The organism is Streptomyces sp. NPDC093111, assembly GCF_040683955.1.
GTDB lineage: Bacteria > Actinomycetota > Actinomycetes > Streptomycetales > Streptomycetaceae > Streptomyces.
The window spans coordinates 56,804-112,698 of the sequence record NZ_JBFBNW010000021.1; the positions used below are offsets into that span (position 1 = coordinate 56,804).

Genomic DNA, 55,895 nt, shown 5'->3' on the forward strand with positions numbered 1-55,895 from the left:
CTCGGGTACTTCCCCAACCTGACGCACGCCACCGCGCTGGTCGGCGACCAGGAGGGCATCTTCCAGAAGGAGCTGGGCGGCACCCAGCTGAAGGTGTCGACCTTCAACGCCGGTCCCTCCGAGATCGAGGCGCTCAACGCCGACTCGATCGACATCGGCTTCATCGGCCCCTCGCCGTCCATCAACGGCTTCACCAAGTCCAAGGGCACCAACCTGCGCATCGTCGGCGGCTCGGCCTCCGGCGGCGTGAAGCTGGTGGTGAACCCGGCGAAGATCAAGTCCCTGGACGAGCTCAAGGGCAAGAAGATCGCCACCCCGCAGCTGGGCAACACGCAGGACGTGGCCTTCCTCAACTGGATCTCCGAGAAGGGCTGGAGCGTCGACGCCCAGAGCGGCAAGGGCGACGTCTCCGTGGTCCGCACGGACAACAAGATCACCCCGGACGCCTACAAGTCGGGCTCCATCGACGGCGCCTGGGTGCCGGAGCCGACCGCGTCGAAGCTGGTCAGCGAGGGCGCGAAGGTGCTGCTCGACGAGTCCGACCTGTGGCCGGACAAGAAGTTCGTCATCACCAACATCATCGTGTCGCAGAAGTTCCTGAAGGCGCACCCCGACGTGGTGGAGGCGGTGCTGCGCGGTTCGGTGAAGACCAACGAGTGGATCAACGCCAACCAGGACAAGGCGAAGGCCTCGGCCAACGCCAGGCTGAAGGAGCTGTCGGGCAAGCCGCTCGGCGCCAAGGTGATCGACAGCGCCTGGCCGTCGATCCAGTTCATCGACGACCCGCTGGCGGCCACCCTGCAGGCGCAGGCCGATCACGCGGTGAAGGCCGGTCTCCTCAAGCAGCCCGACCTGAACGGCATCTACGACCTGAAGCCGCTCAACAAGGTCCTGAAGGCCGCGGGCAAGCCCGAGGTCTCCGACGCCGGTCTCGGCGCGAAGTAACCCAGCCGCAGCTCAACCCAGGAGGTGACGACCATGGCCACGACCACGACGCTCGCCAAGGCCGAGGACCGCGTCGGCGCGGTGGGTCACGCCGCGCGCATCGAGCACGTCTCGAAGTCCTTCGGCGGTCCGGCCGGCGGACAGCTCGTCCTCGACGACATCTCGCTCGATGTCGCCCCGGGTGAGTTCGTCACCCTCCTGGGCGCCTCGGGCTGCGGCAAGTCCACCCTGCTCAACCTGGTCGCCGGGCTCGACCGGCCGTCCGCGGGGTCCATCGAGACCCCCGGCGGCCGGCCGGCCCTGATGTTCCAGGAGCACGCCCTGTTCCCGTGGCTGACCGCGGGCAAGAACATCGAGCTCGCGCTGAAGCTGCGCGGGCTGCCGAAGGCCGAGCGGCGGCCGGAAGCCGAGCGGCTGCTCGAACTGGTGCGGCTCGGCGGCTCGTTCGACAAGCGCGTCCACGAGCTGTCCGGCGGCATGCGGCAGCGGGTGGCGCTGGCCCGGGCGCTCGCCCAGGACAGCGACCTGCTGCTGATGGACGAGCCGTTCGCGGCGCTCGACGCGATCACCCGGGACGTCCTGCACGACGAGCTCACCCGGATCTGGCGGGAGACCCGGCTCTCGGTCCTCTTCGTCACGCACAACGTGCGCGAGGCCGTGCGGCTGGCCGAGCGGGTCGTCCTGCTGTCCTCCCGGCCGGGCCGGATCGCCCGCGAGTGGACCATCGGCATTCCGCAGCCGCGCCGCATCGAGGACGCCGCCGTGGCGGAGCTGTCCGTCGAGATCACCGAAGAACTGCGTGGGGAGATCCGCCGCCATGGCCAGCACTGAGACGACGCCGCCCGCCGAGCGGGTGAAGACCGACGACCTGGCCGGTCTGGAGGCCGGACTCGACGCGCTCGACAGCGTCCAGGTCCGGCGGGCCCCGGTGCGCGAGGTCCTCCTGAAGAAGGTCCTGCCGCCGGTCCTCGCCATCGTGCTGGTGCTGGTGGTGTGGCAGCTCCTGGTCACCTTCGAGGTCGCCGACGAGGGCAAGCTGCCCTCGCCCGGCGCCGTGTGGGACAGCCTGTCCACGATGTGGCTGGAGGGCACCCTCCTCCAGGTCCTGTGGACCAGCGTCTCCCGGGCCCTGCTGGGCTTCCTGCTCGCCCTGGCGATCGGTACGCCGCTGGGCCTGCTGGTCGCCCGGGTGGGGGTGGTGCGGACGGCGATCGGCCCGATCCTGTCCGGACTCCAGTCGCTGCCCTCGGTCGCCTGGGTGGCGCCCGCGGTCCTGTGGCTCGGCCTCAACGACAGCATGATGTTCGCGGTGATCCTGCTGGGCGCCGTGCCGTCCATCGCCAACGGCCTGGTGGCCGGCGTGGACCAGGTGCCGCCGCTGTTCCTGCGGGCCGGGCGGACGCTCGGCGCGACCGGGCTGAAGGGCGCCTGGCACATCGTGATGCCGGCCGCGCTGCCCGGCTACCTCGCGGGCCTGAAGCAGGGCTGGGCGTTCTCGTGGCGCTCGCTGATGGCGGCGGAGATCATCGCCTCCTCCCCCGACCTGGGCCTCGGCCTCGGCCAGCTCCTGGAGAACGGACGCAACAACTTCGACATGCCGGGGATCTTCCTGGCGATCTTCCTGATCCTGCTCGTCGGTGTCGCCATCGACCTGCTGGTGTTCAGCCCGGTGGAGCGCGCCGTGCTGCGCCGCCGCGGCCTGCTGGTGAAGGCCTGATCCCCATGAGCGTCCCGACTCTGCTCGTCATCGCCCACGGCAGCCGCGACCCGCGGCACGCGGCGACCGTCCAGGCGCTGGTGCGCCGGGCCGGCGCGCTGCGGCCGGGGCTGCGGGTGGAGACGGCGTTCCTGGACTTCAACCTGCCCTCGGTGCCGGGGGTGCTGGACCGGCTCGCCGCCGACGGGGTGCGGGAGGTGGTGGCGCTGCCGCTGCTGCTGACCCGCGCCTTCCACGCGAAGGCCGACATCCCCGCCGTCCTGCGGCAGGCCCCGGCCGGGCTACGGGTGCGGCAGGCGGAGGTCCTCGGCCCCTCGCCGCTGCTGCTCGCGGCGGTGGAACGGCGGTTGTACGAGGCCGGGCTCACGCCCGGCGACATGAGCTCGACCGGGGTCGTCCTGGCCTCGGCGGGCTCCACGGACCCGGAGGCGATCGCAGTGATCGCAGAAACGGCGCGGGAGCTGCGGCGCACCGGTTGGTGCTCCGTGCGGCCTGCGTTCGCCTCCGCTGTGCAAGCCGGGGGCTTCCCGGGTACGGACGAGGCGGTACGGGCGCTCCGCGCCGAGCCCGGCGTGCGCCGGGTGGCCGTGGCCCCGTACGTGATCGCGCCGGGCCGCCTCCCGGACCGCATCGCGGCGGGCGCGGCCGGCGCCGACGTCCTCGCCGACGTCCTGGGCCCCGCCCCGGAACTGGCCCGGCTGCTCCTGGAGCGGTACGGCTCCGCGGCGGGCGCCGTGGCCGACGCCCGGCTGGCGGGCGTCGCGGGCTAGGCGCCGCGCGCCAGGCGGGACTTTCCGGACACGACCTAGCCCTTCGGGGTGCGTCCGCTGAGGGCGAGGGCCCGGGTGAAGGGGTCGGCGGTGCCGGGGACGGTGACCGGCTCGGCGAAGCCTTCGTACTGGCGGAAGACCTCCGCGTACCGCTCGACGACGTCGAGCACGAAGACGGCGGTGTCCTCGGGGATCTCGAAGGTCCGGCCGGTGGACGTGGCCAGGTCCCAGCCGTGCAGGGCGAGTTCCTTGACCAGCATCGAGGCGATCTCGGGCGCGGCGACGGAGCTGCCGCCGAGGTCGACCTCGCCTTCCCACGCCTCGGGCTTCTCCCAGGCGGCGAGGGCCCGGTCGAGCTGGGCGGCGTACCGCTCGGACCAGTCGGCGTCGGCGGTGAAGTCGCGCTGGACGGTCTCCTCGGGCAGCTGGGTGCGCAGGGCGCGGTGTTCGAGGCCGTGCGCGCTGTAGAGGACGAGGTGGTTGGCGAGCTCGCGGACCGTCCAGTCGGTGCAGGCGGACGGTTCGTCGAGCTGCCGGGGGGTGATGCCGCGGGTGACACGGGCGGCTTCCGCGGCGCAGACGGTGAGGTGTGCGTGGATCTCGTTCATGGCGTCGACGCTAGTGAGGGCCGCCCGGCCCGGTCTTGAACTTTCGCGACAGGGCGGGCGGGGGCGGAGTCACGCGAAGTCGAGGCCGCCGGTCCGGGTGCGCTTGATCTCGAAGAGGTCGGGGTGGCCGGTGAGCACCCGGTAGCTGTCGAAGAGCTCGGCGGCCGGCTCGCCGCGCGGGATGGCCCGCAGCACCGGGCCGAACCAGGCGGTGCCGTCGACGTGCAGGGTCGGGGTGCCGACGTAGGCCTCGGCCTCGGGGTCCTTGCCGGCGTCGTGGCTGCGCCGGACGGCCTCGTCGTAGGCGGGGTCGTGGGCGGCCTCGGCGAGGGTGGCGGGCAGGCCGAGTTCGGCGAGGGACTCGGCGATCACGGCGTCGAAGTCCTTGTTCTTCTGCTCGTGGATGCGGGTGCCGTACGCGGTGTAGAGCGGGCGGAGGATCTCCTCGCCGTGCTGTCCGGCCGCGGCGGCGGCGACCCGGACGGGGCCGATGGAGGCGTCGACGAGGGTGCGGTACCAGTCGGGCAGGTCGTTGCCCTCGTTGTGGAAATAGAGGCTCATCACGCGGAAGCGGAGGTCGATGTCGCGGTGCCGCTCGACTTCGAGGATCCAGCGGGAGGTGATCCAGGCGAAGGGGCAGGCGGGGTCGAAGTAGAAGTCCACGGTGGTCGTCATGAGGGAAACCCTAGCCAGCCGATGGCCCGGAACACCGGGCCAATCGCAGCTCGCCGGACTGGGCCACTCATGCGTCGGCCGCGGTCATCTCCACCAGTTTGGCGACGGTGTTCCAGTTGCGGGCGGTGACGGTGACGTCCTTGCGGAGCGAGGGCCGGGAGACGGCGTCGGCCAGCTTGGAGGTGCCGAGGCCGCGGGGGACGTAGAGGTAGAGGACCCGGTCGCCGAGGGCGAACGCCTCGGGCAGGAAGGCCTCCTGGTCGATGCCGGCGAAGCGGTCCGCCGTGACGGGTCCGGAGTAGTAGAGGGCGTGGAGCTCCTTGCCCTCCAGTTCGGCGGCGGGGAACGGGCAGGCCGCGGCGACGGCCGCGAGGTAGGCGTGGTCGCGCACGAGACAGGGGACGTGGAAGCCGAAGTGCGTCTCGATCGCGGCTTCGAGGGCGGCGGCGAGCTCGTCCTCGGAGTCCTCGCGATCGGTGGCGAAGACGGCGTTCCCGCTCTGCAGATAGGTGCGGACCTCGCGGTGGCCGAGCCCTTCGAGGACGGAACGGAGTTCTGCCATGGGGACCTTGTTGCGTCCGCTCACGTTGATCCCGCGGAGCAGGGCCGCGTACGTCTTCGTCATGTCCACACCCTAAAGCGGCCGCCGTGCCCCGTGGGGGAGGGCGCGACGGCCGCCGGCCCGCGGGGCTCCCGGAACGAAGCTCTCCGCCGGCTGGCCGAACCCTGTCCGATGGGAGGGGGACGAATCAAGGGCTCCACGCACCTGTGACTTATTCAACAAGGTTTCGTAATGAGGAATCGGGACGAGCCGTCCGATTGCGGCGGAGCGCGCCGGTCAGGGCCCGGACGGTCCGGGCGACCGGGACGGTCAGGCGGCCTGCGTCCACTCCACCCGTGTTCGGTTAGGGTTACCTTGCCTGGCGCACGTGCGGGCAAGGCAACCCGGAGAACGGAACGTCGTGGATAAGATCGCGCTCACGGCCGGCGCCCTGTACCTCATCATCCTGCTCCGTGCCGGAGGGACCTTCGCCATCGGCTGGCTCGCCGGCGCCGGCGCCCGGCGCAGCAGATTCGCCGGGCGGATCTCCTCGGAGCGGTTCCAGCGCGCCGAGCGGGCGATCCAGCGCTGGGGCGCACCGGTGGTGGCCGTCTCCTTCCTGACCGTCGGCTTCCAGACCGCCGCCAACTTCCTCGCGGGCAGCATGCGCATGCCCCTGCCCCGCTACCTCCCCGCCCTGTTCGTCGGCGGAGCCGCCTGGGCGCTGATCTACGCGACCGCGGGTCTCGGCGTCCTCCATGTGCTGGGGCGCCTCTTCGCCGAGCGGACGGCCCTCGGGGTGTCCGCCGTCGCCGCCCTGCTGCTCGCGGTGTGCGCGGTGGTGGTGTACCGCAGGAGGAGGGCGGCCCCGCCCACGGGCGACCCGGCGGCCGAGGAGTCCTGAGCCCCCGGGCGCGGGCCTACGGGAGTTCCGCCTCGATCAGGTCGGCCGCGCGGCGCGTCCCGCCCTCGCGGGTCATGGCCTCCTGGATCAGCCGGGCGCGGCGGGCGACCTCGGGGTCGGCGACGAGGCCGAGCACGGCCTCGCGCAGCCGCTCGGGCGTGACCTCGTCCATGGGCAGGTGGCGGGCCACGCCGAGCGACCGGAGCATGTCGGCGTTGCCGAACTGGTCGACCGCCTGCGGGACGGCGACCATCGGGGTCGCCGTGGCCAGGCCCTCCTGACTGCCGCCCGCGCCCGCGTGGGTGACGAAGGCGTCGGCCTCCGCCAGGATCGCGGGCTGCGGGACCCAGCTGCGCACCTCGATGTTGTCCGGGACCTCGCCGAGCTCGGCCGGGTCGACGAACGCGCCGATCTGGAGCACGACATGCCAGTCGTCGAGCCCGCCGAAGGCCTCGACGCAGTCCCGGTAGAAGGCGGGCTGCTTGGTGTAGGTGGAGCCGAGCGAGATCAGGAGCAGCTTTCCGGCGCCCTGCGGGCGCTGCCACCGGGCCGGCTCGGCGCGCTCGGCCCGGCAGGCGCCGACGAAGGTGAAGACGGACTCGTCGACCCGGTCGGCGTGCGGCTGGAGCGCCCGGGGGATGAGGACGAGCCCGCGGCGCGGGCGGCCCACGAAGGCGTCGGGGTGGGTGGGGACGCCGTGCGCGGTGAGCCATTCGGTGAAGCGGGTGTAGTACGCCCTGCCGCGCGGTGTGGCCTTGAGCTCCGCGTACATCGGCTCGGCGACCTCCTCCTCGTACCCCTCCCAGGGGACGAGGTTCGGCCACAGCGAGACGGCGGGGACGCCCCAGGTGTGGGCGAGGACGCGGGCGGGGTACGAGGTGATGTCGTGCAGCACCAGGTCGGGCCGGTCGCCGTCGAAGGCCGCGTCGAGCTGCGGGAGCGCCTGGACGGCGTCGGCGAGGAAGGGCTCGATGTTGTCGATGAGTTCGGTGCCCCACGCGTCGGGGTCGTCGTCGACGGGGAGGGTCGAGCCGTAGACGACGGGGGTGGCGCCGGTCGCGGCGACCTTCTCGGCGAAGGCGGCGGGGATCGCGTAGCTCACCCGGTGGCCCCGGTCGACGAGTTCGCGGATCACGTCGAGGCTGGGGTTCACGTGCCCGTGGGCGGCGATGGAGAACATGGCGATGTGGGAGCGGGGGGTCGCGGTCATGCCCCCACCCTAGGTGAGACGATACGTCTCGTCTAATGCTTTGTTCGGAGGCGGGGCGGGGCCCTTGCCGAGCGAGCCCTCCCCCTCCCCCTCCCCCTCCTTCTCCCCCTGTCCGCTCATCCGCGTCGGCGTTGGTAGCGGGCCAGGACCCTGTTCCCGTCCTCCACCAGGCGGGCGCGCAGCTCGTCGGTGTCGATGGCGCCGCTGTAGTACTCCTGGAACGCGGGGGTGGCGACCTTGTCCTTCCACTCCGGGTAGCCGCGCACCGACTGGGCGGGCGCCGGGCTGAGGTACCGGGCGACGGCCGCGCCGGTGGCCCAGCCGTACGCGGGGGTGTGCAGGGCCGGGTCGGCGAGGGCGGTGGCCGAGGTGGGCAGCATCCAGTCGCCGCGGGCCAGCCGGACGGTGTTGCGGGGCTGGAGGAAGAAGTCGAGGAACCGCGCCGCCTCCTTCTTGTGGGGGCTGTCCTCGGCGATGGACAGGGTCTGCGGGCTGACGCCCTGGGTGAGCCCGCCCGCCCCGGCGGGGGCCGGCAGCACCGTCCAGTCGAAGCCCTTCGGCGCCTGCCGGACGATCTGCTGCCGGTACGAGAAGCCGAGCGGGACCATGGCGTACTTCCCGCCGAAGAAGCCGGGCAGGGTGTCCGAGCCGCCGCTGCCGAGGGTGGCGCGGGAGGCGGTGCGGTCGGTGTCCACCATGGCCCGGATGGTGCCGGGCACGACCGCGTCGCCCTCCTCGAACCGCACCACGGCCCTGCCGTCGGCGTCACGGTGGAACAGCCGGCCGCCGGCGGAGAGACCGAGGTTGAGGGAGACGGACACCGGTTCCCTCAACGGCCAGGCGACCGCGTACCGGCCCTCCCCCATGGTCGCCGTCAGATCCTTGGCGACCTGCCGGAACTCCGCCCAGCTCCAGGGGTGTCCGGCGGTCGGGACGCGCACCCCGGCCTCCCTCAGGAGGGTCCGGTTGGCCATGATCATGCGGGGTTCCTGGAGGAACGGCACCCCGTAGACGCCTTTCCCGAAGGTGGTGGACCGCCAGCTGCGCTCGGGGATGTCGGCGCGCAGCCGGGCGGGCAGCAGCCCGCGCAGATCCGCGAGGTAGCCGCCGTACGCGAAGTCGGCGAGGTCGTCCGAGGCGTCGTGGATGAGGTCGGGTGCCTCGCCGCCCTCGAAGGAGGTCAGCAGCTGGTCGTGGACCGAGTCCCAGCTGCCCTGGACGTAGTCGACCTGGACGCGCGGGTGGGCCGCGTTCCACTCCCGCACCAGTTCCCGGTTGGCGTCGACGGACTCCGGCTGCCAGGCGAGCGACTGGAAGCGGAGCCGGACCACGCCGTCGGCACCGTCGGCGCCGTTCGCGCCGCGGCCGTCCGTGGCCGAGCAGCCGCCGAGGAGCAGGGCGAGCGCGGCCACGGCGCCGGTCACCAGGCGGGCGCACCTCATGCCTTCACCGCCCCGGCCATCATGCCGCCGGTGATGCGCCGCTGGATGACGGCGAAGACGACGAGGGACGGGAGGGTCGCCAGGAAGGCCGCGGCGGCCAGCGGGCCGAGGTCGGCGACGCCCTCGGCGCCGAGGAAGTGGGTGAGGACCACGGGCAGGGTCTGTTTCTCCGGGGTCTTGAGCAGGACGAGCGCGAAGAAGAACTCGTTCCACGCGGTGACGAAGGCGAACAGCGCGGTGGCGACGATGCCGGGGCCGAGCAGCGGCGCGGTGACGGAGACGAGGACGCGCAGGCGGCCCGCGCCGTCGACGGCCGCCGCCTCCTCCAGTTCGACGGGGACGGCGCGGACGTACCCGGTGAGCATCCACAGCGCGAAGGGCAGCGACCACACCACGTACACCGCCGTCAGGCCGGCCAGGCTGTTCACCAGGTGCAGGTTCTTCAGGACCAGGAACAGCGGGATGATCAGCAGCACGAACGGGAAGGCCTGGCTCACCACGACCCAGCCGGTGGCGGCCGCCGTGAGCCGGGAGCGGTGCCGGGCCAGCACGTAGGCCATGGGCGTGGCGACCAGGACCGCGACGAGGGCGGCGGCGAGCGCCGCGAGCAGGCTGTTCCCGGCCGCCCGGAGCAGCGGCTGCTCGTCGAAGGCCTGCCGGAAGTTGTCGAGCGTGGGGTCGCGCGGGATCCAGGTGGGGTGCGGGGAACCCAGCTCGGTGGCGGGCTTGAACGCGGTGGAGACCAGCCACAGGAAGGGGAAGGCGAGGAAGGCCAGGTACGCGAGGAGCGCGAGGTACTGGCCGAACCGCGCGGGCCCGCTGGTACGGAAGGCGCTCACCGGTCCTCGTCCCCCTTCAGACGTCCGACGAGATACAGGGCGAGGAGGACGGAGATCACGGCGACCATCACGCAGCCCATGGCGGCGGCGTAGCCGAACTGGCCGTAGCGGAACGCCTCCTCGTAGGCGAAGAGCATGGGCAGCCGGGTCCGGCCGCCCGGTCCGCCGCCGGTCAGCACGTAGACCAGGGCGAAGGAGTTGAAGTTCCAGATCAGGTTGAGGGCGCTGATCGTGAGGGCGACCGGGCGCAGCGCGGGCCAGGTGACGGTGCGGAAACGCCGCCAGGCCCCGGCGCCGTCGATCGCGGCCGCCTCGTGGAGTTCGCGCGGGGTGTTCTGGAGGCCGGCGAGCAGGGCGACGGTGGTCTGTGGCATGCCGGCCCAGACGCCGACCACCAGGACGGCGGGCAGGGCGGTGGCGAGGCCGCCGAGCCAGACCCGGTCCTCGCCGAGACCGAGGCCGCGCAGCGTCTCGTTGAGGATGCCCGCGTCCGGGTTGTAGACCAGCCGCCACATGATGCCGACGACGACCTCGGGCATCGCCCACGGGACGATCGCGAGCGCCCGGGCCAGCCAGCGCAGCCGCAGCTTCTGGTCGAGCAGCAGGGCGAGGCCGAGGGCGAGCAGGAACTGCGGGACCGTGACGCCGACCGCCCAGACCAGGCCGATGCGGAAGGAGTCCCAGAACAGGGTGTCGTGCAGCAGGTCCCGGAAGTTGAGGGCGCCGATCCAGCCGGTGGCCTGGGTGCGCCCGGACTGGGCGTCGGTGAAGGCCAGCGCGATGCCGTAGAGGATCGGGCCGACGCTGAGCAGCAGGATGGGCAGGAGGGCCGGCAGCACCAGGAACCAGGGGCTGTGCAGGATCCCGGGGCTCGGGCGGGGGCGGCCGGCGCCGGGCTTCCCGGCGGGCGTCCGGCGCCCCGCTGACCGCCTGTCCGCGGTCGTCGCACTCACAGACCTGCCCCCTTCGCGCGGTCGACCCGGGGGGGCCGGGCGAGCCGGTCCGTCCGGTGTGCCGCCTCGCACCGGTCACGCTGTCCAGGGCGGTCATCGTCCTGAGGGGCCGTCGGTTCGTCAAGGCGACCTGCGCGGATGCGAGACTTTGGCGGAAACGCGACGGCTGTGGGGAGAGAACGATGGACGAGGCGCGGGCACGGGAGATCCTGGCCGCCGCCGGACTGCGGGCGGCCGACGCGGCGCTGCTCGCGCTGGGCGAGAACGCGGTGTTCGCCCTCGGCGAGCTGGTGGTCAAGGTCGGCCGGGACGCCGAGCTGCTGCCGCGCGCCGAGCGGGAGCTGGCGCTGGCGGGCTGGCTGGCGGAGGCCGGGGTGCCGGCGGTGCGGGCGGCGGAGCCGAAGCCGCGGGTCGCCGAGGGGCTTCCGGTCACCCTGTGGCACCGGCTGCCCGAGGCGGTCCGGCCCACCGAGCCCCGGGATCTGGCGCCGCTGCTCCGGCGGGTGCACGCGCTGCCCGAGCCGGCCGGGTTCGCGCTGCCGCCCCGGGAGCTGCTCGGCGGGGTGGAGCGCTGGCTGCGGCTGGCGGGCGACGCGATCGACCCGGCCGACGCGGCGTTCCTGCGCGAGCGCCGCGACGCCTTCGCCCCGGCCGCCGCCGCCCTGACCCCGGAGCTGCCGCCCGGTCCGATCCACGGCGACGCGCTCCCCCGCAACGTGCACGTCGGGCCCGAGGGGCCGGTCCTGGTGGACCTGGAGACCTTCTCCTCCGATCTGCGCGAGCACGACCTGGTGGTGCTGGCCCTCTCCCGCGACCGCTACGGCCTCGACCCGGCCGCGTACGACGCCTTCACCGAGGCGTACGGCTGGGACGTGCGCGACTGGGAGGGCTGCGCGGTGCTGCGGGGGGCGCGGGAGACCGCGAGCTGCGCGTGGGTCGCGCAGCACGCGCCGTCCCGGCCGACGGCGCTCGCCGAGTTCGAGCGGCGGGTCGCCTCGCTCCGGGACGGCGACCCGGAGGTGCGCTGGTACCCCTTCTGACGGCCGGCCGGCGGCCCACCTGGCATCATGACTCCTTGTCGAACCGGCTTCCGTGAACGGGGTGTTGTGATGCGGGTGGAGCTTTCGGACGTCACGCTGGACGTCGAGGTGAGCGGCGAGGGGCCGGCCGTGCTGCTGGTTCACGGCTTCCCGGACTCGCACGACCTGTGGCGGCACCAGGTGCCCGTGCTGAACGCCGCCGGGTACCGGACGATCGCGCCGACCCTGCGGGGCTTCGGCGCCTCGGACCGGCCGGAGGGCGGCCCGGAGGCATACTCCCCGGCGGCCTCGGCGGCGAACCTGGTGGAGCTGCTCGGGCGCCTGGAGATCGACCGGGCCCATGTGGTCGGCCACGACTGGGGCTCGGGCATCGCCCAGGGCCTCGCCCAGGTCCGGCCGGAGCTGGTGCGGAGCCTGACCCTGCTGTCCGTCGGGCACTTCGGGGCCATCCGGGGCGCGGGCTGGGAGCAGCGGCAGCGCTCCTGGTACATGCTGCTGTTCCAGCTGCCGGAGCTCGCCGAGAACTGGCTGTCCCACGACGACTTCGCCCACCTGCGCGACATGCTCGGCGAGCACCCCGACGCGGAGGCCGTGCTGGAGCCGCTGCGGGCGCCGGGCGCGCTGACGGCGGCGCTGAACATCTACCGCTCGGGCGTGCCGGCCGAGGTCCAGTTCGCCCCGGCGCTGCCGCTGCCGCCGCTGCCGGAGCGGATCCCGGTGATGGGCGTCTGGTCCACCGGCGACCGCTTCCTCACCGAGGCGCAGATGACGGGCACGGCCGCGTACGTCGCCGGGTCCTGGCGGTACGAGCGGGTGGAGGAGGCGGGGCACTGGCTCCAGCTGGACCAGCCCGAGCGGGTCGGCGAGCTGCTGCTCTCCTTCCTCAAGGAGAACGGCTAGGGGCCCGCCCCGACGCCCTGCCGATCCCCGCGTACGAACGGATGAACCGACCGGTGTCCCCGCACGTCCAGGCCATGCGCCGCCATTTCCACGAGGCGGCGGCCCGCCGCGGCTTCTCGATAGCCCCCGCGCAGGAGGCCGCCGTCGAACGGCTGGCCCACCTGGCGGGCGAACTCGCCCGGCCGGCCTGGACCTTCCCCAGGCCACCGCGCGACCTGTACGTCTGGGGCCCGGTGGGCCGGGGGAAGTCCTGGCTGGTGGACACCTTCTACGAGGGGCTGCCCGGCGGGCGCAAGCGCCGCCTGCACTTCCACGACTTCTTCCGCCGGCTGCACGACGGGGTGGCCGGGCCGGGCGCCCGGCACGACGGGCAGAGCGCCGTGGACAGCGCCCTCGACGAGCTGATCGGCGACAGCAAGGTGCTGGTGTTCGACGAGTTCCACGCCCATGACGCGGGCGACGCGATGCTGATCGCGCGGCTCTTCCGTACGCTCCTCGACCGCCGGATCACCCTGGTCACCACCTCGAACTACCCGCCGGCGGGGCTGATGCCGGACCCGCTGTACCACCACCTGTTCGAGCCGACCATCCGGCTCATCGAGGAGCGGATGGACGTCCTGGACGTCACGGGCCCGGTGGACTTCCGTCGCGTCGCCGCACCGGCGGCGGCGGACGGTGGCCGCCGGTTCGCGACGGGCCTGTGCCTGCCCCCGGGCGCCACCGGCCTGGCGGCCTTCGGTCTCACCGTCCCGGAGCCCGCGGAGGCCACCGCCGTCCCGGCCCATCTGCGGGAGCTGCCGGCCCGTGCGGTCCGCGACGGCCTGGTCTGGTTCGCCTTCGACGCCCTGTGCGAGGCCCCGACGGGGGTGCCCGACTACCTGGCCCTCGCCGAACGCTTCCCCACCCTGGTCCTGGACGGGGTGCCGCCGCTGGCGGAGGCGTCGGCGGACGGACGGCAGCGGTTCGCGAACCTCGTCGACGTGGCCTGCGACCGTGACGTCCGGCTGGTCCTGGTCGGCGCCGACCCGCTGGCCGCGCTCCCCGCCGGCCAGGCCCTCACCCGCGACCTGGACCGCACGGCCAGCCGCCTCGCGATGCTGCGGCGGACGGACCCGGTCCGTCCCGTCTGACCGCCCGGCTAGCCCGAGACCGGCGCCGGGGTGCGCAGCGGCCAGACCGGGTCGACGACCGCGTCGGCGCTGCCCTTGCGGCGCAGGAAGGACTGGAAGTCCTCGGCCCACTCCCGGTACCAGCCGATCTGGCGTTCGTGCAGCTCGGCCGGGGCGAGCGCGGCGACGGAGGAGTGCCGTTCGGCTATCGCGACGGCCACCTCCACCGCGGCCAGCGCGTCGGCGGCGGCCTGGTGGGCGCTGGTGAGCACCACCCCGTACTCGGCGCAGACCGCTTCGAGGGTGCGCTTGCCGCGCCGGTAGCGGTCGACGGCCCGGTCGATGGTGTACGGGTCGATGACGGGGCCTATGGAGGGGGCGGGGGTGCCCAGGCGCTCGCTGAGCGAGGGCAGTCCGTGCCGGCGCAGCTCGGCGGAGAGCAGGGTCAGGTCGAACGAGGCGTTGTAGGCGACGACCGGGAAGCCGCCTTGCCAGTACCCCGTCAGCGTGTCGGCGATCTCGTCGGCGACCTCGCGCACCGGCCGGCCCTCGGCCGCGGCGCGCTCGCTGCTGATGCCGTGGATCGCGGATGCCTGCTCCGGGATGCGGATGCCGGGGTCGGCGAGCCAGTCGTGCCGGCGGACCACCCGGCCGCCGTGGACACCGACGACGGAGGCCGTGACGATCCGGGCCTCCAGCGGTTCGGTGCCGGTGGTCTCCAGGTCGAAGCCGACCAGCATTCCCGCGTGCCAAGCCATCGGGTCCTCCTTACGTGATCTCCCCCGTGGTGCTGAACACCCTCGCACGCGCCACTGACAATCCGGCCGGGGGGCGGCCGGAAAGCGGCCGGAGGGGTCAGGAGACGGGTCGGGAATCGAGCCACACGGACTCGAATTCCTCCCGGTATGTGGCGAAAAGTCCGTGTTCTGCGTCACGGTCGGGGCCGTGTCCCGCGCGCACCACGTTCCGCCCGCCGCCGCGCAGCACCAGCACGGGCGCCTCCATGCCGCGCGCCTTGCGCAGGTACGACTGGATGACGGCGAGCCCGTCCGGCCCGTCCCCGTCGACCAGGTAGGCGGTGAACCGCGGGGTCTCGTCGAAGACGTGGATCTGGAAGGCGCCCGGATCGCGCAGCTTGGAGCGGACCCGGCGCATGTGCAGGATGTTCATCTCCACCGCGCGGCTCAGCTCGCCCTTCTTGAGGCCGAGTTCCCGCTCGCGCCGTTTGACCGCGCTGCTGGCCGGGTTGAGGAAGAGCAGCCGGATCCGGCAGCCGGACTCGGCGAGCCGGATCATCCGGCGCCCGGAGAAGTTCTGCACGAGCAGGTTCAGGCCTATGCCGGTGGCGTCGAGCCGCCGGGCCCCGCCGAACAGGTCCTCGGCGGGCAGCTGCCGCTGGAGCCTGACCCGGTCCGGGTGGACGGAGACGACGTCGGCGTAGCGGTCGCCGACCAGGTCCTCGACGGCGTCGACCGGCAGCCGGTCGGCGGAGGGCACCCCGGCGCCGCTCCCGAGGATCTCCAGGAGCCGGGCGGAGGCCCGCTCGGACTGGGCGAGCACGGTCAGCGAGAGGGCCCGGTTGCGGGAGACGACGTTGCGGGTCACCTCCAGCTCGTCCAGGGCCAGTTCGACCTCGCGCCGGTCGTCGAAGTAGGGCTCGAAGCACGGCCAGTGCTGCACCATCAGTTCCCGCAGCTGCGGGAGGGTGAGGAAGCTGAGCACGTTGTCGTCGGCCGGGTCGAGGAGATAGCCCTTGCGGCGGGACACCTCGCGGACGGCCACCGCCCGCTGGACCCACTCCTGACCGGCCGGCCCGGCCGCGGCCACCACCCACTCCTCGCCGTGCACCGGCTCGTAGACCGGCCGCAGCACCGCCGCGACGACGGCCCGCAGCCGCTGCTCGACGAGGTTGAGCCAGATGTAGGCGCGGCCGGCCCGCTGGGCCCGGGTGCGCACCTCGCTCCACGCCTCCGCGCCCCAGTCGAGCTCGGCACCGATCTCCACCGGGCGGGCGACGGAGACCGCGCCGGGCGGCGCGTCCGCGGGGCCCGCGGGATCCGCCTCGTGACCCGCGTCCCCTGGGGGCAGCTCCAGACCTCCCGAGCTCACCCGCGCACCGCCTTCTGCTCCCGGACACCCGCACTGACAACGATCAAGGAAGGGTACTCCGGGAGCGGGAGGCGATGCAGCAGGATCGGCCGGGTCGTTGCTCAACTGCGCGGAGCGGGGGCCCCGTTCTGGCCGGCGAGATCAGCCGGAGTGAGCGGATTCATAGCGGTTACGTCCCGGGGTGCGAGCTGGAATCCCTGCCAGTGGACCGGCATCGGCTGCTGGTCCTCGTCCCGGGCGATGTGGTGGAACCCGATGTTGACCCACACCGACGGGTTGGTCAGGGTCTCCCCGTTGACCCACTTGTCCACGCTGGTGGGGGCGTTCGGGCCGCAGTCGAGGATGTTGTTGCTGGCGAACTGCTCACAGGCCCGCGCCTGGGTGAAGTAGACGTCGTGCTTGGTGAACGGGCGGCCGGCGTAGCTGTTGGTGTGGCCGGGCACGATCTCGTACGAGCGGGCGTGACCGTCCTTGTTCTTGCCGGTCGCGCTCACCACCCGCCACCAGCGCATGTTCTTCGCGTCGCCGGCGAGCTCCTTGGTGACCGGGGTGCGGGTGGTCTTCACGGTCGGGCTGCCGTCCCGGACGGGCGGGGTGACCTTGGAGTCGTACTGCTCGATCCGGCCCTTGGAGCTGCCGTCGAGGCCGAAGTCCAGCTTCCAGAAGACGTTGTGGGCGTGGCTGGTGGCGTAGTCGCGGGCACCCTTGCCGATGGGCCAGCCGCGTCCGTCGGTGGCGTTGTAGTCGACCGGCGAGAGGCTGCCGGTGGCACCGACGTTGGCGCCTATCATGCCGTCCGAGGAGAACCGCCACTCGGTGATGTACTCGTACCAGCCGACCTTGTTGACGGTGTAGACGAGCAGGTCCTTGCCCTGTGCCTGCCAGACCTTGCCGCCCTCGTCGGCGGCCATCCGGTAGGCGTGGCCGCGGGCCCGGGTGGTGGTGCACAGGCCGTTGACCTTGCCGACCTCGGGGACCTTCACGGAGGTGATGGTGCCGCCAGGACACTCGCCGGGCTTCAGGTTCTGCAGGCCCCAGCCGAAGCCGGCGCCGGTGAGGTCGTCGTACTCGGCGTTGCCGTCGTCGTACGGGACGTGGATCTGGGCCAGCTTGGCGCTGTTGAGCACCCGGATCGGCGCGGGCTCGCCGGGCGGCTGGTAGGTGACCTTGTCCAGGATCAGCCCGGAGTCGGTCGAGTAGCGCCAGCACATGCGCCAGACGGTGCCGCCGTCCAGCTTCTGTTCGATGCGGTAGGCGGCGGAGCAGTCGGCGGGCGGGGGCGCGGGCGCGGCGCTCACCGGGGTGGCCGCGGTGGTGGTGGCGACGGTGGTGCCGAGCAGGGCGCCGGCGGCGAGGACGGCGCCCCGCCTGCGGGCACGCCGAAGTCGCGGTGCGGACATGGGTGCGTACTCCCTCGGTACGGAGGTGCGGGTGGTCTCCCGGGCCGGTGGTCGGCCGGCGCGGGGGTGGTGCGGGCCGGTGGTCAGCCGACGCGGGTGACGGTCCTGGCGCTCAGGTCGACGATCAGGTTGCGGGTGTCGATCCAGGCGCCGTTGAGGACCTTGGTGACGAGCCGGACGCACCGGTGCTCGCCGCACTTGGCGAGCGGGGCGGGGACCTTCGCCTCGCGGTAGGTGCGGTAGAGGTCGCCGTTGAACCAGAGCTGGTCGGCGGAGGTGAGCTCCTTGCCCGTGGCGTCCTTGTAGTCCTCCTTGACGCCCTTGCCCAGCGGGCTCGCCAGGATCAGGCCGAGGGCCGCGCGCAGTTCCTCGGGGTGGGCGGAGGGCTGGACCCCGCGCTGGGCGCCGGAGCGCTCGACCTTGCCGGTGTCGAGGTTGACGGTGCGGGTGACGAGCTCGTCGCGGCCGTAGTCGTAGAAGCGGACCTCGGCGCGGCGCGGGCCGCCGGACTGCTCGCCGGGCTGGGGGTCCCCCCGGTCGGAGACTGGGGGAGGGTCGGCCAGCTCGGTGGCGAGGTGCTGGGGGCCCCGGCCGCCCTCGACGTTCCGCTGCGCGGCGGCTCCCGGCGGGGTCAGCGCCAGGGCCTCGGCCCGCTTCAGCTCGTCGTCGGTGAGCGGGTCGGTGCCGATCCCCTTCGCCCCTTCGGGCGGCGCCGAGGCGAGCGTCGCCGGGCCGGGCGCGGACCCCGGGTCCCCCGCTCCGCCGCCCTGCGGTCCGCTCCCGTCGGCCGCCCGGGAACCCTGGGCCGCGGTGCGGCCCGGCGGAGCGTCGTCGGCGCCGGCGCTGCCGGGCAGCGCGACGGCGACGGCTATGGCGGTCCCCGTCACCGCCATCGCCGTACCGGCCACCACCTTCCCCAGGTGACGGCGCACAATTTCGTACACACTTCCCCCCTTGAAGCAGGATTTCCCCTATTTCTCTGTGGTCACCCGGTAGGACGGGCCGAAGTCCTAGGAGGTTGCGCCTCTTTCGGGCAGGATCTGGCCGAAGTACACCCCTTGCACCCGGATCAGAAGTGGAAGAGTTCGCCTATGCAGGTCTGGCCGGGTCAGGCGTATCCCTTGGGCGCCACCTACGACGGCGCTGGAACCAATTTCGCGGTGTTCTCCGAGGCCGCGCACCGCATCGAGCTGTGTCTGCTCCACGACGACGGCTCGGAGACGGCGGTGGAGCTGCGGGAGACCGACGCGTTCGTGCGGCACGCCTATCTGCCGGGCGTGATGCCCGGCCAGCGGTACGGATTCCGGGTCCACGGCCCGTACGCGCCGGAGCGCGGACTGCGCTGCAACGCGGCGAAGCTGCTGCTGGACCCGTACGCCCGTGCGGTCTCGGGCGCGGTGCGGTGGGGCGAGTCGGTGTACGGCTACCCCTTCGGGCGGCCGGACGCGCGCAACGACCTGGACTCGGCGCCGGACACGATGACCTCGGTCGTGGTCAACCCGTACTTCGACTGGGGCGACGACCGGCGCCCGCGCACCGAGTACCACCACACGGTGATCTACGAGGCCCATGTGAAGGGCCTGACGATGCTCCACCCGGACCTGCCGGAGGAGCTGCGCGGCACCTACGCGGGACTCGGGCACCCGGCGGTCATCGGGCACCTGAAGGAACTGGGCGTCACGGCCCTGGAGTTGATGCCGGTCCATCAGTTCGTCAACGACCACCGGCTGGTGGACGCGGGTCTGTCGAACTACTGGGGCTACAACACGATCGGCTTCTTCGCCCCGCACAACGCCTACGCCTCCTGGGGCGACCGGGGCCAGCAGGTCCTGGAGTTCAAGTCGGCGGTGCGGGCGCTGCACCAGGCGGGCATCGAGGTGATCCTCGACGTGGTCTACAACCACACCGCCGAGGGCAACCACCTGGGCCCGACGCTCTCGTTCCGGGGGCTGGACAACCCCTCGTACTACCGGCTGGGCGACGACCCGCGCACGTACACGGACACCACCGGCACCGGGAACTCGCTGCTGATGCGGTCCCCGCACGTCCTCCAGATGATCATGGACAGTCTGCGGTACTGGGTGACGGACATGCACGTGGACGGCTTCCGCTTCGACCTGGCGGCCACCCTGGCCCGCCAGTTCCACGAGGTGGACCGGCTCTCTTCCTTCTTCGACCTGGTCCAGCAGGACCCGGTGGTCAGCCAGGTGAAGCTGATCGCCGAGCCGTGGGACCTGGGCGAGGGCGGCTACCAGGTGGGCAACTTCCCACCGCAGTGGGCCGAGTGGAACGGCAAGTACCGGGACTGCGTACGGGACCTGTGGCGCGGCGAGCCGCGCACGCTGGCCGAGTTCGCCTCCCGGCTGACCGGCTCCTCCGACCTCTACCAGGACGACGGGCGGCGCCCGCTCGCCTCGGTGAACTTCGTGACCTGCCACGACGGCTTCACCCTGCGCGACCTGGTGTCGTACAACGACAAGCGCAACGAGGCGAACGGCGAGGGCAACCGGGACGGCGAGAGCCACAACCGCTCCTGGAACTGCGGCGCCGAGGGCGACAGCGACGACATCGGCATCGGCGAGCTGCGGGCCCGTCAGACCCGCAACTTCCTGGCCACGCTGATGCTGTCGCAGGGCGTCCCGATGCTCAGCCACGGCGACGAGTTCGGGCGCACCCAGGGCGGCAACAACAACGCCTACTGCCAGGACAACGAGGTCTCCTGGGTGCGCTGGCCGAAGCCGGGCGGCGAACCGGAGGCCACGCTCCTGGAGTTCACCCGGGCGATGGTGCGGCTGCGCCGGGACCATCCGGTGTTCCGGCGCCGCCGCTTCTTCCACGGGCGCCCGGTGGAGGGCACCCACGACGAGCTCACCGACATCGCCTGGTTCACGCCGGAGGGCGAGGAGATGACCTCCCGGGACTGGCAGGCGGCGCACGCCCAGGCGCTGACCGTCTTCCTGAACGGCAACGCGATCTCGGAGCCGGGCCCGCAGGGCGAGCGGATCTCGGACGACTCCTTCCTCCTGATGTTCAACGCCTCCGCGCAGGAACTGGAGTTCGCCGTGCCGGACCGGCACGGCGAGTCATGGAAGGTCGTGGTGGACACCTCCCACCCGGAGGGCATGCCGCCCGAGGTGGGCCCGACGGTCGCGGCGGGCGAGCGGGTGACGCTCGCCCCGCTCACGCTGACGGTGCTGCGACGGCCCGCCTGACCTGCCCGCCGCGGGTGCGGACGGTCCAGGAGAGGACCGCGCAGGCCACGGCCGCCCCGGCCGCCACCCCGAAGGCGGCCGGGGCGCCGTGCGTGTCGGCGAGCCGGGCGGAGACGGCCAGCGCGAGGGCCTGGCCGCCGACGATCCCGCTGGTGAGGAAGGCCATCGACTCGGCGAGCCGGGCCGGCGGCACGATCCGCTCGGTGAGGCCGAAGACGGTGATGAGGTGCGGGGCGTAGGCCACGCCGAGGACGACGACGCCCGCGTAGAGCCCGCCGAGCGTGTCGACGAGGACCAGGGGCGCGGCGAGCACGACGAGGGCGGCGGTGGCGGCGCGCCAGCGGGTGCCCAGGCCGATCCGGGCGGGCACGGCGGCCATCGCGAACCCGGCGGCGGCGCTCATCACCCCCATCGCGGCGTAGACCAGCCCGGCCTGGTCGGGTACGCCGAGCCCTTCGGTGAGGGCGGTGATGCCGGCCTGCGAGGCGCCGAACATGGCGCCCTGGAGGACCATCGTGATCCGCAGGGCGTACGTGGCGGCCGGCAGCCGCGTCCGTTCGGCGGCACTCGTACGGGTGGCCCGGCGGACGGCCGCCGAGCGGGCGGTGGGGTGCAGGGCGAAGGCGGTGCCGCAGCCGGCGAGGAGCGCTGCGGCGGTGAGCAGGGCGGCGGCCGGGTGGGCGACGGCGGCGGCCAGGCCCACCAGGGCGGGGCCGAGGACGAAGGAGACCTCGTCGAGGGTGCCCTCGAAGGAGAGGACGGTGCCCACCGCCCGGTCGTCGGCGCCGGCGGCGCGGGCCAGGTTCACCGAGCGGGTCCGGGCGAGCGGGCCGATCTGCGGGACGGTCGCGCCGGCGAGGGCGCCGAGCACCATGAGGAGGCCGGTGCCGGCCCGGTCGAGGGCGGCGAGCACGAGGGCGGTGACGGCGACCGCGTTGGCGAGGGCGGCGGCGAGGACCACGGGCCGCTGGCCGTGCCGGTCGGCGAGCCGTCCGATCAGCGGGCCGGCGAGGGTCTGCCCGGCGGCGAGCGCGCCGCCCGCGAGACCGGCGGTGGTCAGGGAGCCGCTGGTCTCGGCGACCAGGAGGAGGCTGCCGAGCTGGCACATGGCGGTGGGCAGCCGTCCGAGGAACGAGACGACCGGCAGGACCGGTCCGAGCAGGGACAGCGTGTCGCGATACATCCGGAGCATCACGCGAACGTAACGCGATGCACCCGAACGGGCGCATGCGTCGATGACACAGAAGCCTCCGTGCCGGGTACGTACGTTCGCATGACGTCCTCTTCGCCGGCCCGGCCCGGACTCCCCCCGTCCGAGCGGACGCTGCCCAGCGCCACCTACCGGCTCCAGCTCCAGCCGGAGTTCCCGTTCGCCGCCGCCGAGCGCGCCGTGCCGTACCTCGCGGATCTGGGGGTCTCGCACCTGCATCTCTCGCCGGTCCTGGAGGCCGTGCCCGGCTCGACGCACGGCTACGACGTGACCGACCACCGGGCCGTACGGGCCGAACTGGGCGGCGAGGCCGGGCTGCGGGCGCTCGCCGCGACGGCCCGCGCGCACGGCCTGGGCCTCGTGCTCGACCTGGTGCCCAACCACATGGCCGCCGCGCCCCGGCACAACCACGCGCTGCGGGCGGTGCTCAGGGACGGCCCCGACTCGCCGTACGCCCGCTGGTTCGACATCGACTGGGCGGCGGGCGGCGGGCGGATGCTACTGCCGGTGCTGCCCGCCCGGCTCCCGGAGGTACGGGACCGGATGCGGGTCGCGGACGGCGTACTGACCCTGGACGGGCAGGAGTTCCCGCTGCGCCCGGGCACGGAGGGGCTGCCGCTGGACGCGCTGCTCGACGCCCAGTGGTACCGCCTCGCCTGGTGGCGGCTGGCCCGCACCGATCTCAACTACCGCCGCTTCTTCACCATCTCCGATCTGATCGGGCTCCGCGTCGAGGACCCGGAGGTCTTCGAGGCCACCCACGCGAAGGTCCTGGAGCTCGTCGCGGACGGCGTGGTGGACGGTCTGCGCATCGACCACCCGGACGGGCTCGCCGACCCGGAGGGCTACCTGGAACGGCTGGAGGCGGCGACCGGCGGGCGGTGCTGGACGGTCGTCGAGAAGATCCTCACCGGCCCCGAACCGCTGCCCGCGTCCTGGCCGGTGGCGGGCACCACCGGCTACGACGCGCTGCGGCATGTGGACGGGCTGTTCACCGACCCGCTGGGCACCGAGGAACTGGGCGACGTCTACCGGGAGTTCGTCGGCAGGTCCGGGGACCGGGGCGGCTACTGGGAGGCGACCGCGCGGCGCGCCGCGTACAAGGTGGTGACCCATGAACTGGCCGCGGAGACCGCCACGCTGGCCCGGCTCGCCGGCCGGATCTGCGCCGCCGACCCGGAGCTGCGCGACCACGCGCCGTGGGCGCTGCACACGGCGGTGCGCGAACTCCTCGTACGGGTGCCGGTGTACCGGACCTACCGCACCGGCGGCGAGCAGGTCCTCACCCCGGAGGCGGCGCGCGGCGCGAAGGCGGCGTTCGCGGTGCCGGAGGAGGCGACGGCGGTGGACACCGTGCGGGAGCTGGCGCTGGGGGCCCGCGGCGACGGGCCCGACCAGCGGGCGTTCCGGGCCCGGTTCGCGCAGACCTCCTCGGCGCTGCGGGCCAAGTCCGTGGAGGACACCGCCTTCTACCGCTACACGCCGCTGCTCTCGGCCAACGAGGTCGGCGGCGACCCGGGGCGCCCCGCGGTGCCCCCGGACGAGTTCCACGCGTACTGCGCCCGCATCGCGCGCGACTGGCCGGGCACGGGCACGGTCCTGACCACGCACGACACCAAGCGCAGCGCGGACGTGCGGGCCGGGATCGCGGTGCTGGCCCAGTGCCCGGAGCGGTGGGCCGAGTTCCTGGCGGAGACCTCCGGCGTGCCCGCGCCCGACCCCCATCTGGCGTGGACGGCCTGGCAGACCGCGTTCGGCCTCGGCGCCCCGGACGGGGCGCGGCTGGGCCCGGCGGTCCTGAAGTCGGTGCGCGAGGCCGGGCTGCACACCAGCTGGACCGAGCCGGACGAGGCGTACGAGCGGGCCGTCACCGACTTCGTGGCGGCGGGGCCCGGCCGCATCCCGCTGCGCACGGCCGCGCCCGAGGCGCTCGCCCTCGAACCCCACATCCGGGCGCAGATCCTCGGGTCGACCCTGGTCCACCTCACGATGCCGGGGGTGCCGGAGCTGTACCAGGGCACGGAGCGGGTGTACCGGGCCCTGGTCGACCCGGACAACCGGGCGCCGTTCGTGCCGGGCCCGGACGACGACAAGACGGCGGTGGTCCGTGCCGCGCTCCGCCTGCGGCGCACCCGCCCCGCCCTGTTCGGCCCGCTCTCCACGTACCGCCCGCTGTCCGCCACGGGCCCGGCCGCCCCGCACTGCGTGGCCTTCTCCCGCTCGGACCACGTCCTGACCGCCGTCACCCGGCTCTCCCTCCGCCTCGCCGAGACGGGCGGCTGGCAGGACTCCTCCCTCGCCCTCCCCGAGGGCCGCTGGCTCGACCTCCTGGACGGGGCGCGGGAGTTCACGGGCGGGGCGGAGCGGCCGGTGCGGCTGGCCGAGCTGTTCGAGGGGAGGCCGGTGGGGCTGCTCGTGCGCGCGGAGTAGTGGCGGGGCCCGCGCCCGGGACGGGTCCGGCCCCCGGAGCGGGGACGGTGGGCTCAGCCTCCCGGCCGGACCACCAGGCTCCGCGGGGAGCGGGTGATCACGCCGGTCCACTCCGGCCGGAAACCGTCCGCGAGGCGGAGGCGGGGCATGGCCCGGAAGAGGGCCCTCAGGGCGTATTCGGCCTCCAGGGCGGCCAGGTCGACGGCCGGGCACAGGCCGGTGCCGTAGGTGAGTTGGCCCGGGTCGTCGCGGAGCGGGTCGAAGCGGTCCGGGTCGCGGAAGCGCTCCGGGTCGCGGCCGGCGGCGCCGATCAGGAGGGCCACCTGGGCGCCCGCGGGCAGGACGCCCGAGCCGACGCGGACCTCGCCGCGGGTGCGCCGCATGACGATCTGGACCGGGGGGTCGCGGCGCAGCGACTCCGTCCAGGCCCGGGCGACCAGGCCCGACGGGGCGTCCCGGAGCGCGGCGACCTGGTCGGGGTCGCTCAGGACGGCGGCGAGGAAGGCGGCCAGCGCCTTCTCCCGTACCGCGATCTGGCCCGTGCACTGCCCGACGAGCGCGGACGCGGCCCGGCCGCGGACCAGCCGCATCATGTCCCGGTACGGTACGCCGACGGCTGCGGCCACGGTGCCGGCCGGCAGCCAGTGGCAGAAGTCGGCGACCAGGTCGGCCTGCGGGCGGGCGGAGATCCGGTGGGCGAGGACGAACGCGGTGCGTTCGGCGACGGCCCGCAGCTCGCCCTCGTCGACGTCCGTGTGGGTCTCCGCGCACGGCGGGTCGCCGGGCCGGTGCCCGTGGGTGAAGCGGGCGTCGGTGAGGGCGCTCGCCACGTCCGCGTACCGGCTGAGCACCCAGGCCCGCAGCAGCGGGTCGTGGGTGAGCGGGAACTCCTCCCGCAGCACCCGGTAGACGCGGTACGGGTCGCGGCCGGCGCCCGGCTCCAGCGGGCTGGGCGCGATGCGGCGGACCACGCGGTCCCTCGCCGTCGCGGCGGGCCCGCGCGTGGCGGGTGTCATCGTCGGCAGAGCGGCCCAGTGGTCCCGCCACGGGGTGTGCGGGTGGTTCGGCTCGTCGCTCATCTCGCCCCCTCGTCGGTCAGCGGCGCGCGTCTCCCCAGCCCATCACCGGGCAGACCCGGACGCAGCAGGTATACCGCCGTTCGAGTGATAGGTGGAGGCGTCGGCGCGTCAGTTCCGCGCCGGTTCCGCGTCGGTTCCGCCTCAGTTCGGCGAGAGCCTGAAGACCATCTGACCGAAGCCGACCATGTCCCCGGCGCGCACCACGACCGCGCCCGTCACCCGGCGCCCGTTGACCGTGGTGCCGTTGGTGGAGCCGAGGTCGCGCAGCACCCACAGGCCGCCCTGCTGGGACAGCTCCGCGTGCAGGCGGGAGACCGTCTCGTGGCTCAGCCGCAGCCCGTTCACCGGATCGCGTCCGATCCGCAGCGGGTGCGGGCCCGGCAGCGGCATGAGCAGCTTCGGGAGCCGCTCGGCCCGCCAGGCGCGGCGGATGCTGACGGTGAACGCGGACACCTTCTCCACGGCGCCCACCACCCGCCGCGTCCACGGCGACGGGGCCGTCAGGTCCGCGGTGAGCAGGGCGAGTTCGTCGGAGCGGCGGGCGGCGAGCGCCCGCTCCATGCGGAACAGGAACGTGTCGTGCGACAGACGCCCCTGGGCGGCGCCCTCCCGGAGCACCGCGAGCGCGCGCTCCCGCTCGGCGTCGGTGAGCCGAGGGGCGTCCGGCGGGTTGGCCGGGAGCTCGAAGGGTGTCGTCACACCGTGATTGTCGGACGGACGGGCCCGGGGTGTCCAGAAGGGCCCCGATATCTCGGAGGCGCCCCGCCCACCTGCGCTGATACGGTCTGCCGACTCGCACTTCCAGGGGGACTCCCGTACATGACCGTTGTTGTTCGACCGCTCGCCGGACCTGACGAGCTGGATCTCTTCCAGGGCCTCGACTACGTGCTCGACCACGAGCTCGCCGACGACCTGGCCACCGGCCGCCGCCGCCCCGACTGGATGTGGGTGGCGCTGCGCGGCGACCGCCTGCTCGGGCGGATCTCCTGGTGGACCGGGAGGGAGGGCGCCGACCCGCAGGCGCTCGACTTCTTCGACCTCGACCCAGCGCTGCCGGCGCGGGAGGCGGCCGAGATCGGTCTGCGCCTCCTGGAGACGGCGACCGCCGCCGTCGTCCCGGCGGGCGCGGCCCGCCCCGAGTTCGGCCGGTTCATGCCGGCGGACTGGCGCGAGGTCCCGGAGACCCGCGCCGCCCTGGAGACCCTGTTCGGCGTGCTGACCGCCTCGGGCGCCCGCCCGCTGGTGGAGCGGCTGCGCCTGGAGTGGCGGGCGGGCACCCCGGTGCCGGAACCGAGCGGACGCCTGGTGTTCCGTCCGGTGCGGGACCGCGAGGACCTGCTCGGCCTGATGACCCCGGTCATGGAGGGCACCCTCGACGCGCACGGCCAGGCCGACCTGGCCTCCGGCCTCTCGCTGCGCGAGGCGGCCGAGCTGCACTACGACGAGGAGCTCGCGCACTACACGACGCCCCGGGAGTGGTGGCGGATCGCGGAGCTGCCGGAGACCGGGGAGCCGGTCGGCTTCGTCGTCCCCGCGCGCAACAACTACCACCCGATCATCGCGTACATCGGTGTCCTGCCCGCCCACCGGGGCCGGGGCCACATCGACGACCTCCTCGCCGAGGGCACCCGGATCCTGGCCGCCGAGGGCGTCCCCAACGTCCGGGCCGCCACCGACCTGGGCAACGTCCCCATGGCGAAGTCCTTCGCCCGGGCGGGGTACGTGACCTTCGAGCGGGCCGTCAACTACGTGTGGGACGCCCCGCCGCGGCCCTGACGTCAAGATCGCCGATGCACCGGGCGGGGCGTGCCTCCGACTGCCAGGATGGTCCCGTAGCCGTTGATCAGTCGACGAGGGGACCGTCCCGTGCTGTTCGAGGTGTGGGCGCCGCACGCCCGTGACCGGGTGACGCTGGAGCTGAACGGCAGCGGTCACCCGCTGGAGCGGGACGCCGAGCGCCCGGGCTGGTGGAGCGGCGTCGCCCCGGCCGCCGACGGCGACCGCTACGGCTTCTCCCTCGACGGCGGCCACCTGCTGCCCGACCCCCGGGCCCGCCGGCTGCCCGACGGCCCGGACGGCCTCGCCGCCGTCGTCGACCACGACGCGTACACCTGGCGGAACGCGGCCCCGCGGCTGCGGATGCGCAGCGGCGTCCTGTACGAGCTGCACGTGGGCACGTTCACCCCGGAGGGCACCCTCGACGCGGCGGCGGCGCGGCTCGGGGAGCTCGCGGGGCTCGGCATCACCCATGTGGAGCTGATGCCGCTGTGCCCGTTCCCCGGAGTGCGCGGCTGGGGGTACGACGGGGTGGCGCCGTGGGCGGTCCACGAGCCGTACGGGGGCCCCGAGGCGCTCAAGCGCTTCGTGGACACGGCCCACGGCCTCGGCCTGGGCGTCGTCCTGGACGTGGTGCACAACCACCTGGGCCCGTCCGGCAACCACCTGCCGTCCTTCGGCCCGTACTTCACCGACACCCACCACACCCCGTGGGGCGCCGCGGTGAACCTGGACGCGCCCGGCTCGGACGAGGTCCGGGCGTACTTCCTGGGCAGCGCGCTCGCCTGGCTGCGGGACTACCGGATCGACGGGCTGCGGCTCGACGCGGTGCACGCGCTGGTCGACACCCGGGCGCTGCACTTCCTGGAGGAGCTGTCGGCGGCCGTCGACGAGCTCGCCGGGGAGCAGGGCCGGCAGCACTTCCTGATCGCCGAGTCCGACCCGGGCGACCCGCGCACCACCACCCCGCGCCAAGCCGGCGGCCTGGGCGTCCACGCCCAGTGGAACGACGACTTCCACCACGCCCTGCACACCGCCCTCACCGGCGAGTCGCAGGGCTACTACGCGGACTTCGCGCGCGCCCCGATGAGCGCGCTCGCCAAGACCCTCACCCGGGTCTTCTTCCACGACGGCACCTACTCGGGTTTCCGGGGCCGCCACCACGGGCGCCCGGTGGACCGCGAGCGGACCCCCGCGCACCGCTTCCTCGGCTACTCCCAGACCCACGACCAGGTCGGCAACCGGGCGACCGGCGACCGCCTCTCGGCCACCCTCTCCCCCGGCCTGCTCGCCTGCGCGGCGACGCTCGTCCTGACCGGCCCCTCGGTCCCGATGCTGTTCATGGGCGAGGAGTGGGGCGCCCGGACGCCGTGGATGTACTTCACCGACCACACCGACCCCGAGCTCGCGGAGGCGGTCCGGCGCGGCCGGCGCCGGGAGTTCGCGGCGCACGGCTGGGCCGAGGAGGACGTCCCCGACCCCCAGGAGCCCGCCACCCGCGACCGCTCCGTCCTGGACCGCGCCGAACGCGAACGCGCCCCGCACAAGCGCCTGCTCGCCTGGTACCGGGAGCTGATCGCCCTGCGCCGCACCCTGCCGGACCTCACCGATCCCGACCTGGCCGGGGTGAAGGTGGCCTTCGACGAGGAGGCCCGCTGGCTCGTCTTCCGGCGCGGCGACCTCCGCGTGGCGGTCAACCTCGGCGAGCGGCCGGTGGACATCCCGCTCGGCTCCAACGGCCGCGACCGGGTCCTCGCCGCCTGGGAACGGACGGAGGCACCCGGCCGGGACGGCCTGCTCCGACTGCCGGCGGAGTCGGCGGTGGTGCTGACGGACGGGTAGGCCGGCGAGGGGCCTACTCGACGATCGCCATCTCCCGCGGCGTGTTGTTGAAGCGGTGGCCGGTGCCGTCCTCCGTCAGGGTCACGATGTCCTCGATGCGGACGCCGAAGCGGCCCGGCAGGTAGACGCCCGGTTCGATGGAGAAGCACATGCCGGGGACGACCGGCCGTCGCTCGCCCTCGATCATGTACGGCGGTTCGTGGGTGGTGACGCCGATGCCGTGGCCGGTGCGGTGGATGAAGTACTCGCCGTATCCGGCGTCCGCGATCACCTTGCGGGCGGCCCGGTCCACGTCCTGGCAGGCGATCCCGGAGCGGACCGCCTCGAATCCGGCCTGCTGCGCCTCCCGTACGAGGTCGTGGACGCGCCGTTCCTCGTCGGTGGGTTCGCCGACGTGCACGGTACGGGTGGTGTCGGAGCCGTAGCCGTGCTTGAGGCCGCCGAAGTCGAGGACGACCATGTCGCCGCGCGCGATGGTCCGGTCGCCGGCCTCGTGGTGCGGGTTGGCACCGTTGGGGCCGGAGCCGACGACGGTGAAGTCGACCTGGGAGTGCCCGAACTCCATGAGCAGCCGGGCCAGGTCGGCGGCCACCTCGGTCTCCTTGCGGCCGGCGAAGCGGACCTTCAGGATCTCGCCGTACGCCTGGTCGGCGGCGGCCCCGGCGGCGGCGATCCGGGCCAGCTCGTGCGCGTCCTTGACGGCCCGCAGCATCGGCAGGGCCTCGGTGAGGGAGACGTACGAGGTGGTGGGCAGGGCCTGCTGGAGGCCGAGCAGGTGCATGGCCCAGGCGTTGTCGCTGACGCCGAAGCGCCCCTCGGCGTCGAGCAGCGGGGCGGTGACCGCGTACGGGTCCTTGCCGTCGGTCCAGTCGCGCAGGGTGAGGGCCGGGGCGCCGACGGCCTTCTCCGCGTCCGGGGCCTCCAGGGTGGGGACGACGAGCACGGGGTCCCGGCCGGGGGCGATGACGAGGACGGTGAGGCGTTCGGTGATCGCGGTCGGCTGGTAGCCGGTCAGGTAGACCAGGTCGGGGCCGGGGGCGACGAGCACGCCGGCGAGTCCCGCCTCGGCTGCGGAGTCGGCGGCGCGGGCCATCCTGGCCCGGTAGTCGTCGGCGGTGAAGGGGGTGGGTGCGGTGCTCTCGGGCATGGGTGATCTCCTCCTCGACGTACGCCATCCTGCCCGGCGGCCCCGGTGGGCGCGACCCCGGACGCGGCCTACGCCGTGCCCTCGGGCGTACGGGCCCACGCGCCGCGGCGCCGGGTCTCGTCCTCCTGGGCCAGGCGGCGCAGGACGGCCAGGACCGGCTCCAGCAGGAGGACGACGATGGCGGCGTGCTCGGCCAGCTTGAAGCGGTCCCCGGCGTCGTCGAGCTCCTTGATCCGGTCCAGGTCCAGCTTCGCGGCGGACGCGGCCAGTTCGGCGTAGGGCAGCAGGTCCTCGGTGCGGTAGTCGGCGCCGATGCGGGCGAGGTCCATGAGGCTGGCGGCGAGGGCGCGGCGGTGCGGCGAGTCCTCGGAGACCTCCCAGCCCATGGCCCGCACCAGGGCGTCGACCCGGGGCGCCTGCTCGTCCACGGCGTCCGTCTCGGCGGCGTCCACCGGCGTGGGGAGGGCGTAGTGCACGACGCCGAGCGTGGCGAGCGGGTCGAGGGGCTCGTCCATGGCCGTGAGGACGTCGCGAGTGGCGGCGATCGACAGGCCGCCGCGGGCGGTCAGGGCACGGATCAGGCGCAGGCGCTGGAGGTGTTCGTCCCCGTACAGGCTCAGCGTGGCCCCGAGCTGCCGGCCGGGCGGCAGCAGGCCCTCCCGCAGGTAGTACTTGATCGTCCCGACCGGCGTTCCGGACAGACGGCTCAGGTCAGAGATTCTCATGCGCACTCTCGCTCGGTCTGCTCTGTGTGCGACCAGTCTCCCAGGCACTCCCGTGGGCAGCCGGGGGCGCCATCACTGGATAGCGTCACTCCCCACTTAGAAAGTGGTACTTCCTAGTGTGCCGCTCATCTGCGGAGACGGCACGCCCTCTCCTTCCTCCACCGAAACCGGAGCCCCCTCATGTCCGAACCGACCCCCCTGCTCCGGGTGAGCGCCCGCGGACTGCTGCGCCGTCGCGGGCTGTGGCTGCCGTCGGCGGTGATCCTCGGACTGCTGTCGCTCGTCCTGTCGACGCTCTACCTGGGGGCCAACAACGACCCGGCCGGTGAGACGAAGGACCTGCCGATCGCCCTGGTCGTCGCCGACCGGGGGACGGAGACGGCCGGGCAGCGGATCGACCTCGGCGCGCGGATCGCCACGCAGATCACCGGCTCGGCCGAGCTGCGGGAGAAGGTGTCCTGGAAGCAGGTCGACCGTCGCACCGCCGACGACCTGCTCGCCCGGGGCAAGGTGTTCGGCGCGCTCGTCATCCCGGAGGACTTCTCCGCCTCCGTGGCCGCGCTCGCCGGGCCGCCCCGGCAGGAACCGCACCCGCCGACCATGACGGTGCTGACCAACCCGGCGGCCGGCAGCTTCGGCTCCGCCATGGCCACCGAGATCAACCGGGGGGTCGTCGCCCACACCTCCGCGCAGGTGGGCCACGAGCTCGCCCAGCAGCTCCAGCGGCAGGCCGCCCAGCACGCCGCGTCCGCCCCGGCCGGGCGCTCCTCCGCCGCGCCCGCCGCTCCCGGCGCGGCCGCCGCCCAGCTGATGATCGCCGACCCCGTGAAGGCGACCGTCGAGGAGGGACACCCCCTCGGCGCCCACAGCGGCCTCGGACTGAGCGCCTTCTTCTACGCCCTCGTCCTGGTCCTCGGCGGCATGCTGGGCGCCAACGTGATCCACACCCAGGTGGACACGGCGCTCGGCTACACGGCCAACGACAAGGGGCCGTTCCGCTTCCTCAACCCCGCCCAGCACCTCACGCGCCTGCAGCACTTCACGGTCTGCTCGGTGCTCATGGTCGTGCTGTCGATGCTGACCTCCGCCCTCGCGATGGCCGGCGCCGCCGGTGTCGTCGGCATCGACGCCGCCCACCTGGGCCTGCTGTGGATCTTCGGAACGTGCGCCACGGCCGCCATGGGCATCACCGCCCTGGCCCTGCTCGCCGCCTTCGGCACCCCGGGCCCCATCATCTCCATGCTGGTCCTGATCGGCCTGGCCATCCCGTCCGCCGGCGCCACCATCCCGCTCCAGGCACTCCCGGACTTCTACCGCTTCCTGGCGGAGTTCGAACCGTTCCGCCAGGTGGTCGACGGCGTCAGGTCCATCCTCTACTTCGGGGCGCGAACCGACGCGGGACTCGGCCGCGCCTGGACGATGACCGCCGTCGGCTTCGCCGGGTCGCTGCTCCTCGGCGTCGCCGTCACCCGCTTCTACGACCGCCGGGGCCTGCACCGCACGGCCCTCCACCCGGCCCCGCCTCGGCAGGACGGGCGACCGGACACCCGGCCGGTTCCGGCCGGCTGACCCGGCCGCGGACCGTTCCGGCCCGCGTGCGGCACCCCGACGTCCTCACAGGCCGTCGGGGTGCCGCACGATGAGCCGTTCCAGGAGGGCCTGGAAGTCGTCGCCGACGACGATCCGCAGCTGCCCGTCCTCCTCGGCGTGCTCGCTGAGCTGGGTGAGCGTGCCGCCCCGCCACCAGAAGACGTACGGGCTGATGGCGCCCGGTGTGTCCTCGTAGCCGGAGGCGGCGAAGGAGGCCATCGCGCCGAGCGCGGGCACGATGCTGGTGTCGCGGATGGGGTGGAAGGCGAGCTGGTGCCGGAAGGGCAGCGCGACGAGCGCGCCGTCCGCGCCGAGCGGCCGGCCGGTGACCCGGCGGACGACGGCGTCGAGGTCGAGGACGCGGCTCGCGGTGTAGAAGGAGTCGCCGAGGACGACCTCGAAGCGCATGCCGTCCGCGTCCTTGACGGTCTCGTGGCCCTCGACGGGCAGGTCGCGCAGGTTGTGCAGGGCCCGTTCGCGCAGTCGCACGGGGTCGCCGAGGCGTTCGAGGGCGTCGTCGGTGAGCGTCATCACGCTCTCCGGCAGGTCGAGGGCGAGCACCTCGTACAGGCCGGGGGCGATCGTGCGGGCGTAGCCGAAGGTGCCGGGGTCGATGCCCTCGCCGCTGACCACCCGGGGGTAGAGCTGGGCGCGGATCTGTTCCGGCGGCAGGGTGTCGAGGGCGGAGGGGCCGTCGAGGGCGCGCACCCAGAGGCGCACGTGGCGGCGGACCAGCGCGGGCCAGACGGGGGTGCCCCGGGGGTCCTGGTGGCAGACGGCGGCGAGGGTGCCGAGGCCGAAGCGGCGCCCGGAGTCGTCGGTGACGGCGTCGGCGTACACGGTCACTTCGAGCCCGAGTTCGGCGAACGCCTCGCGGACCCGGCCGCGGAACAGGGCGGCCTCGCGCTCGGAGAAGTACGAGAACTGCGGGTCCCTGGGGGCGTCCTCGTCGTCCCTCCTGGGTCCTCGCCGGAACCACCCCACGTCCGCCCGCCTCTCGTCGTCGTTCGTTCCGTCCGTTCCGTTCGGGTCAGACTAGCGACCGGTCGCGGGCGGGGCGTCGAGTCGGGCGATCAACTCGGCGGCGAGGCCGGTCGGTTCACCGTTCGGGCGCAGCAGTTCGGTGCGGTGGACCAGGCGTGGCGCGGTGAGCGGGACGGCGGCGGCGCCCGGGACCCCGGCGGCGGCCGAGGCGGGCAGCAGGACCAGTCCGTGGCCGGCGGCGGCCAGGGCGGCGACGGTCCGGGCGTCGGTGCCCTCGTAGCGCAGGGCCGGGCGGAAGCCGTGGCCCGCGGGCCCGGCGTGCGCGGCGCGCAGCCGGTCGAGCGGGAAGGCCGCCCCGGGAGCGTCGAGCCAGCGGGCGTCGGCCAGATCGGCGAGCCGCAGCCCCGGGCGCCCCGCGAGCGGGTGCCCGGCGGGCAGCACCACGGCGAGCGGCTCCTCGGCGACCCGCCGGGCGGTGAACGGGGCGACGTCGGGGAGCCGCAGCGGATCGCTGGGGGCGGCGATCCCGTCGACGAGCCCGAGGTCGGCGGCCCCGGTGGCGACGGCGGCCGGCACCTCGTCGCGGGGCAGCGTCCGCAGGGTGACCCCGGCGGCGGGCAGCGCGGCGAGGGTGCGCGGCCCGAGCGCCAGCGGGGCGGCGACGAGGGTCAGCGTCTCGCGGGGCGCGGCGGCGAACCGCGCGAGGTCGGCCCGCGCCGCGTCGAGCCGCAGCAGCAGCGAGCCCGCGTGCTCCAGGAGCCGTTCACCGGCCGGGGTCGGCCCGACGGGCCGGCGGGTGAGCAGCGGGAGTCCGAGGTCCGCTTCGAGTGCGGCGATGTGCTGCGAGACGGCGGACTGGGTGTAGCCGAGCGTCCGCGCGGCCTCCGAGAAGGAGGCGAGCCGGGCGACGGTGAGGTAGGTGCGGAGGAGGTGCGGGTCCATGGGGGTGGGGCCTCAGGTCTCGGGGCCCGGGTCGCGCGGGCTCGGCCCGGTCAGGACGCGTCCGGGTCGGTGCTCAGCAGCGCCCGGGCGTAGTGCGCGAGGGAGCGGTTGTAGCGGGGCAGCAGTGGGGCGAGGGCGCCGAGGGCGAGGGAGGCGGCCTCGCGGTCGCGGCCGGTGTCGGCGAGGGCGAGGGCGAGGAAGGCGTCGACGGCACCGGCCAGGGCGGTCTCGTCGGCGTCGAGCCGCTCGGCGGGGATCGCCCGCTCCTCGGTGAGGAGTTGGACGCTCCGGTCGGGGCGTCCGAGGTTGCGCAGGCTGCTGGCGAGTTGGATGACGGCACGGCGCCGCCGCAGTCCGGTGAGGCCGGCGTCGAGGGCCCGGCGGTAGAGGGTCACGGCCTCCTCGGGAAGGCCGGTGGAGTCGTGGGCGGCGCCACGCTCGAAGAGGGCGGCGGGGTCCTCCGCGGGCCGCTCGTCGGCGAGTTCGGCGATCCGGGCCCGGAACGCGGCGGGGTCCTCGTAGGTGTCGAGGGCGGCCCAGAGGGCGTCGACGCGGCGCTCCCAGTCCCTGGTGTCGCTGCTGGTGGTCATGGCCTCAGCCTACCGACCGCGAGATAAGCGATCGTGATGGACGGTCCAGGAATCATCGTTGGACGTGAACGGGAACGGCCGCCGAGCATGGTCCCCATGGACACCGCAGACAGCACCTACGACAGCACGCGGCCCCCGCACACCGCCGGCACCTCTGGCACCTCCCGTACCTCCCACTCCTCTCCCGCCTCCCGCACCCCCCGTATCGCCCTCGTCGGCGACCGCTCCCCCCACGTGAAGTCCCACGTCCGCGTCCCGCTGCTCCTCGACGCGCTGGCCGAGCGGGACGGGCTCGTGCTCGACGCGTACTGGATCCCGACGGAGGACGCCGAGGAGCCGGGCGCGGTGAGCGGCTTCGACGCGGTGTGGCTGCTGCCGGGCAGCCCGTACGCGAGCGAGGCCGGGGCGCTGGCGGCGATCCGTACCGCGCGCGAGGAGGGGATCCCGTTCCTGGGGACCTGCGCCGGATTCCAGCACGCGCTGGTCGAGTTCGCGCGCGACGTGTGCGGGCTCGCCCGGGCGGCGCACGCCGAGAACGACCCGGCGGCGGACCCGGAGGACCTGCTGCTCGCCCCGCTCGCCTGCTCCCTCGTCGGACACGAGGGCGCGGTACGGGTGACCCCCGGCTCCCTCGCGGAGGCGGTGTTCGGCGCGGAGCGGACGACCGAGCGCTACCACTGCGCGTACGGGCCCGACGGGCGCCACCTGGACACCCTGGAGCGGTACGGGATGCGGTTCACCGGCACGGACGACGAGGGCCAGGTCCGGATCGCCGAGCTGCCCGGGCACCCGTTCTTCCTGGCGACGCTGTTCCAGCCCGAGCTGGCGGGCGACGGCAGCCGGCCGCACCCGGTGGTACGGGCGCTCGCACGGGCGGCCGTGGCGCGCGCGGCGCGCTAGACGCTCCACTCCGTCTTGTGGCCGAAACCCCGGCTGTTGTCGACGAGACGCAGCCAGGTCGGGTGGATCTCCCAGTGGTCGGCGCGGGACAGGGCCTGTGCGAGGCGCCCGGCCGTGGCGACGAAGGGGAAGCGGCGCGCGTACGCGGCGCGCGCCGCCGCCAGGGCCGGGCCGGTCGCCCGCTCGCACAGGCCGCGGCCCTGCAGGCCGGTGAGCGAGCTCCACTTCTGCGCGTCCCGGTGCGCGGTGAAGGCGACCCGCGCCCCTGGCGCCTGGCGCGCGAGGGCGGCGCCGTGGCGGGTGGAGCGGGCGGTGAGGAAGACGAGGCTGCCCGTGTCGGTGACGGCGTGGAAGACGGCGCAGGCCTGCGGCCCGTCGTCGTCGGTGTAGGCGAGCGCAAGGGTGGTGTGGGCGGCCAGTGCCGCGCGCAGCCGGTCCGGCGGCCCGTCCGTGTTCACGCGGTGTCCGGGGCGCCGACGACTCGGCGCGGAGGGTGACGCACAGGAAGGCTCCCGGTTTCGCGGGCGGACGGTTCGCGCCCCCACGGTACGACGCTCGCGACGTCGCCGGGCCACGGCACACGTCCCGTGGACAAACGTCCCCGATGTCCGGGACTTTCGTCTTTCGACTTCCCTCCCGGCCCGTCGGAGAGTGGATGCAGGACATGTGACTGGTCAAGCAGGCAGGATCCGAGCTCTTTACGCGAAGGCATTTCGCGTGAAGAGCTCGGGTCCTTTTTTTATTGCCCGAAACGGAGGTACGACGTGGATGCGAACAAGAGCGCGGAAGCGATCCTCGAAGCGGTCGGTGGGGCCGAGAACGTCGCCGCGCTGCAGCATTGTTCGACCCGGTTGCGTTTCGCCCTTGTCGACGACAGGGCCGCCGACAAGGAGAAGCTGAAGGCCGCGCCGGGCGTGCTGGAGGCCGTCATGGGCCCGCCGCAGACCCAGGCGATCATCGGCAACCAGGTCATCGAGGTCTACAACGCGCTGAACGCGCTGCTCGGCGGCGCCCCGGCCGACGAGGCGGCAGCCGCGCAGGTCAAGCAGCCGTGGACGTGGAAGCGGGCCGGGAACACGATCATGGGCTTCGTCGTCAGCGTCTTCACCCCGGTGGTGCCCGCCATCGCCGGCGCCGGCGTGCTGAAGTCGCTGCTGATCCTGGTGTCGACGCTCGGCTGGGTCTCGGAGACCAGCCCGAGCTACCTGGTGCTTCTGGCGATCCCGAACGCCGTCTTCGCCTTCCTCCCCCTCTTCGTCGCCTACACCACGGCGAAGAAGCTGAACGTGAACATCCCGCTGGCCATCGGAATCGTCGGAGTCCTCCTCTATCCGGGATTCACGGCACTCCTCCAGCAGGAGGGCGGGATTTCCCTCTTCGGAATGTCCGTCAAGAGCATCAGCTATGACTCGCAGGTGTTCTCGGCGATTCTCTCGGTCCTCTTCCTGGCGGTCGTCGAGCGCTTCTTCAACAAGATCACCCCGGGACCGATCCGGGTGTTCTTCGTCCCGATGATGTGCTTCTTCATCGTCGTCCCGGCGACCGTCCTCCTCCTCGGCCCGCTCGGCTACAACATGGGCACGGTGCTGACGTCCGGGATGCTGTGGCTGCACTCCACGCTCGGCTGGGTCGCGGTCGCGCTGCTGGCCGCCGCGCTGCCCTTCGTCATCGCGGTGGGGATGCACAAGGCGTTCATTCCGCCGACGCTCAACACGATGAGCGCCACCGGCGCCGAACTGCTCTACCTGCCCGCCTCGCTCGCCCACAACATGGCCGAGGCCGGCGCCACCCTCGCCGTCGCCCTGCGGACGAAGCGGACGGACCTGCGCGCCACGTCGTTCTCCTCCGGGGTCTCGGCCCTGTTCGGCATCACCGAGCCGGCGCTCTACGGCGTGACGCTGCAGACCCGGCGGGTGCTCCTCTCGGTCATCGCCGGCGCCTTCGCCGGAGGCTCGTACGTCGGCATCACCCACGTGTCCGCGCACGCCGTCGTCGGTCCGGGCCTCGCCTCGATGTCGATGTTCGTGAACAGCGCGACCCCGCACAACATCCTGCACGCGGTCATCGGCCTGCTCGTCGCCTTCGCCGCCGCGTTCCTCGTCTCCGCCCTGACCTGGAAGGACGCGGGCGGCACGGACACCGCCGAGGAGAAGGCACGGGAGGAGCAGGGCCCCGCGGCCGACGAGGCCCGCGGCGGCCTGCTCATCGCCCCCGTCACCGGCACCGCGATCGCGCTGAGCGAGGTCCCGGACCCCGTGTTCAGCGGCGGCGTCCTCGGTCTGGGACTCGCCGTCGAGCCCGCCTCGGGCCGCTTCCTGGCCCCCGTCAGCGGCACCGTCACCTCCCTGCTCCCCTCCAAGCACGCGGTCGGCATCACCACCGAGGGCGGGGCCGAGGTCCTGATCCACGTCGGGATCGACACCGTGAAGCTGCACGGCGAGCACTTCACCGCGCACATCGCCCAGGGCGACCACGTCACCGCGGGCCAGCCGCTCCTGGACGTGGACCTGGACGCCGTACGCGCCGCCGGATACCCGCTCACCACCCCCGTCATCGTCCTCAACAGCGGGACGTACACGGTCGTCGACCTGGCCGCCGGCCCGGTCGAGGCCGGTTCCCCCCTCGCCCTCATCCGTGAGAAGGAGCTCGCTCATGTCACTGCCTGACGGTTTCCTCTGGGGCGGCGCACTCGCCGCCAACCAGGTCGAAGGCGCCTGGAAGGAAGGCGGTCGCGGCCCCGCCGTCTCCGACGTCGCCGCCTACAAGCCGCACCTCGACCCCACCGAGTACGCCGCGTTCCACACCTGGACCAAGGAGGGCGTGGAGAAGGCGATCGCCGACCCCGACGACGCCGCCTACCCCAAGCGGCGCGGGATCGACTTCTACCACCGCTACCCCGAGGACCTGGCGCTCTTCGCGGAGATGGGCTTCAAGACCCTGCGCGTGTCGATCGCCTGGACCCGCCTGTTCCCCACGGGCGAGGAGCTGGAGCCGAACGAGGAGGGCATCGCCCACTACACGGCCATGTTCCGGGAGATGCGCCGCCTGGGCATCGAGCCGCTGGTCACGCTCTCGCACTACGACCCGCCGCTGCACCTGGCGCTGAAGAACAACTGCTGGGTCGAGCGCTCGACGATCGCGCTGTTCGAACGGTTCGCGAAGGTGTGCTTCTAGCGCTTCGGGCCGTACGTGAAGCTGTGGCTGACGTTCAACGAGATCGACGGCATCCTCCGCCACCCGTTCACGTCCGGCGGCGTCATCCCCGAGACGCTGACCGGCATGAGCGAGGAGCATGCCTGCTACACGGCGCTGCACCACCAGTTCGTGGCCGGCGCCTCGGTGACGCGGATGCTGCGCGAGCTCGTCCCCGACGCCCAGATGGGCTGCATGCTGACGATGCTCATGACGTACCCGAACACCTGCGCCCCCGAGGACGTCGCCGCCACCCAGCTCAAGGAGCGGATGCTGTACCTGTGCACCGACGTGCAGGCCGGCGGCGCCTACCCGCGCCTCGCCCTCAAGGCCCTCGAACGGCGGGGCGTCACGATCCCCTTCGAGGACGGCGACGCCGAACTGCTCGCCGCGCACCCGGCGGACTTCATCTCCTTCTCGTACTACATGTCGATGACGGAGTCCGTACGCCCCGATGCCGAGCGCACGCCCGGCAACACGGTCCTCGGCGTGAAGAACCCGTTCCTCGCGTCCAGCGAGTGGGGGTGGCAGATCGACCCGGTGGGGCTGCGGATCTCCCTCATCGACCTGTACGACCGGTACGGCAAGCCGCTGTTCATCGTCGAGAACGGGCTCGGGATGCGCGACGAGCTCACCGAGGACGGCCGGGTCCACGACCCTTACCGGATCGACTACTTCCGCGCGCACTTCGCGGAGATGATCCGGGCGGTCGACGAGGGCGTCGAGCTGATGGGCTACACCAGCTGGGCCCCGATCGACCTGGTCAGCGCGTCCACCTCGCAGATGTCGAAGCGGTACGGATTCATCTACGTCGACCAGAATGACGTCGGCGGCGGCAGCGGGCGCCGTATCCGCAAGGACTCGTTCGACTGGTACCGGAAGGTCATCGCCACGAACGGCGCCGACCTGACCTGACGCCCCCGTCCGACTCGACACGGCCAGAGCCACAAGGGAGTAAGCGGTGCCGCCCGAACCGGTCTACACGATCAAGAAGGTGCTCAACTCCAGTGTGGTCCTGGCCGTCGACGAGCGGGGCGTCGAGCGGGTCCTGCTCGGCAAGGGCATCGGATACGGGCACAAGGCGGGCGAGGTCGTCCCGCCGGACGCCCCCGACCAGGTCTTCGTCGGGCTCGGCGACGCCGACCGGCAGGGCCTCCTGGAGCTCCTGTCGGCGATCCCGCCCGACTGTCTCGAACTGACCCGGGAGGTGGTCGCCCTCGCCGCCGAGGCCGGACTCGACCTCGACCCGCACATCTACCTCGCGCTCACCGACCACCTGCACTTCGCCGTCGTCCGCGCGCGGCAGGGGATGCGGGTCGTCAACCGCTTCTCCTGGGAGATGCGGACGCTCTATCCGCGGCAGTGGGCGATCGGTCTGCGCACGGTGGAGCTGCTGCGCGAACGCCTCGGCGCCGAGCTGCCCGAGGACGAGGCCGCGAACGTGGCCTTCCACCTCGTCAACGCGGACTCGTCCGCCGAGCACGCCGACCCGATGCAGGTCGTCTCCTTCATCAGCTCCGTGCTCCAGATCGTCACCCACACCACCGCCGCCCACTTCGAGCAGGACGACCTCAACCGCTCCCGCTTCGTCTCCCACCTCCAGTACTTCGCCGAGCGCCTCTTCTCCGGCCGGCTCCTCACCAGCCCCGACGACTTCCTGCACCAGCAGCTCGCCGCGCGCTACCCGCGCGCGATGGGCGCGGCGGACCGGGTGGCGCTGCACGTCGAGCAGACGTACGGCGTGACGCTGCCGAAGGAGGAGCTCGCGTACGTCGCCCTGCACGTGGCGCGGGTCGCGCCGGAGTAGCCGGTCCTAGGACGAGCGGACGGGCGCGCCGAAGTCGATCTCGGCGGCGGGCAGGACGCGGATGCTGCGGCCGGGGAAGTCGAGGTGGCGGAAGATCTCGTTGTGGTGGGCGACGGACCGGTCGGGCTCCGCGTAGGGGCCCTCGGCGCCGCGCACCGAGGTGGTGTGCCCGTCGGCGACGAGGACCAGGTCGTAGCGGCGGCTGAGGGCCTGGCGGGCCGTGGTGTCGACGCAGATCTCGGTGGCGAAGCCGGTGACGAGGAGCTCGGTGACGCCGAGCGCGGCGAGGGTCGCGTCGAGGCGGGTGCCGAGGAAGCTGTCGGCGCCGGTCTTGGCGACGACGGACTCGCCGTCCACCGGGGCCAGTTCGGGGACGATCCGCCAGCCGTCGGTGCCGGGTGCGAGCTCGCCGCCGGGCGGGCCCTGGTGCTGGACGGTGACGACGGGGACCCCCGCGGCACGGGCCCGGGCGCGCAGCCCGGCGATCACGGCGATGGTCTCGGGGGCGCGGTGGGCGATCTCCGCGAGGGCGTTCTGCATGTCGATGACGAGGAGCGCCGGCACGTGGGTCATGGGCCCACCGTACCGGTGCGGCCGGGGCGCCCGAACGGGGGTCAGGCGCCGGGCACGACGAGGTGGGCGCGGTCCCTCCCGCGTTCCACGAGGCGGGCGTTGGCCTCGTCGGAGTCGGCGACCCACCGGCGGGCGTGCTCCTCGTCCTTGCCGAAGCGGACGTGGCGGGCGACGAGCCGGGGCACCCGCAGGCGGGCGTCGAGGTCGAGGTACCAGGCCTCGTCGAGGAGCGGGAGCACGGCGGCCCAGGGGCCCTCGTCGTGCAGCAGGTAGTTCCCCTCGGTGATCACCAGCGGAAGCTCGGGCGGCACGGCGATCGATCCGGCGACCGGCTCCTCCAGGGAGCGGTCGAAGGCGGGCGCGTAGACGGTGGTGCCGGGTTCGGGGGCGCGCAGGCGGCGCAGCAGGGCCGTGTATCCGGCGGCGTCGAAGGTGTCGGGGGCGCCCTTGCGGCCGGCCCGGCCGAGTCGTTCCAGTTCGGCCCGCGCCAGGTGGAAGCCGTCCATGGGGACGAGGACGGCCAGCCCGTCGAGGCGGGCGGCCAGCAGGGCGGCGAGGGTCGACTTGCCGGCGCCGGGCGGGCCGGCGATGCCGAGCACCCGGCGCCCGCCGCCGTCGGCGAGGGCCCGCGCCCGCTCGGCGAGGCGTTCCAGTCCCGTCACGTCCATGCGGGGCATTGTCGCACCGCGCGTCCGTTGGCCACCCTCGCGTCATACGTATTACGTTGCCCTCATGAGCGACCTGACCGACCCGTCCTCCTCCGCCACGGGCCCCTCCGCGCCCGTCCTGCCCGCCCTCGCGCTGGTCACCCTCGTCGTGCGCGACTACGACGAGGCCGTGGACTTCTACACCCGCGCCCTCGGCTTCGACCTCGTCGAGGACACCGACCGCGGCGACGGCACCCGCTGGGTGGTCGTCCGCCCGCGCGGCGCGCACGGCACCGGTCTGCTGCTGGCCCGCGCGAAGGACGCCACCCAGGCGACGGCCGTCGGCGCCCAGACCGGCGGCCGGGTCGGCTTCTTCCTGCACACCGACGACTTCGCCCGCGACCACGCCCGGATGACGGCCGCCGGCGTCCGCTTCCTCGAAGAGCCCCGGCACGAGCCGTACGGCTCGGTCGCCGTCTTCGAGGACCTGTACGGCAACCGCTGGGACCTCCTCCAGCCGGCCCCGGCCGGGGGCTGACCGCGGCGCGGCGCGGCCCGCCCGTCGCCCCCCACCCGGCGCATCTCACCCTTCGGACCCGCACCGCACGGTTTCGGTCAACGGCCCCGCCCTGCGGCCGACTTCGCGCGGGGTGGGGATGAGGGTGCCGTACCGGGAGATGGTTGACGCGGGCGGCGCCGACGCCTGGTCGAACAGGCGGACCGGCGGGGCGCAGACCGCACAGGTCCCGCAGGGGGCGTCGGGCGCGTCGGCGGGCCCGGTGCCGCTCCCGTCGGCGGGCCCGGACGCCCCGATTCCGGACGGCCCGCCGAGACCGGCTCCTTCCCCGCCGCCCGACCCGTCGCGTACCTCCGCTCCTCCGTCCGGCTCCCCCGACCGCCCCGGCTCGCCCAGCTCGCCCAGGTCTCCCGCCGCCTCCGCCTCCAGCCCGTCCAGGGCCGCGCCGAGCCGCCGCAGGGCCTCGCGGGCCGCCGCGATCAGACCGCCCAGCTCCTCCCCGACGGCCGGGTCCGGGCGCACCAGGAGCCGGTTGCGGACCAGGACCCGGTGGATCGTGGTCCGCGAGGGGACGTCGGGCACCCCGAGCCCGTCGAGGGCCGCGCGGAGCCGGCCCGCGCCCCAGCCCGGGTGCCGTTCGCGCAGCGAACAGATCAGCGCCTCCAGGGCGGGCGCGATCCGCGCCGGGCTCTCGTGCGGGCGCCGGGAGCGGTCCGCGAGACCGCCCTCGCCGTGCGCCGCGTACCGCTTCCGCCAGGCGTACAGCGTCTGGCGCGAGACGCCGTGGCGGCGCGCGACCTCGGCGACGGGCCGCCCGGCGAGCACCTCCCGCACGGCCCGGTGGCGCTGTGCCGCACTCGCGTGTCGGGTCACCGATCCTCCCCCCTCGCGTCGGAGCGTTCCGGTCCGACTCCCGTCTATCGGTGTAGACCACGGCACGTTTCAGCGATGTCTCCGCTCCCCGGGAACCCTGTCAAGAATGTCGTGGAACTCCTGACGGACCGGTGCCGCCCGAACCCCCTGGAAGGTAATTGGACAGGGCACCTTGAAGCGTTGACAGCCCTCCGCGGCGCTGACGAGTATCGGTGCCGCTCCGCACAGCGGTACGGAGTTCCTGAAACACCAGGAAACGGGAGGGAACATGGAAGAGCGCAATTCGTTGCGGCCGGACGAGATCGAGGTCTCGCCGTCCCCGATCGCGACGCCCGACTTCGTGATCTCGGACAACGACCCGACCGACCCGGTCTTCGTGATCGCCGACAACGACCCGTCGGACCCGGTGATCTGACCGTATGGCCGTGACCCACGGCGGGTGGAAGGCTGCGCCCCAGGCGCAGCCTTCGCTCGGCCTCAGCAGCCTCCTGTCCCCCGTGACCCCGGACGAGTTCAAGCGCGCGTACTGGGAGAAGAAACCCCTCGTCGTGCACCGGGAGAATCCCGACCATTTCGCGGCCTCGCTGAGTTTCCGCGATGTCGACCATATTCTTTCCACTTCCAGTGTCCGTTCCTCCGAACTCAAGGTCGTGGTGAACGGGCAGGAGATTCCGCTCGTCGAAATGGCCGCGTCGGGTCCGGGCGGGCCGAGCAATGGGCTGGAAGTCCTCTACGACCTCTACCGGCGCGGCTCGACCGTCGTCTTCAAGTTCCTGCACGAGCGCTGGGAGCCGCTCGGCCGACTGTGCCGCACACTGTCGGGCGAGTTCAGCGCCGGGTTCCAGGCGAACGCCTATCTGACCCCGGCCGGTGCCCAGGGGCTCACCAGCCACTACGACACCCACGACGTCTTCGTGCTCCAGGTGTGGGGGTCGAAGCACTGGCGGCTGTACGAGTCGCCCGACGAGCTGCCGCTCGCCACCCAGCCGTACCGCAGGCCCAAGGACGGTCCCGGCGCCCCGGTCCGCGAGTTCGACCTGCGGCCCGGCGACCTGATGTACATGCCGCGCGGCACCGTGCACGACGCCACCTCCAACGACGAGGCCTCGCTGCACATCACGCTCGGCGTGCTGCCGGTGCTCTGGTCGACGGTGCTCAAGGACGCCCTGGACCGGGCGATCGAGGGCGACCCGCGCTACCGGGGCGCCCTGCCGCCCGGGTTCGCGCTCGATCCCGAGCTGCGGGACGGCGCCGCCGCGACCCTCGCGGAGCTGCTCGGCTCGGTCGCCGCGGCGGTCGACCCGGCGGAGCTGGTGGAGCGGGCGGCCAGCCGGGCCCTGGTGGGCCGCCGCCCGGTCCTGGACGGGCACCTGCTGGACCTGGAGGGGCTGCGCACCCTCGGCCCCGACACCCTGGTGCGGCGCAGGGCCGAGCTGCTGTGGTCGCTGCGGCCGGAGGACACGGGCCTCCAGCTGGAGTTCCACGGCAAGGTGGTGCGGTTGCCGGCCCGGATCGAGCCCGAACTGCGGTACGTGCTCGACGCGCGGGCGCCGTTCACGGCCCGCGACGTGACCGGCCGGCTGGACGTCGAGGGGCGCCTGGTGCTGGTCCGCCGGCTGCTCCAGGAGGGCCTGCTGACCCTGGCGTAGCACCGGGTCGGGCCGGGCCGGGCCCCCCGTCCGGCCCGGCCCCGTCCTGGACCGTCCGGACCGCCCTGGACCGCCCTGGACCGCCCGGCCCACCCGGATCCCGTCCGGCCCGTCCGGATCCCGTCCGGCCCGTCCAGATCTCGTCCGGCCCGTTCGGATCCCGTCCGGCCCGGACCGCCCTCACTCCTCGTACCGGCCGCCGAGGTGTTCCGCGAGGAAGCGCTCGGCGGCCGCGTAGAACCTCAGTCGGTTGCGGGGCCGGACGAAGCCGTGTCCCTCGTCGGGAAAGAGCAGGTACTCATGGGGAACGCCGCCGCTCCGCAGCGCGGCGACCAGCTGCTCGGACTCCTCGCGCCGCACCCGCGGGTCGCGCGCGCCCTGACCGATGAGCAGCGGGACCCGGATGCGGTCGGCGGCGAACAGCGGGGAGCGGGCGCGCAGGAACTCCGCGTCCTCCTCCGGCGAGCCGACCCGCCGGCGCAGCATCGCCGCCATCGGCCCCCAGGTCGCGGGCACGGACTCGATGAAGGTGAGCAGCGAGGAGGGTGCGGCGACGGCGACGGCGCAGCGGTAGTCGCCGGGGGTGAAGGCGGCTCCGGCGAGCGCCGCGTAGCCGCCGTAGGAGCCGCCGTAGATCGCGACCCGGTCCGGGTCGGTGTGACCGAGGGAGACGGCGTGCCGGACGGCGTCCTGGAGGTCGTCCTGCATCCGGCCGCCCCACTCCCGGTCCCCGGCGCGGGTGAACTCCTTGCCGTAGCCGGTGGAGCCGCGGAAGTCGACCTGGAGGCAGAGGTAGCCGCGGTTGGCGAGCCACTGGGTCTCGGCGCGGAAGCCCCACTGGTCGCGGGTCCAGGGTCCGCCGTGGACGACGAGGACGGTCGGCAGCCGGTGGCGGTCCGCGCCGGGCGGGAAGGTGAGGTAGCCGTGGACGCGCAGCCCGTCGCGGGCGGTGAAGGAGAAGGGTTCGACGTGGGCGAGCGGGCTTCCCTCCAGGGCCGGGAGGTGGCTGAACAGGTACTCGACGCGGGCCGGCCGGCCCGCCGCGGCCCGGTGCAGCACCCGGTAGCCGGCCGGCGCGTCGTCGGTGTTGTGCTGGACCAGCCAGTGCCGGTCGGCGCGGTCGCGGCCCAGCACGGTCACGTCGCCCGGGGCGGCGGCCCGCAGCACGGCGAAGTCCTCGGCGAGCGCCGGGTCGAGGAGTGCGAGATCGTTGCGGGCGCGCCGGACGAGGGCGAACTGCGGCTCCCCGGTGCCCGGGTGGGCGCCGACGCCCTCCACGTCGTACGCGGGATCCGCGTACACCACCTCGGCCGCGCCGGTGGCCGTGTCGAGGCGCAGCAGCCGGGCGGTGTCGGCGCCCGCGGAGGAGAGGACGAGCAGGCTCCGGCCGCCGGTGACGAAGCCGAACGGGCGCAGTGCCGGGGCGTCTTCGGGCCCGGCCCGGTGCAGTTCGCGCCACGGTGCCGTCTCCGCGTCCCGTACGAGCAGGCTCACGGAGCCGTCCGGGTGCGGGCGCAGCGCGCCGCGCACGCTGAGCCGTTCGTCGGCGATCCAGCGGGTGAACCCGGCGTCGACGGCGGCGAGTTCGAGCGCTCCGGTGGCCGGGTCGAGCCGGTAGGCGTCGTGGACGGCGGGGTCGCGCAGGTTGAGCCCGACGAGCAGCCGGTCGGGGCGGCGCGGGTCGAGGGAGACGATCCTGGCCTGGACACCCTCGTAGGGGGTGAGGTCGCGGGCCGAGCCGGGGCCTTCGTCGGGGTCGACGGCGTACAGGTGCGTGTTCTCGTCGCCGTCGCGGTCCTGGACGTACAGGATGTGCCGCCCGTCGGCGGACCAGGCGAAGGCGCGGACGCCGCGTCCCGCGTCGGCGGTGACGGGGCGGAACGCGCGGGTGCGCCAGGGCCCGGCGTAGACGTTGAGGACCCCGGAGGCGGCGGGCGCGAGGAACGCGAGGCGTTCGCCGTCCGGGGAGAGGGCGGGGCTCATGCGGTGCGGGTTGCCGAAGAGCACCGAGCGCGGGATCAGGGGCGGGGCGGTCGTCATGGAGCACGTCCTGTCGTGTGGGGCCATGCGGCGGGCGAGCGGGAGGAGTGCTGATGCGGCAGATGGTGTTCACGGCCCGGGAGGCGGCGAGCAGCGGCGGCAGCGGTCTGACCGGCCCCGTCGACTTCCCCGCCCCGGGCCCGGAGGGCGGCGGCCGGCGCGGTCCGGTGGCCGCGCTGCGGGGCACGGTGCGCGCCACGGCCCGTACGGTGGCGGGGCTCGGCCGGGTGCTGGGCCTGGTGTGGGCGGCGAGCCCGGGGCTCACGGTGGCGCTGGCGCTGTCGACGGTCCTGGTGGGGCTGGTGCCGGCGGCGGTCGCGGTGACGGCCCGGCTGCTCGTCGACACGGTGGTGCGGGGCGCCGCGCTGCACGGTTCGGGGAACCCCGACCGCATCGCGCTCGCGGTGGACCTGCCGGGCTTCGTCTGGCATCCGCCGGCGACGACGACCGTGACGGCCCTGGTGGCGCTGGCGGCCGTGCAGTGCGGGGTGTTCGCGCTGAGCGCGCTGGCGACGGCGGTGCGGAGCATCGCGCAGCAGCTGCTCCAGGAGCGGGCGACGCAGAGCGTGCAGGTGCGGGTGATGGAGCACGCGGGCCGGCTGCCGCTGTCGTTCTTCGAGGACTCCGCCTCGTACGACCTGCTGCGGCAGGCCCAGCAGGAGGCGTCGACGCGGCCGGTGATGATGATCGGCGGGGCGTTCACGCTGCTCCAGCACACGGTGACCTTCGCGAGCATGGTGGGCCTGCTGTTCGGGCTCGGGCCGCTGATCGCGGTGGTGGCGCTGCTCGCGCCCGTCCCGGCCTTCGTCTCCGACGCGCGCTACGGGATGCGCGGCTTCCAGGTGACGCTGTGGTCCTCGCCGATCCGGCGCCGGATGGAGTACCTGTCGCGGCTGGTGTCGACCGACGCGTACGCGAAGGAGGTCAAGGTCTTCGGTCTGGCGCCGTTCCTGACCGAGCGCTTCCGGCTGCTCGGCGCGGCGGCCTACCGCGGCCTGCGCGGCGTGGTGACGGCCCGTCATCTCGTCGGCAACGCCTGGTCCTTGCTCACGACGCTGGCGGGTTCGCTGACCTATCTGTACGTGGCGGTGCAGGCCGTGCGCGGGCGCCTCAGCCTGGGCGACCTCATCCTGTACACCTCGGCGGCTACCGCCGTCGCGACCGCCGTCCAGGGCATGTTCGGCGGCGCCTCCGGCATGTACGAGCACCATCTGTACCTGCGGAAGCTGTACGAGCTCCTGGCCGTCCGCACCGGTTCCGAGGGCGGCCGGCCGCTGACCGGCCCGGTGCGCGGCCATCTCGTCCTGGAGCACGTCACGTTCCGCTACCCGGGCGCGGAGCGGCCCGCGCTCGACGACGTCTGCCTGGACGTTCCGGCCGGGGCGACGCTCGCCGTCGTGGGCCGCAACGGGGCCGGCAAGTCCACCCTGATCAAGCTGCTCTGCCGGCTGTACGAGCCCGACTCCGGCCGCATCCTGCTGGACGGCACCGACATCCGCGAGCTCGACCCGGAGGCGCTGCGGCGCCAGGTCGCCGCCATGTTCCAGGACTTCGTCACGTACCAGGCCACGGTCGCCGAGAACATCGGGCTCGGCGACCTGCCCGGCCTGGAGGACGACGAACGGATCGCGGAGGCGGCCGGGCGCGCCGGGGCCGCCGGGCTGGTCGCGCGGCTGCCGCAGGGGTACGGGACGGCGCTCGGCAAGTGGTTCGACACCGGGGTGGAGCTGTCCGGCGGGGAGTGGCAGAAGGTCGCGCTGGCCCGGGCGTTCATGCGGCGCGGGGCGCTGCTCGTCCTGGACGAGCCGACCTCGGCGCTGGACGCGGAGGCGGAGCACGAGCTGTTCTCCCGGCTCCGCGAGCTGGCGGCGGGCCGCACGACGGTGTACATCTCGCACCGCTTCTCGACGGTGCGGCGGGCGGACCTGATCGTCCTCATCGAGGACGGCCGGGCCACCGAACAGGGCACCCACGCGGAGCTGATGCGCCTGGGCGGCTCGTACGCGCGCCTGTTCGCCCTCCAGGCGGCGGCGTACACGGACGCACCCGGGGCGGGCGGGGCGGGCGGGGCGGACGCCACCCTTCCCGTGGCCGCCGCGGGTCCCGTGGCCGCCGCGGGCCCTGGGGCGGGCGGCGGCCCGGGCGCGGCCAAGGCCGCCGCCATCGCGGCGGCACTCGCGGCGAAGGGCAAGATCGTCCCGTAACCCGACGTGCGACCCGGCCGCTGGGCGGGGCCTTGGCTCGCCCCGTAGGCCGGCCGCCGGCCGGAGCCGTGGCTCGTCAGGTGACCCGGCCGCCGGCCGGATCCTTGGCTCGCCCCGTAACCCGACCGCCGCGCGGAGCCGTAACTCGCCCCGCGACCCGGCCGCCGCACGGGCCCCGGCGGCTTCGGTCACGCCGGTACCGTGACGCGGACGACGAGGCCGCCGTCGGCGGGGGCGGTGAGGCCGACCGTGCCGCCGTGCGCCTGGGCGATGGAGCGGACGATGGACAGCCCGAGGCCCGCGCCGTCGCCGCTGCGGGAGAGCCTGCGGAAGGGTTCGAGCAGGCTCTCGGTCTCCCCCGGCGGCACGACCGGCCCGGTGTTGCGGACGGTGAGGGCCCCGTCGGGCCCGGTGGCGACCTCGACCGAGCCGCCGGGCACGTTGTGGCGGACCGCGTTCTGCACGAGGTTGCCGACGAGCTGGTGCAGCAGGACCGGGTCCCCGGTCACCGGCATCGGCCGCAGGTCGAGGGCGAGCCGCAGCCCGGCCGTGTGGATCGCGGGCCCGCTCTGCCCCACCGCCTCCGCGGCGATCAGCGCCAGGTCGGCGGGCTCCCGCCGGTCGAGCCCCCGGTCGGTGGTGGCGAGGGTGAGCAGCCCCTCGATGAGGCGTTCGCTGCGCCGGTTGGTGTCGAGCAGCTCCTCCTGGATGCGGGGCAGGTCCTCGGGGCGGGCGCGCCCGAGCCGGATCTGGATCGCGGCCCGCTGCACGGCGAGCGGGGTGCGCAGCTCGTGGGAGGCGTTGGCGACGAAGCGGCGCTGCGCCTCGAAGGCCGCGTGCAGCCGGTCGAGGAGGGCGTCGAAGGTGTCGGCGAGGTTCTTCAGCTCGTCGTCGGGTCCGATGAGGCCGATGCGCTCGTGGAGGGTGGCGGCGGAGAGCCGCTGCGCGGTCGCGGCGATGGTGTGCAGCGGGCGCAGCGCGCGGCCCGCGACGAGCCAGCCGAGCGCGACGGAGGCGACGAGCATGACCAGCAGGGCCAGCAGGGACATCAGCAGGAGCTGGTCGAGGGCGTCCTCGCGGAGTCGCTCGGCGAGGGCGGCGACCTGCGCCTTGGACAGGGACGGCGCGGTGCCGGCGTACGGGGCGTCCTTGGGGAGCACGAGGACGGTGGTGCCGGTGAGGCGTTCGCGGAAGAGCAGGTAGGTAAGGCCGAGGAGGAGCAGCCCGGCGACGGAGAAGACACCGCTGTAGAGCGCGGTGAGGCGCAGCCGCAGCGAGCGCTGCGCGGGACGGAGGAAGCGCATCGCGGGAGCCCTCAGATCCGGTATCCGCTGCCGGGCAGCGTCTCGATGAGCTGGGGCTCGCCGAGCTTGGCGCGCAGTTTGCTCATGGTGATGCGGACGGCGCTGGTGAAGGGGTCGGCGTTCTCGTCCCAGGCGCGTTCCAGGAGTTCCTCGGTGGACACGACGGTCCCCTCGGCGGCGAGCAGGACCTCCAGGACGGCGAACTCCTTGGGGGAGAGCCGCAGATACCGTCCGTCGCGGAAGGCCTGGCGGCGCGGGGTGTCGAGGGTGATCCCTGCCCGTTCGAGCACCGGCGGCAGGGCACGGGTGGCCCGACGCCCCAACGCCTGTACGCGAGCGACGAGTTCGGGATACTCGAAGGGCTTGGAGAGGTAGTCGTCGGCGCCGAGCGCGAACCCGGCCACCAGGTCGGTGGTCTGCCCGGCGGCGGTGAGCATGAGGATCCGGGTGCGGGCCTCGGAGGCGACGACCTCGCGGCAGACCTCGTCGCCGTGGGTGCCGGGCAGGTCGCGGTCGAGGACGAGGACGTCGTAGTCGTTGACGGTGAGGCGTTCCAGGGCCGCGTCGCCGTCGAGGGCCACGTCGACGGCCATGCCGTGGGCGCGCAGCCCCTCCGCGACCAGTTCGGCGAGCATCCGCTCGTCCTCCGCCACCAGTACCCGCATGGGTGCGCGTCCCTTCGTCGTGGCCGATGACGACGGCCCGTTGCCCGTACGGCACTCGTGATACCCGCCGCGATGTTTCGCCACCGTATGCGGGTACGGAGACGGCCCGGCAACCCCGCCCTCGGTACATCTGTCACCACGAACGCCCGAGGATGGGAGCGCACATGACGATCACGGGACGGCTCCGGCGCGGAGCCCTGGCGGTGGTGGCCCTCGCGGCCCTGGCGACGGGGTGCGGCGGCGGTGGCGACGAGACCCCGGGGGTGGCGAGCGGCGGCGGGAGCCGGTCGGCGCCGGCCTCCGCGTCGGCGTCCCCCAGCGGCAGCCGGCAGGACCAGCTGGTGGCCTTCGCGGGCTGCATGCGCGAGCACGGCATCGAGGTGGCCGACCCGGCCCCCGGCGACGAGAACGTGCAGCTGCCGCCCGGCACCAAGGGCGACGCGCGGACCCAGAAGGCGCTCGCCGAGTGCCAGGGGCTGCTGGGCGCGGGCGGCAAGGAGGGCACGGACGCCACGGCACAGGACAAGGCGGTCCGGCTGGCCCGCTGCCTGCGGGAGAAGGGCCTGGACGTGGCGGACCCGGAGCCGGGCAAGCCGCTGCAGCTGAGCGGGGCGGCGAACGACCCGAAGGCGCGGACGGCGATCACCGAGTGCAGGGCCTCGGTCCGGTGACGGAGCCCCTCACCCTCGCCGCCGGCGAGGAGCACGACGAGCCCCCGCCGCGCGGACGGGGCCGCCGCGGCCTCCTGATCGGCACCGCCGTACTGGTGCTCGGCGCGGTCGCCGCCGGCGGGGTCGTGCTGTCCTCCCGTACGGACGGGCCGGACGCCCCGGCCGCCGGGCCGCGCACGGGCACGGCGGCGGTGGTCCGCACCGACCTGGTGCAGAGCGAGCGGATCGACGGCACGCTCGGCTACGCGGGCTCCTACACGGTGACCGCGCCGCGGGCCGGCGGGATCGTGACCTGGCTGCCGGACGTCGGCGCGACGATCGCCCGCGGGCAGCGCGCGTACGCCGTGGACGGGGTGGCCGTGCCCCTCTTCTACGGTGCGACCCCGCTCTACCGCACGCTGGAGGAGGACGTGGACGACGGCCCGGACGTACGGGTCGTCAAGCGCAACCTGAAGGCGCTCGGGTACGGGGACGAGCTGGCCGACGACTCCCGCTTCACGCCCGGCACGGCGGAGGCGGTACGGGACTGGCAGGAGGACCTGGGCCGCGAGCGCACCGGGAAGGTGGCCCCGGGCGACGTCCTGGTGGAGCCGGGCCCGGTGCGGGTGACGGAGATCCCGGGCATCGTCGGCGCGCCCGCCGAGGGCCCGCTGCTCCATCTCACCGGCACCCGGCGGATCGTCACCGTGGACATGCCGGTCGGGCGCCAGCAGCTCGCCGGGAAGGGCGCCGCCGTCCGCGTGCGGCTGCCCGGCGGGAAGGCGACGGACGGCAAGGTGTCCCGGGTGGGCACGGTGGCCCGGGCGGCGGCCTCGGGCGGCCCGGACCGGCCGGCGCAGGGCGCGCCGGGCGACGCGACCGTGCCGGTCGAGGTGACCCTGTCGAAGCCGGCGGACGTGGGGGCGCTGGACGGCGCCCCGGTCCAGGTCGACTTCACGAGCGAGCGCCGCGACGACGTGCTCGCCGTCCCGGTGCCCGCGCTGCTCGCCCTCGCGGAGGGCGGCTACGCGGTGGAGACCCCCGAGGGCCGGCTGGTGCCGGTGACGCTGGGGGTGTTCGCCCAGGGCCGGGTGGAGGTCTCGGGCGCGGGGCTGCGCGAGGGGATGCGGGTGGAGGTGCCACTGCCGTGACGGATTCCGTGACGGACGCCGCGAGCGACGCCGTGGCCGATGCCGTGAGGGATGCCGCGAGCGATGCGTCGGCCGTTCCTTCGACGGCCACTTCGGCCGTTCCTTCGAGCGGCCCATCGCCCGCTCCTTCGACCGACCCGTCGGTCGTTCCTTCGACGGTCACCGATCCGTCGGCCGCTCCCGTGATCGCCCTGGAGGCGGTCTCCAAGACGTACCCCGGCGGGGTCCGGGCGCTGCACGGCGTCGACTTGACCGTGCGTGAGGGCGAACTCCTCGCCGTGGTGGGCCGTTCGGGCTCGGGGAAGTCGACGATGCTGCACCTGATGGGCACCCTGGACGCCCCGAGCGCGGGCCGGGTGCTGCTGCGCGGTCACGACGTGGCGGAGCTGACCGACCGGCAGATCTCGGCGGTGCGGGCGCGCTGGATCGGCTTCGTCTTCCAGCAGTTCTTCCTGTCGCCGGGGCGCAGCGCCGTCGACAACGTCGCCGAGGGCCTGCTGTACCACGGGATCCCGGCCCGGCGGCGCCGGGCGCTCGCCGAGGCGGCGCTGCGCCAGGTGGGTCTGGGGCACCGGCTCGGCCACCGGCCGCACGAGATGTCCGGCGGCGAGCGGCAGCGCACGGCGATCGCGCGGGCGGTCGCGATCCGCCCGTCGGTGATCCTCGCCGACGAGCCGACCGGCAATCTGGACTCGGCGGCGGGCGCGGGCGTGCTCGACCTGCTGCGGGAGCTCAACGCGCAAGGGACGACGATCGTGGTCATCACGCACGACCCGGGCCTGGCGGCGGTCCTGCCGCGCCGGGTGGAGGTGCTGGACGGGCGGATCCGCTCCGACTCGGAGGCCTCGGGGGTGCCGTCATGACGCCCCGCACCCGGCTCCCCCGCCCCTCCCGCATGCCGGTCGCCGACGTCCTGCGCGTGGGCCTGGTGGGGATGCGGGCCCGGCCGACCCGGGCGGTGCTGTCGGCGCTCGGGATCGCGATCGGGATCGCCGCGATGGTGGCGGTCCTCGGCATCAGCAACGCGGGCCAGGCGGAGTTGATGAGCCGGATCAGCCGGCTCGGCACCAACCTGCTGACCGTCTCCCCGGGCCGGGACCTCTTCGGCGCCGAGGCGCGGCTGCCGAAGGACGCGGTCGAGATGGTCGGCCGCATCGGGCCGGTCAGGTCGGTCACGGCGACCGGCGCGCTGCCCGGTGTGACGGTCCGCCGCACCGACCGCATCGACCCGCTCGCGGGCGGCGGGATCGGGGTGAGCGCGGCCCGTACGGATCTGCTCGGGACGATCGGCGGCACGGTCCGCGAGGGCGAGTTCCTCAACGGGGCCACCGGCCGCTACCCGGCGGTGGTGCTCGGCTCGGTGGCCGCGCAGCGCCTCGGCATCGACCGGACGGGCCGTCAGGTCTACCTGGGTGAGCGCTGGTTCACGGTCACCGGGATCCTGGACCCGGTCGCGCTCGCGCCGGAGATCGACCGCTCGGCCCTCGTCGGCTGGGAGGCGGCCCGCACGCTGTTCGGCTTCGAGGGGCATCCGACGACGGTGTACGAGCGGTCCCCGGACGAGTCGGTGGAGGCGGTCCGCGCGGTCCTCGCGGCGACCGCGAACCCGGAGAGTCCGCAGGACGTGAAGGTCAGCCGCCCGTCCGACGCGCTGGAGGCGCAACTGGCCGCCAAGTCCGCGTTCACGTCGCTCTTCCTCGGCCTCGGCGCGGTGGCGCTGCTCGTCGGCGGGGTGGGCGTGGCCAACACGATGGTGATCTCCGTCCTGGAACGGCGCCCGGAGATCGGCCTGCGCCGCTCGCTGGGCGCGGGCCGGGGCCAGATCCGCCTCCAATTCCTCACCGAGTCCGTGGCCCTGTCGGGTGCGGGCGGCACAGCGGGGGTCGCTCTGGGCACGCTGGTCACGGCGGGCTGGTCGCTCTCGCAGGGCTGGCCGCTGGTGCTGCCGGTGGACATCCTGGTGGCGGGCGTCGCGGCGGCGGCCCTGATCGGGACGGCGGCCGGCCTGTACCCGGCGGGCCGCGCGGCCCGGCTGACACCGACGGAGGCTCTGGGGGCGGTGTGAGTCCGCCGACGGGTTTCACGTTCCGTGACCAGTGGGGCTGACAAACCGGCCGACGTCGGCGCGCCGCGCCGCCTGACCGGACCCGGGTCCAGTAGGTGATGGGTCAGATGCGCGGAGGACGGGAGTTCAGGTGCCGGGTGACAGTCAGAAGAAGCGGTCACGCCGCGCGGAACGCCGGCCGACCGCACGGCGGGGTCCCCTCGCTCGGCCTCGACCTCGGGTGAGCGGTCCCCGGGCCCTTGCGCCCCTGGGCGGCTGACGTGGCCGAGGACGTATGGACGGCGCTGATCGCCGCCGGAGCTGCGATCGTCGGCGGAGCGGCGACCGGGGTGTTCACCCTCGCCGCGGCCAAACGCCAGGCCGCTGCCGCCTGGGCGGCGGGCGAACGCCAGGCCTCGGCCGCGTGGGAAGCCGGTCGGCGACAAGCGGCCGCCGCGTGGGATTCGGGACAGCTCCAGGCCACGGCCCAGCTCGACGTCGCTCGTCGCACCCTCACCGAGCAGACCCTGGCCAACCAGCGTGCGGTCCGGCGGGCCGCCTACGTCACGTACCTGAGCCGCACCGACGGTACCCACCAGGCACTCACCGCGTGGCACCGCGCCGTCGGCACCGCGGACGAGGCGCCCCGGCGCCAGGAGTACGACGCCGCCGTGGGCGAGGTCGCACAGGCGCTGAACGTCGTACGACTCGAAGGCCCCGACGATGTCGCGACGGCGGCGGAGCGCCTTCGCGACGCGTTGACGGCCGACGTTCCCGGAGCCGGGCAGGCCGCCGCCCAGGAGGCCTTTCTGGCCGCGGCCCGCGCGGCTCTCAGCACTGCGCGACACCTCCCCACCGGATAAAATCCTAAGTGTCGTAGATGACGGATTCTTCCGCTCGGCGCCACCAGGCGTGGGCACGCCGACGAGCCGGGCAGTGGCATGAAGCGGGGGCCTGGTGCACCTGAAGGTGTCATACGAGGACGGCCCC

At 73.9% G+C, this 55,895-nt stretch carries 51 protein-coding genes and 2 pseudogenes (2 of these 53 running past the window's edge); 27 read left to right on the forward strand and 26 right to left on the reverse strand.

Annotation, left to right across the window (positions count from 1 at the left end; translation table 11 throughout):
• The 4 genes in view from AB0Q96_RS31125 to AB0Q96_RS31140 are tightly spaced (at most 33 nt apart) and all read left to right on the forward strand, a layout consistent with a single transcriptional unit that may run on beyond the window.
• Positions 1-945, forward strand: the 3' portion of a protein-coding gene (locus AB0Q96_RS31125) for an aliphatic sulfonate ABC transporter substrate-binding protein (protein ID WP_365331285.1). 168 nt of this gene lie to the left of the window's left edge; the window shows 945 of its 1,113 coding nt (coding positions 169-1,113); the start codon falls outside the window, past its left edge; its stop codon occupies positions 943-945.
• Between the two features lie 33 nt (positions 946-978).
• Entirely contained in the window at positions 979-1,776 is a 798-nt protein-coding gene (locus tag AB0Q96_RS31130; protein WP_365331287.1) for an ABC transporter ATP-binding protein, read from the forward strand.
• Entirely contained in the window at positions 1,763-2,662 is a 900-nt protein-coding gene (locus tag AB0Q96_RS31135) for an ABC transporter permease subunit (protein ID WP_365331289.1), read from the forward strand. The genes AB0Q96_RS31130 and AB0Q96_RS31135 overlap by 14 nt, the downstream gene beginning before the upstream one ends.
• Positions 2,663-2,667: 5 nt before the next feature.
• Positions 2,668-3,432 (forward strand): sirohydrochlorin chelatase, encoded by a 765-nt coding sequence (locus AB0Q96_RS31140; RefSeq protein ID WP_365331291.1) that lies wholly within the window; start codon positions 2,668-2,670, stop codon positions 3,430-3,432.
• 35 nt (positions 3,433-3,467) lie between these two features.
• On the opposite strand, the gene AB0Q96_RS31145 is transcribed toward AB0Q96_RS31140, so the two are convergent.
• The 3 genes from AB0Q96_RS31145 to AB0Q96_RS31155 form a co-directional block, all read right to left on the reverse strand.
• Positions 3,468-4,040, reverse strand: a complete 573-nt coding sequence (locus tag AB0Q96_RS31145; protein WP_365331293.1) for a TIGR03086 family metal-binding protein — start codon at positions 4,038-4,040, stop codon at positions 3,468-3,470.
• 69 nt (positions 4,041-4,109) lie between these two features.
• The gene (locus AB0Q96_RS31150; RefSeq protein WP_365331295.1) at positions 4,110-4,715 is read right to left on the reverse strand and encodes a DsbA family protein; all 606 of its coding nucleotides are present in this window, start codon (positions 4,713-4,715) and stop codon (positions 4,110-4,112) included.
• Between the two features lie 67 nt (positions 4,716-4,782).
• Positions 4,783-5,340 carry a DUF1697 domain-containing protein gene (locus AB0Q96_RS31155; protein ID WP_365331297.1) on the reverse strand — a complete coding sequence of 186 codons (558 nt, stop codon included), beginning with the start codon at positions 5,338-5,340 and terminating at the stop codon, positions 4,783-4,785.
• A gap of 337 nt (positions 5,341-5,677) precedes the next feature.
• Between AB0Q96_RS31155 and AB0Q96_RS31160 the strand changes: the two genes are divergently transcribed.
• A complete protein-coding gene (locus AB0Q96_RS31160) occupies positions 5,678-6,160 on the forward strand; it encodes a VTT domain-containing protein (protein ID WP_365331298.1) in 483 nt (160 codons plus the stop codon).
• 16 nt (positions 6,161-6,176) lie between these two features.
• Here the strand turns inward: AB0Q96_RS31160 and mgt are convergent, their stop codons facing one another.
• From mgt to AB0Q96_RS31180, 4 genes are all read right to left on the reverse strand, one after another.
• A complete protein-coding gene (mgt, locus tag AB0Q96_RS31165; protein WP_365331300.1) occupies positions 6,177-7,370 on the reverse strand; it encodes a macrolide-inactivating glycosyltransferase in 1,194 nt (397 codons plus the stop codon).
• A gap of 116 nt (positions 7,371-7,486) precedes the next feature.
• A complete protein-coding gene (locus AB0Q96_RS31170) occupies positions 7,487-8,812 on the reverse strand; it encodes an extracellular solute-binding protein (RefSeq protein WP_365331302.1) in 1,326 nt (441 codons plus the stop codon).
• Positions 8,809-9,651: a carbohydrate ABC transporter permease gene (locus AB0Q96_RS31175; protein ID WP_365331304.1), complete on the reverse strand. Its 843-nt coding sequence runs from the start codon at positions 9,649-9,651 to the stop codon at positions 8,809-8,811. Before AB0Q96_RS31175 ends, AB0Q96_RS31170 begins: the two co-directional genes overlap by 4 nt.
• Positions 9,648-10,514: a sugar ABC transporter permease gene (locus tag AB0Q96_RS31180; RefSeq protein ID WP_365331433.1), complete on the reverse strand. Its 867-nt coding sequence runs from the start codon at positions 10,512-10,514 to the stop codon at positions 9,648-9,650. The genes AB0Q96_RS31175 and AB0Q96_RS31180 overlap by 4 nt, the downstream gene beginning before the upstream one ends.
• Before the next feature lie 272 nt (positions 10,515-10,786).
• On the opposite strand from AB0Q96_RS31180, the gene AB0Q96_RS31185 reads away from it, so the two are divergent.
• The 3 genes from AB0Q96_RS31185 to zapE all read left to right on the forward strand — a co-directional run bounded on the left by AB0Q96_RS31185 (position 10,787) and on the right by zapE (position 13,674).
• Positions 10,787-11,644 carry an aminoglycoside phosphotransferase family protein gene (locus AB0Q96_RS31185; protein ID WP_365331306.1) on the forward strand — a complete coding sequence of 286 codons (858 nt, stop codon included), beginning with the start codon at positions 10,787-10,789 and terminating at the stop codon, positions 11,642-11,644.
• Between the two features lie 69 nt (positions 11,645-11,713).
• Complete coding sequence (locus AB0Q96_RS31190; protein WP_365331308.1) at positions 11,714-12,544, forward strand: alpha/beta hydrolase; 831 nt, start codon at positions 11,714-11,716, stop codon at positions 12,542-12,544.
• A gap of 41 nt (positions 12,545-12,585) precedes the next feature.
• Positions 12,586-13,674, forward strand: a complete 1,089-nt coding sequence (gene zapE / locus AB0Q96_RS31195; RefSeq protein WP_365331310.1) for a cell division protein ZapE — start codon at positions 12,586-12,588, stop codon at positions 13,672-13,674.
• 8 nt (positions 13,675-13,682) lie between these two features.
• On the opposite strand, the gene AB0Q96_RS31200 is transcribed toward zapE, so the two are convergent.
• The 4 genes from AB0Q96_RS31200 to AB0Q96_RS31215 form a co-directional block, all read right to left on the reverse strand.
• Positions 13,683-14,411, reverse strand: a complete 729-nt coding sequence (locus tag AB0Q96_RS31200; RefSeq protein ID WP_365331312.1) for an exonuclease domain-containing protein — start codon at positions 14,409-14,411, stop codon at positions 13,683-13,685.
• A 97-nt stretch (positions 14,412-14,508) separates the two neighbouring features.
• Positions 14,509-15,762, reverse strand: coding sequence for an SAV2148 family HEPN domain-containing protein (locus AB0Q96_RS31205; RefSeq protein ID WP_365331314.1), 1,254 nt, complete (start codon positions 15,760-15,762; stop codon positions 14,509-14,511).
• Between the two features lie 101 nt (positions 15,763-15,863).
• Entirely contained in the window at positions 15,864-17,162 is a 1,299-nt protein-coding gene (locus AB0Q96_RS31210) for a copper amine oxidase (RefSeq protein WP_365331316.1), read from the reverse strand.
• A gap of 83 nt (positions 17,163-17,245) precedes the next feature.
• Positions 17,246-18,106, reverse strand: coding sequence for a Tat pathway signal sequence domain protein (locus AB0Q96_RS31215; protein ID WP_365331318.1), 861 nt, complete (start codon positions 18,104-18,106; stop codon positions 17,246-17,248).
• 147 nt (positions 18,107-18,253) lie between these two features.
• Here AB0Q96_RS31215 and glgX point away from each other — a divergent pair, with 147 nt between their 5' ends.
• On the forward strand, positions 18,254-20,374 hold the full coding sequence (glgX, locus tag AB0Q96_RS31220; RefSeq protein ID WP_365331320.1) for a glycogen debranching protein GlgX: 2,121 nt from the start codon (positions 18,254-18,256) through the stop codon (positions 20,372-20,374).
• Here glgX and AB0Q96_RS31225 read toward each other — a convergent pair.
• Entirely contained in the window at positions 20,343-21,557 is a 1,215-nt protein-coding gene (locus AB0Q96_RS31225) for an MFS transporter (protein WP_365331436.1), read from the reverse strand. The genes glgX and AB0Q96_RS31225 overlap by 32 nt on opposite strands.
• Before the next feature lie 90 nt (positions 21,558-21,647).
• Between AB0Q96_RS31225 and treY the strand changes: the two genes are divergently transcribed.
• Positions 21,648-24,014, forward strand: coding sequence for a malto-oligosyltrehalose synthase (gene treY, locus AB0Q96_RS31230; RefSeq protein ID WP_365331322.1), 2,367 nt, complete (start codon positions 21,648-21,650; stop codon positions 24,012-24,014).
• 53 nt (positions 24,015-24,067) lie between these two features.
• Here the strand turns inward: treY and AB0Q96_RS31235 are convergent, their stop codons facing one another.
• Positions 24,068-25,093, reverse strand: coding sequence for a cytochrome P450 (locus AB0Q96_RS31235; RefSeq protein ID WP_365331324.1), 1,026 nt, complete (start codon positions 25,091-25,093; stop codon positions 24,068-24,070).
• 141 nt (positions 25,094-25,234) lie between these two features.
• Positions 25,235-25,792 (reverse strand): DUF1707 and FHA domain-containing protein, encoded by a 558-nt coding sequence (locus tag AB0Q96_RS31240; RefSeq protein ID WP_365331326.1) that lies wholly within the window; start codon positions 25,790-25,792, stop codon positions 25,235-25,237.
• Between the two features lie 120 nt (positions 25,793-25,912).
• On the opposite strand from AB0Q96_RS31240, the gene AB0Q96_RS31245 reads away from it, so the two are divergent.
• Positions 25,913-26,869 carry a GNAT family N-acetyltransferase gene (locus tag AB0Q96_RS31245; RefSeq protein WP_365331328.1) on the forward strand — a complete coding sequence of 319 codons (957 nt, stop codon included), beginning with the start codon at positions 25,913-25,915 and terminating at the stop codon, positions 26,867-26,869.
• Positions 26,870-26,959: 90 nt separating this feature from the next.
• Positions 26,960-28,711 (forward strand): malto-oligosyltrehalose trehalohydrolase, encoded by a 1,752-nt coding sequence (treZ, locus tag AB0Q96_RS31250; RefSeq protein WP_365331329.1) that lies wholly within the window; start codon positions 26,960-26,962, stop codon positions 28,709-28,711.
• 13 nt (positions 28,712-28,724) lie between these two features.
• Here treZ and AB0Q96_RS31255 read toward each other — a convergent pair whose 3' ends face one another.
• Positions 28,725-29,858: an aminopeptidase P family protein gene (locus tag AB0Q96_RS31255; protein WP_365331331.1), complete on the reverse strand. Its 1,134-nt coding sequence runs from the start codon at positions 29,856-29,858 to the stop codon at positions 28,725-28,727.
• Positions 29,859-29,926: 68 nt separating this feature from the next.
• Entirely contained in the window at positions 29,927-30,583 is a 657-nt protein-coding gene (locus AB0Q96_RS31260; protein ID WP_365331333.1) for a MerR family transcriptional regulator, read from the reverse strand.
• 180 nt (positions 30,584-30,763) lie between these two features.
• On the opposite strand from AB0Q96_RS31260, the gene AB0Q96_RS31265 reads away from it, so the two are divergent.
• Positions 30,764-32,152, forward strand: coding sequence for a DUF3533 domain-containing protein (locus tag AB0Q96_RS31265; protein ID WP_365331335.1), 1,389 nt, complete (start codon positions 30,764-30,766; stop codon positions 32,150-32,152).
• A gap of 45 nt (positions 32,153-32,197) precedes the next feature.
• Here AB0Q96_RS31265 and AB0Q96_RS31270 read toward each other — a convergent pair whose 3' ends face one another.
• The 3 genes from AB0Q96_RS31270 to AB0Q96_RS31280 are packed head-to-tail and all read right to left on the reverse strand — an operon-like array spanning position 32,198 to position 34,689.
• On the reverse strand, positions 32,198-33,157 hold the full coding sequence (locus AB0Q96_RS31270; RefSeq protein ID WP_365331336.1) for a hypothetical protein: 960 nt from the start codon (positions 33,155-33,157) through the stop codon (positions 32,198-32,200).
• Positions 33,158-33,208: 51 nt separating this feature from the next.
• Positions 33,209-34,099, reverse strand: coding sequence for a LysR family transcriptional regulator (locus AB0Q96_RS31275; RefSeq protein ID WP_365331338.1), 891 nt, complete (start codon positions 34,097-34,099; stop codon positions 33,209-33,211).
• A gap of 50 nt (positions 34,100-34,149) precedes the next feature.
• On the reverse strand, positions 34,150-34,689 hold the full coding sequence (locus tag AB0Q96_RS31280) for a tetratricopeptide repeat protein (protein ID WP_365331340.1): 540 nt from the start codon (positions 34,687-34,689) through the stop codon (positions 34,150-34,152).
• 96 nt (positions 34,690-34,785) lie between these two features.
• Here AB0Q96_RS31280 and AB0Q96_RS31285 point away from each other — a divergent pair, with 96 nt between their 5' ends.
• On the forward strand, positions 34,786-35,589 hold the full coding sequence (locus AB0Q96_RS31285) for a hypothetical protein (protein WP_365331342.1): 804 nt from the start codon (positions 34,786-34,788) through the stop codon (positions 35,587-35,589).
• On the opposite strand, the gene AB0Q96_RS31290 is transcribed toward AB0Q96_RS31285, so the two are convergent.
• Positions 35,586-36,047 (reverse strand): pyridoxamine 5'-phosphate oxidase, encoded by a 462-nt coding sequence (locus AB0Q96_RS31290; protein WP_365331344.1) that lies wholly within the window; start codon positions 36,045-36,047, stop codon positions 35,586-35,588. The genes AB0Q96_RS31285 and AB0Q96_RS31290 overlap by 4 nt on opposite strands.
• Positions 36,048-36,353: 306 nt before the next feature.
• Here AB0Q96_RS31290 and AB0Q96_RS31295 point away from each other — a divergent pair, with 306 nt between their 5' ends.
• From AB0Q96_RS31295 to AB0Q96_RS31305, 3 genes and pseudogenes are all read left to right on the forward strand, one after another.
• A complete protein-coding gene (locus tag AB0Q96_RS31295; protein ID WP_365331346.1) occupies positions 36,354-38,255 on the forward strand; it encodes a beta-glucoside-specific PTS transporter subunit IIABC in 1,902 nt (633 codons plus the stop codon).
• A pseudogene (locus tag AB0Q96_RS31300) lies at positions 38,242-39,696 on the forward strand (family 1 glycosylhydrolase). Before AB0Q96_RS31295 ends, AB0Q96_RS31300 begins: the two are co-directional and overlap by 14 nt.
• A gap of 46 nt (positions 39,697-39,742) precedes the next feature.
• The gene (locus AB0Q96_RS31305; RefSeq protein ID WP_365331348.1) at positions 39,743-40,588 is read left to right on the forward strand and encodes a PRD domain-containing protein; all 846 of its coding nucleotides are present in this window, start codon (positions 39,743-39,745) and stop codon (positions 40,586-40,588) included.
• Between the two features lie 6 nt (positions 40,589-40,594).
• On the opposite strand, the gene AB0Q96_RS31310 is transcribed toward AB0Q96_RS31305, so the two are convergent.
• Together AB0Q96_RS31310 and AB0Q96_RS31315 are read right to left on the reverse strand one after the other, a co-directional pair.
• The gene (locus AB0Q96_RS31310; RefSeq protein WP_365331350.1) at positions 40,595-41,161 is read right to left on the reverse strand and encodes an isochorismatase family protein; all 567 of its coding nucleotides are present in this window, start codon (positions 41,159-41,161) and stop codon (positions 40,595-40,597) included.
• A gap of 41 nt (positions 41,162-41,202) precedes the next feature.
• Entirely contained in the window at positions 41,203-41,838 is a 636-nt protein-coding gene (locus tag AB0Q96_RS31315; protein ID WP_365331352.1) for a nucleoside/nucleotide kinase family protein, read from the reverse strand.
• A gap of 109 nt (positions 41,839-41,947) precedes the next feature.
• Here AB0Q96_RS31315 and AB0Q96_RS31320 point away from each other — a divergent pair, with 109 nt between their 5' ends.
• Positions 41,948-42,346 carry a VOC family protein gene (locus AB0Q96_RS31320; RefSeq protein ID WP_365331438.1) on the forward strand — a complete coding sequence of 133 codons (399 nt, stop codon included), beginning with the start codon at positions 41,948-41,950 and terminating at the stop codon, positions 42,344-42,346.
• A gap of 45 nt (positions 42,347-42,391) precedes the next feature.
• Here the strand turns inward: AB0Q96_RS31320 and AB0Q96_RS31325 are convergent, their stop codons facing one another.
• On the reverse strand, positions 42,392-43,198 hold the full coding sequence (locus AB0Q96_RS31325) for a helix-turn-helix domain-containing protein (RefSeq protein WP_365331354.1): 807 nt from the start codon (positions 43,196-43,198) through the stop codon (positions 42,392-42,394).
• Between the two features lie 268 nt (positions 43,199-43,466).
• On the opposite strand from AB0Q96_RS31325, the gene AB0Q96_RS31330 reads away from it, so the two are divergent.
• Positions 43,467-43,613 (forward strand): hypothetical protein, encoded by a 147-nt coding sequence (locus AB0Q96_RS31330; protein ID WP_165590942.1) that lies wholly within the window; start codon positions 43,467-43,469, stop codon positions 43,611-43,613.
• A gap of 4 nt (positions 43,614-43,617) precedes the next feature.
• Positions 43,618-44,847: a cupin domain-containing protein gene (locus AB0Q96_RS31335; protein ID WP_365331356.1), complete on the forward strand. Its 1,230-nt coding sequence runs from the start codon at positions 43,618-43,620 to the stop codon at positions 44,845-44,847.
• Positions 44,848-45,027: 180 nt separating this feature from the next.
• Here AB0Q96_RS31335 and AB0Q96_RS31340 read toward each other — a convergent pair whose 3' ends face one another.
• Positions 45,028-46,887, reverse strand: a complete 1,860-nt coding sequence (locus AB0Q96_RS31340; protein ID WP_365331358.1) for a S9 family peptidase — start codon at positions 46,885-46,887, stop codon at positions 45,028-45,030.
• Between the two features lie 53 nt (positions 46,888-46,940).
• On the opposite strand from AB0Q96_RS31340, the gene AB0Q96_RS31345 reads away from it, so the two are divergent.
• Positions 46,941-49,091 carry an ABC transporter ATP-binding protein gene (locus tag AB0Q96_RS31345; RefSeq protein ID WP_365331360.1) on the forward strand — a complete coding sequence of 717 codons (2,151 nt, stop codon included), beginning with the start codon at positions 46,941-46,943 and terminating at the stop codon, positions 49,089-49,091.
• Positions 49,092-49,279: 188 nt separating this feature from the next.
• Here AB0Q96_RS31345 and AB0Q96_RS31350 read toward each other — a convergent pair whose 3' ends face one another.
• Both AB0Q96_RS31350 and AB0Q96_RS31355 read right to left on the reverse strand, forming a co-directional pair.
• Positions 49,280-50,395 (reverse strand): HAMP domain-containing sensor histidine kinase, encoded by a 1,116-nt coding sequence (locus AB0Q96_RS31350; RefSeq protein ID WP_365331362.1) that lies wholly within the window; start codon positions 50,393-50,395, stop codon positions 49,280-49,282.
• Positions 50,396-50,406: 11 nt separating this feature from the next.
• A complete protein-coding gene (locus AB0Q96_RS31355) occupies positions 50,407-51,060 on the reverse strand; it encodes a response regulator transcription factor (protein WP_365331364.1) in 654 nt (217 codons plus the stop codon).
• A 164-nt stretch (positions 51,061-51,224) separates the two neighbouring features.
• Between AB0Q96_RS31355 and AB0Q96_RS31360 the strand changes: the two genes are divergently transcribed.
• From AB0Q96_RS31360 to AB0Q96_RS31385, 6 genes and pseudogenes are all read left to right on the forward strand, one after another.
• Positions 51,225-51,731 (forward strand): hypothetical protein, encoded by a 507-nt coding sequence (locus AB0Q96_RS31360; RefSeq protein WP_365331366.1) that lies wholly within the window; start codon positions 51,225-51,227, stop codon positions 51,729-51,731.
• The gene (locus AB0Q96_RS31365) at positions 51,728-52,861 is read left to right on the forward strand and encodes a peptidoglycan-binding domain-containing protein (protein WP_365331368.1); all 1,134 of its coding nucleotides are present in this window, start codon (positions 51,728-51,730) and stop codon (positions 52,859-52,861) included. Before AB0Q96_RS31360 ends, AB0Q96_RS31365 begins: the two co-directional genes overlap by 4 nt.
• Before the next feature lie 182 nt (positions 52,862-53,043).
• Positions 53,044-53,724 carry an ABC transporter ATP-binding protein gene (locus AB0Q96_RS31370; RefSeq protein WP_365331370.1) on the forward strand — a complete coding sequence of 227 codons (681 nt, stop codon included), beginning with the start codon at positions 53,044-53,046 and terminating at the stop codon, positions 53,722-53,724.
• On the forward strand, positions 53,721-54,926 hold the full coding sequence (locus AB0Q96_RS31375; protein ID WP_365331372.1) for an ABC transporter permease: 1,206 nt from the start codon (positions 53,721-53,723) through the stop codon (positions 54,924-54,926). The genes AB0Q96_RS31370 and AB0Q96_RS31375 overlap by 4 nt, the downstream gene beginning before the upstream one ends.
• Before the next feature lie 260 nt (positions 54,927-55,186).
• Positions 55,187-55,768: a hypothetical protein gene (locus AB0Q96_RS31380; RefSeq protein WP_365331374.1), complete on the forward strand. Its 582-nt coding sequence runs from the start codon at positions 55,187-55,189 to the stop codon at positions 55,766-55,768.
• A 106-nt stretch (positions 55,769-55,874) separates the two neighbouring features.
• Positions 55,875-55,895, forward strand: a pseudogene (locus AB0Q96_RS31385) (STAS domain-containing protein); its annotated part runs 297 nt beyond the window's last position; the annotation flags it as partial.

Coding starts and splice junctions, on each gene's coding strand:
- AB0Q96_RS31130 (WP_365331287.1), top strand. CDS start 979: ATGGCCACGACCACGACGCTCGCCAAGGCCGAGGACCGCGTCGGCGCG.
- AB0Q96_RS31135 (WP_365331289.1), top strand. CDS start 1,763: ATGGCCAGCACTGAGACGACGCCGCCCGCCGAGCGGGTGAAGACCGAC.
- AB0Q96_RS31140 (WP_365331291.1), top strand. CDS start 2,668: ATGAGCGTCCCGACTCTGCTCGTCATCGCCCACGGCAGCCGCGACCCG.
- AB0Q96_RS31145 (WP_365331293.1), bottom strand. CDS start 4,040: ATGAACGAGATCCACGCACACCTCACCGTCTGCGCCGCGGAAGCCGCC.
- AB0Q96_RS31150 (WP_365331295.1), bottom strand. CDS start 4,715: ATGACGACCACCGTGGACTTCTACTTCGACCCCGCCTGCCCCTTCGCC.
- AB0Q96_RS31155 (WP_365331297.1), bottom strand. CDS start 5,340: ATGACGAAGACGTACGCGGCCCTGCTCCGCGGGATCAACGTGAGCGGA.
- mgt (WP_365331300.1), bottom strand. CDS start 7,370: ATGACCGCGACCCCCCGCTCCCACATCGCCATGTTCTCCATCGCCGCC.
- AB0Q96_RS31170 (WP_365331302.1), bottom strand. CDS start 8,812: ATGAGGTGCGCCCGCCTGGTGACCGGCGCCGTGGCCGCGCTCGCCCTG.
- AB0Q96_RS31185 (WP_365331306.1), top strand. CDS start 10,787: ATGGACGAGGCGCGGGCACGGGAGATCCTGGCCGCCGCCGGACTGCGG.
- AB0Q96_RS31190 (WP_365331308.1), top strand. CDS start 11,714: ATGCGGGTGGAGCTTTCGGACGTCACGCTGGACGTCGAGGTGAGCGGC.
- zapE (WP_365331310.1), top strand. CDS start 12,586: ATGAACCGACCGGTGTCCCCGCACGTCCAGGCCATGCGCCGCCATTTC.
- AB0Q96_RS31200 (WP_365331312.1), bottom strand. CDS start 14,411: ATGGCTTGGCACGCGGGAATGCTGGTCGGCTTCGACCTGGAGACCACC.
- AB0Q96_RS31210 (WP_365331316.1), bottom strand. CDS start 17,162: ATGTCCGCACCGCGACTTCGGCGTGCCCGCAGGCGGGGCGCCGTCCTC.
- glgX (WP_365331320.1), top strand. CDS start 18,254: ATGCAGGTCTGGCCGGGTCAGGCGTATCCCTTGGGCGCCACCTACGAC.
- AB0Q96_RS31225 (WP_365331436.1), bottom strand. CDS start 21,557: ATGTATCGCGACACGCTGTCCCTGCTCGGACCGGTCCTGCCGGTCGTC.
- treY (WP_365331322.1), top strand. CDS start 21,648: ATGACGTCCTCTTCGCCGGCCCGGCCCGGACTCCCCCCGTCCGAGCGG.
- AB0Q96_RS31235 (WP_365331324.1), bottom strand. CDS start 25,093: ATGAGCGACGAGCCGAACCACCCGCACACCCCGTGGCGGGACCACTGG.
- AB0Q96_RS31245 (WP_365331328.1), top strand. CDS start 25,913: ATGACCGTTGTTGTTCGACCGCTCGCCGGACCTGACGAGCTGGATCTC.
- AB0Q96_RS31255 (WP_365331331.1), bottom strand. CDS start 29,858: ATGCCCGAGAGCACCGCACCCACCCCCTTCACCGCCGACGACTACCGG.
- AB0Q96_RS31260 (WP_365331333.1), bottom strand. CDS start 30,583: ATGAGAATCTCTGACCTGAGCCGTCTGTCCGGAACGCCGGTCGGGACG.
- AB0Q96_RS31265 (WP_365331335.1), top strand. CDS start 30,764: ATGTCCGAACCGACCCCCCTGCTCCGGGTGAGCGCCCGCGGACTGCTG.
- AB0Q96_RS31275 (WP_365331338.1), bottom strand. CDS start 34,099: ATGGACCCGCACCTCCTCCGCACCTACCTCACCGTCGCCCGGCTCGCC.
- AB0Q96_RS31280 (WP_365331340.1), bottom strand. CDS start 34,689: ATGACCACCAGCAGCGACACCAGGGACTGGGAGCGCCGCGTCGACGCC.
- AB0Q96_RS31285 (WP_365331342.1), top strand. CDS start 34,786: ATGGACACCGCAGACAGCACCTACGACAGCACGCGGCCCCCGCACACC.
- AB0Q96_RS31310 (WP_365331350.1), bottom strand. CDS start 41,161: ATGACCCACGTGCCGGCGCTCCTCGTCATCGACATGCAGAACGCCCTC.
- AB0Q96_RS31315 (WP_365331352.1), bottom strand. CDS start 41,838: ATGCCCCGCATGGACGTGACGGGACTGGAACGCCTCGCCGAGCGGGCG.
- AB0Q96_RS31330 (WP_165590942.1), top strand. CDS start 43,467: ATGGAAGAGCGCAATTCGTTGCGGCCGGACGAGATCGAGGTCTCGCCG.
- AB0Q96_RS31335 (WP_365331356.1), top strand. CDS start 43,618: ATGGCCGTGACCCACGGCGGGTGGAAGGCTGCGCCCCAGGCGCAGCCT.
- AB0Q96_RS31340 (WP_365331358.1), bottom strand. CDS start 46,887: ATGACGACCGCCCCGCCCCTGATCCCGCGCTCGGTGCTCTTCGGCAAC.
- AB0Q96_RS31345 (WP_365331360.1), top strand. CDS start 46,941: ATGCGGCAGATGGTGTTCACGGCCCGGGAGGCGGCGAGCAGCGGCGGC.
- AB0Q96_RS31350 (WP_365331362.1), bottom strand. CDS start 50,395: ATGCGCTTCCTCCGTCCCGCGCAGCGCTCGCTGCGGCTGCGCCTCACC.
- AB0Q96_RS31355 (WP_365331364.1), bottom strand. CDS start 51,060: ATGCGGGTACTGGTGGCGGAGGACGAGCGGATGCTCGCCGAACTGGTC.
- AB0Q96_RS31360 (WP_365331366.1), top strand. CDS start 51,225: ATGACGATCACGGGACGGCTCCGGCGCGGAGCCCTGGCGGTGGTGGCC.
- AB0Q96_RS31375 (WP_365331372.1), top strand. CDS start 53,721: ATGACGCCCCGCACCCGGCTCCCCCGCCCCTCCCGCATGCCGGTCGCC.